Source organism: uncultured Aquabacterium sp. (genome assembly GCF_947366995.1).
In the GTDB taxonomy this organism is placed as follows: domain Bacteria; phylum Pseudomonadota; class Gammaproteobacteria; order Burkholderiales; family Burkholderiaceae_C; genus Aquabacterium.
The window spans coordinates 1-45,680 of sequence record NZ_CANBCC010000027.1; the positions used below are offsets into that span (position 1 = coordinate 1).

Consider the following 45,680-nt stretch of genomic DNA (forward strand, 5'->3'; position numbering starts at 1 on the left):
CCACGCGGCCCGCCTGGGGCCCTAGTCGGGGGGCGGGGGCCCTTAGCCGGCCCCGGCCGCGACGCCGTCCTCGCGCCGGGGTGGGCGGACGTGGGCCTGCTTCATCACCTCGGCCGGCGGCACGTTCTTCAGGTGGTGGTCAGACCACACCTGACGCCAGCGCCGGGCACCGGGCAGGCCGTTGTACAGCCCCAGCACGTGCCGCATGACCTGCGGCCAGCGCACTTCACCGTGCGGCCAGCCCGCAGTGCGATCCATCTCGCGCTGCGCATAGGCCACCATCTCGGCCTCGACCTGCTCGCGCGTGAGCCCGTCGGTGCGCGGACCGCGGCCGAACAGGCGCTCGTCCCACTCGGCCATCATCCATGGGGTGTGGTACGCCGCGCGGCCCACCATCACCCCGTCGAGCGCCACCCCATCGTGCACGACGCCGGGCTGCAGCTGCGCGACACAGGCGTCGTTGTCGGCCAGGCCGCCATTGAGGACGATGACCAGCTCCGGGAAATCGCGCTTGAGCTGGTGCACCACCTCGTAGCGCAGCGGCGGAATCTCGCGGTTCTCTTTCGGGCTCAGGCCCTTGAGCCAGGCGTTGCGGGCGTGCACGATGAACACCTCGCAGCCCGCATCGGCCACGGTGCCGACGAAATCCCGCACGAAGGCATAGGACTCGTTCTGGTCGATGCCGATGCGGTGCTTCACCGTGATCGGCATGGCCGGGTCACCACCACTGGCATCAAGCATCGCGCGCACGGAGTCGGCCACCAGCCCGGCTTCGTTCATCAGGCAGGCCCCGAAAGCGCCCCGCTGCACGCGCTCGCTCGGGCAGCCACAGTTCAGGTTGACTTCGTCGTAGCCGAACTGCGCGGCCAGCTTCACGCAGTGGGCCAGGTCTTCCGGCTCGCTGCCGCCGAGCTGCAGCGCCACCGGGTGCTCGCCCTCGTTGTACTCCAGGAAGCGGTGCAGCTGCCCGTAGACCAGGGCACCCGTGGTGATCATCTCCGTGTACAGCCGCGAATGCGGGCTCAGCAGGCGATGGAAGTAGCGGCAATGGCGATCGGTCCAGTCCAGCATGGGGGCCACGCAGGCGCGCCACGGGCTCAGGCCGGTGGCGGGGTCGATCTTGGGAATGCGTTGAGCGGACATGGGAGGGGAACGAGGGGAAACGGGAACGGAATCAGCGGGGGTCGTGCAGCTCGCGCAGCGGGTGAGCATGCGGCGGCCACACCGCTTCGAAGAAGGCCTCGACCATTTCGGGCTGCACCTCGGCCACCGTCGACGGGCGCCAGCGGGGCGCGTGGTCTTTGTCGACCACCAGCGCGCGCACACCCTCCACCGTCTCGCTGTCGCGGCCCTTGCGCAGCTGGAAGCAGTGCCGCACCATCGTCCGCTCCATGCGGAAGACCTCGGCCAGCGGCATGCTGCGCGCCCGGCGGATCTGCTCCAGCGTCACCCCCATCATCAGCGGTGAATGCCCGGCCATGTGCTGCAGGGTCTCGGCAGCCCAGGCGTCCCCCGCCGCCCGGGCGGTCTCGAGCGAGGCCACGATGTCCTGCAGTGTGTGCCCGCTGAAGTGGCGGTCAATGTCGGCAAAACGCGCGGTGGTGGTGGCTTCCGGCAAGGCATTCAGCGGGTGCTGCGCCACGTGATCCCTCACGCGGGCCATCAGCTCATCGGCATCCTGCGCCGGGCCGGCGCGCAGGCCGTCCAGGAGCAAGGCCAGGCAAGCGCTTTCGGCATGCACATCGGCCAGGCCGAGCGCCAGCGCGTCGGTCACGTCCAGATGCGGGCCCACCACACCCAGGTATTCGCCTGCGTGGCCGGCCAGCCGCGACAGGAAGTAGCCCCCGCCCACGTCCGGAAACAGGCCGATGCGGGTTTCGGGCATGGCCATACGCAGTGAAGCCGTCGCCACACGCAGACGGCAGCCTTGCGCCAGGCCCATTCCGCCCCCCATCGTGATCCCGTCCATCCAGGCCACCGTCGGCTTGGGATAGACGTGGATCAGGTGGTCGAGGGCGTACTCTTCGGTGAAGAAGTCTTCGATTGCCGGATCGCCCGCCAGCGCCGCGTCGTGCATGAAGCGGATGTCGCCCCCCGCACAGAAGTGCGTGGCCACCGGCTTGCCCTCCACAGGCGGCCGGGCCGAGCCCCGCAGCAGCACCGCGAGCACGGCCGGATCGGTGGCCCAGCCGCGCAACACCACGGTCAGCTCGCGCACCATCTCCAGCGTGAGCGCGTTCAAGGCCCTGGGGCGATGCAGGGTGATGACCCCAAGGCCCCCCACCACGTCGGTGCGGATCAGGCTGTCTGCTGGCATGTCTTACGGGCTCCTCGGCGGCTTTCGCCTCTGAAAGGAAAAAAGCGCCCCGCAGGGCGCCTTCGGCAAGAACGGATCAGGCGTTCGCTTCGCGCGAGGCGCGCTTGCGATCGTGTTCCTTGAGGTGGCGCTTGCGCAGGCGGATCGACTTGGGCGTGATCTCGACCAGCTCGTCGTCGTCGATGAAGTCGACGCCGTATTCCAGCGTCAGGTCGATCGGCGGCGTGATCTTGATCGCGTCTTCCTTGCCAGAAACACGGAAGTTGGTCAGCTGCTTGGTGCGGGTGGCGTTCACCACCAGGTCGTTCTCGCGGCTGTGGATGCCGACGATCATGCCTTCGTAGACCGGGTCGTTCGCCTTCACGAACATGCGGCCACGGTCGTCCAGCTTGCCCAGGGCGTAGGTGAAGATTTCACCGTCGTCCATCGAGATCAGCACGCCGTTCTTGCGGCCGCCGATTTCACCCTTGTGGGCTTCATAACCGTCGAAGATCGACGAGATCAGGCCCGAGCCGCGGGTCAGGTTCAGGAATTCGTTGCTGAAGCCGATCAGGCCACGCGCCGGGATGCGGTACTCGAGGCGCACGCGGCCACGGCCGTCCGGCTCCATGTTCAGCATCTCGCCCTTGCGCAGGCCCAGCGCCTGCATCACGCCGCCCTGGTGGACTTCTTCCACGTCGGCAGTCACCAGCTCCATCGGCTCCGACTTCACGCCGTCGATGTCCTTGAACATCACACGGGGCTTGGACACGGCCAGCTCGTAGCCTTCACGGCGCATGTTTTCCAGCAGGATGGTCAGGTGCAGTTCACCGCGGCCACAGACCTCGAAGACGCCGTCTTCGTCGGTTTCCTTCACGCGCAGGGCCACGTTGTGCTGCAGTTCCTTCTGCAGGCGATCCCAGATCTGGCGGCTGGTCACGAACTTGCCTTCACGGCCGGCCAGCGGCGACGTGTTCACGCAGAAGTTCATCGTCAGTGTGGGCTCGTCGACCTTCAGCATCGGCAGCGGCTGCGGGTTGGCCGGGTCGGTCACGGTCACGCCGATGCCGATGTCCTCGATGCCGTTGATCAGCACGATGTTGCCCGGGCCGGCTTCCGTCACCTGCACGCGGTCCAGACCCTGGAAGGTCAGCACCTGGTTGATGCGGCCCTTGATGGTCTTGCCGCCGGGGCCTTCCATCACGACCACGTCCTGGCCCGGCTTGGCCGTGCCCTGGCTGATGCGGCCCACGCCGATGCGCCCCACGAACGACGAGTAGTCCAGCGCCGAGATCTGCAGCTGCAGCGGGGCAGCCGGGTCGCCCTTCTGCGGCGGCACGTGCTTCAGGATGGTGTTGAACAGCGCCGACATGTCGGGGCCCCACTGGGCGCCCGGCTCGCCCTCTTCCAGCGAGGTCCAGCCGTTGATGCCCGAGGCGTACACCACGGGGAAGTCCAGCTGCTCGTCGGTCGCGCCCAGCTTGTCGAACAGGTCGAAGGCGGCGTTGATGACGGCGTCCGGCTTGGCGCCCGGCTTGTCGACCTTGTTGACCACCACGATGGGCTTCAGACCCAGGGCCAGCGCCTTCTTGGTCACGAAGCGCGTCTGCGGCATCGGGCCTTCCTGCGCGTCGATCAGCAGCACCACGCCGTCGACCATGGACAGCGCGCGCTCGACTTCACCGCCGAAGTCCGCGTGGCCCGGGGTGTCAACGATGTTGATGTGCGTGCCTTCCCAGCTCACGGCGCAGTTCTTGGCCAGGATGGTGATGCCACGCTCACGTTCGATGGCGTTGTTGTCCATCACCGTGTCGACGATCTTCTCGTGCTCGGCGAAGGTACCGGACTGGCGCAGCAGCTGGTCGACCATCGTGGTCTTGCCATGGTCAACGTGGGCGATGATCGCGATGTTGCGAATAGGAGTGCTCATAGAAAGCTCACAAAGGTCGGATTCAGGAGGCGGCCACCAGCTCGACCGGTTGGGAGGCACCGTGCATCAGCACCATGCCCTGGACCTCGGCCGGACTCAACAGACGGGTGGGGATCAGTTCACCGCCCTGGATGTGGGCACTGCCCAGCAACACACGGCGGGCGGCGTCTGCTGGCGCCGCAGGATGGGGCCCGTACACACGCACCTGCGGCGCATCGGGCAACTTCGTTCTCCGGCGCAAGCCGGTGAGGAAACGGGTGGCGTCCTGCTCACCGAGCAGCACATCGGGCCAGTCGGCCAGCAGCACGTCGGCAGGCTGCAGCAGCGCATCACGGTCGGATTCGTCCATCGCCAGCAAGGCGTCGAGCGTCACCGCGCCGTCCAGCGTCACGCCGCCACTGCCCGTGCGACGCAGGCCGATCAGGTGCGCACCACAGCCGAGGTGCTCACCGATGTCCTGCGCCAGGGTGCGGATATAAGTGCCTTTGCTGCAACGCACGTCGATCTCCAGCACGTCATCCTGACAGTTGAGGATGTCGATGCCGTGAATCGTCACGCGGCGCGGGGCCCGTTCGATCTCGATGCCTTCCCGGGCGTACTCGTACAGCGCACGTCCCTCGTGCTTGAGGGCAGAGTGCATGGGCGGCACCTGGTCGATCTCGCCGGTGAAGGCGGCACAGGCCGCGGCCACCCGCTCGGGGGCCGTCATCTCCGGTGTCACCTCGCGGGTGGACACCACCTCGCCTTCGGCATCGCCGGTCGTCGTGACCACACCGAGCTTCACCCGGGCGGTGTAGCGCTTGTCCGCGTCCAGCGACACCTGCGAAAACTTCGTGGCAGCGCCGAAACAGAGCGGCAACAGGCCGGTGGCCAGCGGATCGAGCGTGCCGGTATGGCCGGCCTTTTCGGCACGGAACAGCCACTTCACCTTCTGCAAGGCGTCGTTGCTCGACAGGCCCAGCGGCTTGTCGAGCAACACCACGCCGTGCAGCGCCCGGCGCGGCTTGCGCGGCGGGCGAGGCGAACGTTGACCGGCTTGCATCTCGCTCACGGCTGACCGCCCTCCCCGCTGGCGGGCTCATCCGCGTCCTTGGCCTTGTCGGCCACCGCGCGGTTGATCAGGGCGTTGAGCTCGGCCGCGCGTTCGGTCGTGCGGTCGAAGTGGAAATGCAGCGTCGGCACGGTGTGGATCTGCAGCCGCTTGAAGAGGCTGTTGCGCAGGAAACCGGCGGCCTCGTTCAGCCCCGCTTCGGTGTCTTCCGGGTTGCCGATCAGCAGCGAGAAGAACACCTTGGCGTGGGCGTAATCGGGCGTCACGTCGACATGGCTGATCGTGACCATGCCGATGCGCGGGTCCTTGAGGTCGCGGATCAGCTCGGCCACATCACGCTGGATCTGGTCGGCAATACGGTTGCTGCGGTTGGGGGTGGAGCGTTTATGGCGCATGGTGCATTCCTGCTGGGAAACGGCAGCGGCCCATCAAGCACAAACCCCGCCTGGGCTCAGGCGGGGTTGCAAGTGAAAGGGCCTGCGCGGTGTCTTACAGCGTACGGGCCACTTCCTTGATTTCGAAGAACTCCAGGACGTCGCCTTCCTTGATGTCGTTGTAGCCCTTGATGTTGAGGCCGCATTCGAAGCCCTCGCGGACTTCCTTGACATCGTCCTTGAAGCGCTTGAGGCCTTCGAGTTCGCCGGTGTAGATGACCACGTTCTCGCGCAGCAGGCGCAGCTTGGCGCTGCGACGCACCACGCCGTCGGTGACCATACAGCCCGCGATCGTGCCGATCTTCGAGGCGATGAACACCTGGCGGATCTCGGCCGTGCCGATGACTTCCTCGCGCTGCTCGGGGGCCAGCATGCCGCCCATCGCCGCCTTCACCTCATCCACAGCGTCGTAGATGATGTTGTAGTAGCGCAGGTCGACACCGTTGTGCTCGGCCAGCTTGCGGGCGTTGGCGTCGGCACGGGTGTTGAACCCGATGATGACGGCCTTCGAAGCAATCGCCAGGTTGACGTCCGACTCGGAGATGCCACCCACGGCAGCGTGCACGATCTGCACACGCACTTCCTCGGTCGACAGCTTGAGCAGCGATGCAGCCAGAGCCTCTTGCGAACCCTGCACGTCGGCCTTGATGATGAGCGGCAGCGTCTGCACGTCGGCACCCGAACCCATTTGTTCGAACATGCTCTCGAGCTTGGCGGCCTGCTGCTTGGCCAGCTTCACGTCGCGGTACTTGCCCTGGCGGAAGGTGGCGATTTCACGGGCGCGGCGCTCGTCCGACAGCACCATGAACTCGTCGCCCGCTGCCGGCACTTCGGTGAGGCCCTGGATTTCGACCGGGATGGACGGACCGGCTTCGGTTGCGGCCTTGCCGTCTTCGTCCAGCATGGCGCGCACGCGGCCATACGAAGCCCCCGCCAGCACGACATCACCGCGCTTGAGCGTACCCGACTGCACCAGCACGGTGGCCACAGGACCACGGCCCTTGTCCAGACGCGCTTCAATCACCAGGCCCTTGGCAGCGGAATCGACCGGAGCGGTCAGTTCCAACACTTCGGCCTGCAGCAGCACGTTCTCGAGCAGGTCGTCGATGCCCTGGCCGGTCTTGGCCGACACCGGGACGAACGGCGACTCACCACCGTAGGCTTCCGGCACCACCGACTCGGCCACCAGTTCCTGCGTCACGCGGTCGAGGTTGTTGCCCGGCTTGTCGATCTTGTTGATCGCCACAACGATGGGCACACCTGCCGCCTTGGCGTGGTGGATGGCTTCCTTGGTCTGCGGCATCACGCCGTCGTCCGCCGCCACCACCAGGATGACGATGTCGGTCGCCTTGGCACCGCGGGCACGCATGGCTGTGAACGCCTCGTGACCCGGGGTATCCAGGAAGGTGATCATGCCGCGCGGCGTGTTCACGTGATAAGCACCAATGTGCTGCGTGATGCCGCCGGCTTCACCTGCGGCCACGCGGGAGGTGCGGATGTAGTCCAGCAGCGAGGTCTTGCCGTGGTCGACGTGGCCCATGACGGTCACGACAGGCGCACGCGGGAAGGCCTCGGCGGCCTGGTCGGCGTGCTCCTCCGCCAGGAAGGCATCCGGATCGTCCAGCTTGGCAGCCAGCGCCTTGTGGCCCATTTCTTCCACCACGATCATGGCGGTTTCCTGGTCCAGGTGCTGGTTGATGGTGACCATCTGGCCGAGCTTCATCATCTGCTTGATGACCTCGGTCGCCTTCACCGACATCTTGTGAGCCAGATCGGACACCGAGATGGTTTCGGGAATGTGGACCTCGATGATCTGCGGCTCGCTCGGCGGCACGAAATTCGATGCACTGTCGCCGCGGTCGCCACGGCGACCACCCTTGCCGCCCGGGGCCTTCCAGCTGTTGCGGCCAGAGCCACCCGTGTCACCGCCGCGGCCCTTGGAGGGCGCGCCGCGCTTCTTGGCGTCATCGGCCCAGCTCGACGACAGCTTCTCGGACTTGACCGACTTCTTGTCGCCTGGCTTGGCTCCGGCACCCGTGGTGGCACCCGGCGTGGCGCCCGGTGCGCCCTTGGGCTTGTGGATCGTGCCCTTGATGCCTTCCTTGCCGGCTTCGGCAGGCTTGGCTTCTTCGGGCTTCTTGGCCGTCAGCACCTTCTTCGGTGCGTTCATCATCGCGCGGATCGCAGCAGCCTCGGCTTCAGCGGCCTTGCGGCGGTTCGCCAGATCGGCCAGGCGTTGCTTTTCTTCCGCTTCGCGGTCAGCGGCCTTCACCACGCGGACACCTGCGCCGGGCTTCGGCGCATCGGCCTGCACGGGCACGCCCGGGGTGGCCGCGGGCGCAGCCGGTGCGGCAGCGGCCGGCGTGACAGCAGCGGCCGGTGCCGGCTCGGCAGCCTTCGGCTCGGGAGCGGCGGGCTTGTCGGCAGCGGCACGCAGCGTACCGCCCCGCGCGGCGCGCTGGGCGGCGGCGGTCAGGGCGGCGGCTTCGGCACGGGCGGCTTCCTGGGCTGCAGCGCGCTTGGCCACGGCGGCTTCGCGCTCGGCGGCTTCATCGGAGGCACCGCCGGCTGGCACGGCCGAAGCCTTGGCTGCAGCAGCGGCCTCGCGTTCGGCCTGCTCGCGGGCAGCCTGCTCGGCTGCAGCACGGGCGCGGGCTTCCGCCTCTTCACGCTCGCGGCGCTCGGCCTCCTCGCGCTGGCGACGGGCCTCGGCCAGTTGCTCTTCCTGCTCACGCAAGGCCTCTGCCTGGGCGCGGGCCTCTTCTTCGCGGCGGGCCAGTTCGGCCTCTTCCTGCGCCTTGGCGGTCGCCTCGTCCACGCCGTCATCGCGTTTCACGAACACGCGCTTCTTCTTGACTTCGACCTGAATGGTGCGGGCTTTGCCAGATGCGTCAGCCTGCTTGATTTCGGTGGTCGACTTGCGGGTCAGCGTGATCTTCTTGCGGTCGCCGCCGGTAGAACCGTGGGCGGTGCGCAGGTGGTCGAGCAGACGCTCTTTGTCGGCCTCCGTGAGCACGTCTTCAGGGGCGGCCTTGGGCACGCCCGCAGACTGAAGCTGCTCCAGCAGTGTCGCAGCCGGGCGATTCAGTTCCGCGGCGAATTGTGCGACGGTGGTCACGGCCATTGTGTTGATCCTTGCGATGAGCTTTTGCGTAAATAGGTCGAGTGGGTCGTCTCAGGTGGCTGAAGCGTGGGCGATCAGGCGAACCAGTGTTCGCGCGCCTTGAGGATCAGGGCACGCGCCTGTTCTTCGGACACACCGGTGATCTCGGTGAGTTCGTCCACAGCCAGATCGGCGAGATCGTCACGGGTGTGAATGCCCGCTTCGGCCAGCTTCGCAATCAGCTCGGGGGTCAGACCTTCCAGACCCTTGAGATTTTCCGACAAAGCCTCGACTTCTTCTTCCTTGGCGATTTCCATGGTCAGCAAAGCGTCTTTCGCACGGGTGCGCAGCTCGTTGACCGTGTCTTCGTCGAACGATTCCATTTCCAGCATTTCCTGCAGCGGCACATACGCCACTTCTTCCAGGCTGGAGAAACCTTCGGCGATCAGGATGTCGGCGACTTCCTCGTCCACGTCGAGCTTTTCGACGAAGAGCTTGCGGATGGAGTCGCTTTCGACGGCCTGTTTCTGGGCCGATTCCTCGGCCGTCATGATGTTGATGCGCCAGCCGGTCAGGTCCGAGGCCAGGCGCACGTTCTGTCCACCACGGCCGATGGCAATGGCGAGGTTTTCCTCGTCCACCACCACGTCCATGGCGTGCTTTTCTTCGTCCACGAAGATCGACTGCACGTTGGCCGGAGCCAGCGCACCGATCACGAACTGGGCGGGGTCTTCAGACCACAGCACGATGTCGACGCGTTCGCCGGCCAGTTCATTGGTCACGGCGGTGACGCGCGAGCCGCGCACGCCGACGCAGGTGCCGATCGGATCGACCCGCTTGTCGTGCGACAGCACAGCGATCTTGGCGCGCGAACCCGCGTCACGGGCGCAGCTCTTGATTTCCAGCAGGCCTTGCTCGATCTCGGGCACTTCCTGGGCGAACAGTTCGATCATGAAGTCGGGCGACGAGCGCGATAGCATGATCTGCGGGCCACGGGCCAGGGTGTCGACCCCCAGCATGTAGGCGCGAACGCGGTCGCCCGTACGCAGGTTTTCCTTCGGGATCATCTCGCTTCGCTTCAGGCGGCCTTCGACACGACCCGACTCGACGATGATGTCGCCCTTGTCCAGACGCTTGACAGTACCGACAAAGATCTTTTCGCCGCGCGACAGGAAGTCGTTGAGCAGCTGCTCGCGCTCGGCGTCGCGGATCTTCTGCAGGATGACCTGCTTGGCAGCCTGGGCACCAATGCGACCGATGGGCAGCGATTCGATGGGCTCTTCAATGTAGTCGTCGACCTCGATGTCCGGGATCTGCTCCTGGGCTTCGAACAGCAGGATTTCGGCGTCGGGCAGTTGCAGGCCGGCCTCATTGGGCACGACATGCCAGCGGCGGAATGTCTCGTAGACGCCGGTTTCACGGTCGATGGCGACACGGATGTCGACCTCGCCCTGATACAGCTTCTTGGTGGCAGAGGCCAGGGCGGATTCGACCGCACCGAACACCACTTCACGGTCAACGCTCTTCTCACGCGAGATGGCGTCCACCAGCATCAGCAATTCACGATTCATTTCTTCTGACCTCCGAGATCTTGCGCCTCATCGACGGCAACAGTACCGTCCGCCGGGGTTGCCGCCCGACGGCTACGCCCCTTGAAACTCACTTCCGGCACCAGGCGGGCCTCGCGAATCTCGTCGAGCGTGAAATCCAAAACCTGATCCGCCTCTGCGGGCGGGGCCTCGCCTCTGGCCTGGGCCTTGGCGAGCTTCTTGGCGGCCGTGTTCGACAGTGGCTTGTCCGCATCGGCAGATTTCAGCACCAGGCCCCAGGCCTGCCCCGCCTCGATCTGGGCGGGATCGCCGTTCTGTGCAAGGCACAGCTCGCCGCTGAAACGCTTCCGCCCCTGGAAGGGGTGCTTCAACGCGATTTCGATCTGCTCACCCACGAAGCGCGCGAAGTGCGCCGGGGTCTTGAGCGGCCGATCCACGCCGGGCGAGGACACCTCGAGGCGGGCATAGTCGGCGTCGATCGTCTCGAGCGCATACTGCAGCTGACGCGTGACCTTCTCGCAGTCGTCCACCGTGACCAGGTCACCGGGCAGATCGTAGGGCTGATCGGGCAGCCGGTCGATGTAGACACGCAGCAATCCATGCGTACTGCGTTCGCAGTCCACCAGTTCGTAACCCAGACCGGTCACGGTGTCTTCAACGACTTTCAGCCAACTCATCCAGCAAACCCAGCGACGATCGCACCCAGTAAAAAATGTCGAGCAAAAAAAATGGGCTGGAAAGATCCGCCCATTCGTGAACATCCACGAGACGAACTGCCCGCAAGCCACCACAGCCCGCCCAGACCACCGTTGTGATCAAAGGCGCCAGCCTTGCGACTCCGGCACTTCGGCATCACAGCCCGCACACCTGCCGCGCTCTTGAAGTGCAAGCAGGCCACATCAGGCAGCCAATCCCGCATTTTACTCCGAGGAAACGGCTCGAGCAAGGCTGCGCGGTGAATTTCCTGTTGTGCGCCACGATGCATGCGAAAATCCGTTCATCGTTGAGCGGGTGGGCAGTTGTTCACCCCTTGTTTTTTTCATGGAGACCATATGGGCTTTCTCGCCGGCAAGCGCCTGCTGATCACCGGACTGCTGTCCAATCGTTCCATCGCCTATGGCATTGCCAAGGCCTGCAAGCGCGAAGGCGCCGAGCTCGCATTCAGCTACGTGGGCGAGCGCTTCAAGGACCGCATCACCGAATTCGCCAAGGAATTCGACTCGGAGCTGGTGTTCGACTGCGACGTGGCGAACGACGAGCAGATCGCCGCGCTGTTCGCGGATCTGGCCAAGACCTGGCCGACATTCGACGGCTTCGTGCACTCGATCGGTTTCGCACCGCGTGAAGCGATTGCCGGGGACTTTCTGGAAGGTCTGTCGCGCGAGGCGTTCCGCATCGCGCACGACATCTCGGCCTACAGCTTCCCGGCGATGGCCAAGGCGGCCCTGCCCTACCTGAACCCGAACGCCGCGCTGCTGACGCTGTCCTACCTGGGCGCCGAGCGCATCGTGCCGGCATACAACACCATGGGCCTGGCCAAGGCCTCGCTCGAGGCCAGCGTGCGTTACACCGCCTCCAGCCTCGGCCCGAAGGGCATTCGCGTCAACGGCATTTCGGCCGGCCCGATCAAGACCCTGGCCGCCTCGGGCATCAAGGGCTTCGGCAAGATCCTCGACGTGGTGGAGCAGAACGCCCCGCTGCGCCGCAATGTGACCATCGAAGACGTCGGCAACGTGGCCGCGTTCATGCTGTCCGATCTGGCTGCGGGCGTGACTGCCGAGATCACCTATGTGGACGCTGGCTTCAGCCAGGTCATGGGCGGCGTGACGGAGGCCTGAGGCCCCACCGGACCGCGCCATGAACCCAGGCCGACCCTGTGTCGGCCTTTTTCATGCCCGCTTGATGACCGTCAGCCCCTGGCAACGTCGGGCTCGCCCTGTCTTGGAAGGCTCGCAGCGCCGTCGCACAATGAGGCAGCACCTTACTGACCTCACGGAGTAGCCATGGACGCCACCGAACTCAAGACCCTGCTGCAGCGCCTGAAGAACGAGCTCGAAAGCGGACAACCCGTGGCCCCGGAACTCAAGGCCCTGTTGCAGGACCTCGATCGCGACATCCAGCAGGCCCTCGAGGCCCAGCCTCTGCCTGCCGGAAGCGAAAAAGCCCCGTCCGAGGACGAGGCTTCCCTGAATGCGCGGGCGCAGGCGATCGAGGCCCGCTTCTCCACGGATCACCCTTATCTGGCCAGCACGCTGCGCGACGTGCTGGACACGCTGGGCAAGATGGGGATCTGATCAGGCGCGCTGCCCCTTAGACCGGGCGGCGCGGCACGGCAGTAAGCAAAGTACGGGTGTAGGCGTGGGCGGGCTGCTCCAGCACCTGCGCGGCAGGCCCCTGCTCGACCAATTGGCCGCGCTGCATCACGGCCACCTGATCGGCCAGGTAGCTGACGACCCCCATGTTGTGCGTGATGAAGAGCAGGCCCAGACCCAACTCGGCCTGCAGTTCGCGCAGCAGGTTGAGAATCTGAGCCTGAACGGACACGTCGAGCGCAGAGGTCGGCTCGTCACACACGAGCACCCGGGGCGACACCGCGAGCGCACGCGCAATGGCCAGCCGTTGTCGCTGCCCGCCCGAGAACTCGTGCGGGAAGCGTGGCAGCGCATCGGTGCGCAGCCCGACCCGGCCCACCAGGTCCGCCACGCGGTCACGGCGCTCGGAGCCCGACAGATCGGGCCGCAGCGTCAGCAAGCCTTCTTCCAGGATCTCGCTGACGCGCATGCGCGGGTTGAGCGAGGCAAACGGGTCCTGGAACACCATCTGCACCTGCCTCCGGGCAGCTTGCAAGGCCGCGCCCTGGAGGGCGAACAGGTCCTGGCGCACGCCCGCGTCCGCCAGCCAGGCCTCGCCAGCCACGCGGATGCCGGGCTGCGCACGCAGCAGCTGGACGACGGCGCGACCGGTGGTCGTCTTGCCGCACCCCGACTCTCCCACCAGTGCCAGCGTCTGCCCGGGCAGGATGCGGAAAGCCACACCGGACACCGCCTGCACCTCGTGCGCGCGCCTCAGCAGCCCGCCACCAGAGCGGAAACCGACCGAGAGATCACGGACTTCGAGCAAGGCCTGCGCGTCGGTCCGCGCTGCGCCCGCTTCGCGGTGGGTCAACGGCTCAGGACTGGCTGGGGTCGGCGGGGGCACAGAGAAGTCAAGCGGAACGGGCGCAGGTGGCAGCGGGCCCAATCGCACGTCGATGGGCGGGCCGAGCCGAATGGCGTCGGGCGGTGGGGGAACCTCGCCCTCGCGAAAGCCGTCGGTGGACACGAAGGTGCCCGATCCGGCGTCGCCCAACGGGAACCAGCAACGCACGCGCCCTTCCCCCAGGCGCTCGAGCCGTGGCGCCTCAGCGTGGCAGCGGGCTTCTGCCCGCTCGCAGCGCGGCGCGAAGCGGCACCCCTCGAAGCGCTGCCACAACGGCGGCACGGAGCCCGCAATGGCGACCAGGGGCTGGCCGCGCCGGGTGGCATCGGGGAGTGCCTGTAACAGAAGCCGGGCATACGGATGCCGCGGCTGGCTGAAAAAGCGTGCGGCAGGCGCCTCTTCCACGATCTGGCCGGCGTACATCAGGGCCACGCGGTGCGCCATGTCGGCCACCACCGCGAGGTCGTGCGTGATGAGCAAGAGCCCCAGCTGGCGTTCGCGCTGCAGGTCTTTCAGCAGGTCGAGCACCTGCTTCTGGATGGTGACGTCGAGCGCCGTGGTCGGCTCGTCGGCAATCAGGTAGGCCGGCTCGGCCGCCAGCGTCATGGCAATCATGACCCGCTGCTTCTGACCGCCACTCATCTCGAACGGGTAGCTGTCGATGCGGCGCTCGGGCTCAGGAATGCCGACACGCCGCAGCCATTCGACGGCTTTCGCCCGTGCCGCCTCACCGCGCAACGGCGTGTGGGTTTCAATGGCCTCGACGATCTGATCCCCCACGCGCATCACCGGGTTGAGGCTCGTGGCCGGCTCCTGGAAGATGATGCCGACGCGACCGCCACGCACCTTGCGCATCAGTGATTCGGGGAGCGCCAGCAGCTCGGTGGGCTTGGCGTCGGGGGCATCGGCGCTGAGGGCCACGCGCCCACGCGCCACACGGCCGTTGTCCGGCAACAGGCGCATCATGGCCAGGGCCGTCATGCTCTTGCCGCAGCCGGATTCGCCCACGAGCGCGTAGGTTTCGCCCCGCGACAGCGTCAGGCTCAGGCCGTCCAGGGCGCGCACCAGGCCGGCGTCGGCTTCGAGCACCACCTGCAGGTCATCGAGTTGCAGCATGGGGGCTCCTTCAGCGGGGGGCGACGGCGCGCGCCATCTTCACGGGACGGGCCACACGGGCACGCGGGTCGAACGCGTCACGCACGGCGTCGGCAAACAGGTTGGCAGCCAGCACGATGCCCACCATGAACACGAAGGCTGCAGCAAAGGACCACCACACTATGGGGTCGCGCGACATCTCGACGCGCGCCTGGTTGATCATGCCGCCGAAGCTGTTCATCGAGGGGTCGACTCCGACGCCCACGTAGGACAGCACGGCTTCGTACAGGATCAGGCTGGAGAACTCGAGCACGGTGGTGATGAGCACCAGGTGCATGACGTTGGGCAGGATGTGCCGGCGCATGATGCGCCACGGCCCGGCACCGAAGGCCACGGCGGCCTGCACGTATTCCAGTTCGCGCAGCTTCAGGGTCTCGGCACGCAACAGACGGCACAGGCCCGCCCAGCCGGTCACCCCCAGAATCACACACAACAGGAAGATCTTGAGGTCGGCCCGCTCCAGCCCGGTCTCGAAAAGCTCCGGGTGCTTGTCGAGGAACACCTGCACCATCAGCACGCACGCCGCAATGAGCAGGATGTTCGGCACCGACGACAGCACCGTGTAGAAATACTGGATGACGTCGTCGACCCAGCCCTTGAAGTAGCCCGCGGCAATGCCGAAGGCCAGCGCCAGCGGCAGCGTGGCGATGGTGGCCAGCGAGCCGATCACGAAGGCGGTCCGGACGCTCTTGAGCGCCTGGTACAGCACGTCATTGCCGGTGCGGTCGGTACCCAGCACGTGGTAGCCCTGCCCCCAACTCAAGGCGACGGTGCACGACACCAGCACCAACAGCATTGCAGCAGCCAACCAGGCCGCGTGCCACGCCTGCGGCACTTCGGGCTCGAGGCGGCGCCGCATCAGCCGCCGCAAAGCCAGCGCCACCGCGGCGCCACAAGCCGCGCCGGTCAGCAGGCGCAGCACCAGATCCTGCAGGTGCTCCGCCTCCGGGTCGCTCAGCCCCGCACCGCCATGCTTGAGCCGGGGATAGGCTCGAGGCGGCGGCAAGGGCACGCCATGCTCGTCCAGCCTGGGCGGTTCGCCGGCCTTCGGGGGCACGGTTTCCTTCACGAAGCCGTGCGTGGCGAGCGGTGCGGAATAGCTCTTCTCTCGCCCCTGAACCAGCTTGCTCAGCATCACATCCAGCAACGACTCGGTGCGTGTGTCATACGCAGCAGAGGCGCCCGGCTGACTGGCCAACGCACGCCGGAAGTGCACGCTGTCCACCAGCGTGAGCGCCAGCATGGCGAGCAGCACCACACAGGAGGCCATCGCCGGCCCGCTGGCAAAGACCTTGCTCCACGTCGCACGCAGCGAAGGGTCGCGACGGACATGGACGATGTAGGCCGCCAGCCCGCCCAGCATCAGCCACAGCACCACGTCCGTCCAGAGGATGACCAGTTTGAATCCCATGCCTGCTGCCTCACTGCATCCGCACGCGCGGGTCGGCCCAGGTGTAGGCCACGTCGATCAGGATGTTCGACAGGATATAGAGCACCGAGCCGAGGAAGACCATGGTGCGCACGATGGCGAAGTCCTGACTGGCGATCGCGTCGATCGTGTAGGCGCCCAGCCCGGGAATGCCGAAGAAGCTTTCGGTGACCAGACCGCCCATGAACAGGTAGGGCAGCGAGCCCCCCGCGCTCGTGATGATGGGCAGCATGGCGTTGCGCAGCACATGCCGGGTCAGCACGGTGGATTCCTTCAGCCCCTTGGCGCGGGCCGTGCGCACGTAGTCCTTGCCCGACTCTTCGAGGAACAGGGTTCGATAGAAGCGCGCCTGCCCCGCCAGGCTGGCCACCAGCATCAGCCCGATGGGCAGCACGAGAAAGCGGATGGCCTCAAGCCCGTTGGCGTAACCGGAGATGGGCGCCAGACGCGCCAGGCGCGAGAACAGGTACTGTCCGACGATGATGTAGAACAGGCTGGAAATGGACATCATCACGACGCACACCACCACGCCCCAGAAATCGACCGGTGTGCCGCGGAACATGACCAGCCACAACGCGAAGATCACGCTGGCCATCAGACCGAGGAGGAACAGCGGCACCGTGAGTTGCAGGCTCACGCCCATGCGCTTGCGGACCTGGTAGCCGATATCGCCAGCGCTGTCGTTGTCGGCCCGGCCGAAGTCGAACAGGAAGAGAGACACGGAACGATCCCAGAACACCGTTTCGGTGAAACGATCGCTGCCCTGGGCCGCATCGTTGTAAAGCATGGGCTTGTCGTAACCCCGCTCCGCCTTCCACTTCTCGATCTGCTCGGGCGTGACGCGCTTGCCACCGATGTTCAGCCGCGCCATGTCGTCGGGCGTGTTGACGGTGAAAAACAGCACGAAGGTGATCAGGTTCACCCCGATCAGGATGACCAGACCGTAGCCCAGGCGGCGAAGGATGTAGTTCAGCATCAGCGACCCCGCTTGCTCAGAAGCCCGGCGGGCAGCGGCAGCGCCGTCTGCGCCTCGCGGCTGCGGAAGGTCCGCACCGCCCACCACGCCATGGCGATGAAAACCAGCACCAGCGCGGCAATCGGCCAGTACACCGGGCGGTTCCACTCGGCCAGGCTGCGGGTGCGCTCGGCCGTGTCCAGACGGTAGTACTGCGCCTGGTCGCGTACCACGATGCTGGGCTTGCCGTTGTGCAGCCAGCGGTGATAGGCCCCGGACGCATACGGGAAGTAGCCCCAGGACCAGGGCGCGTCCTCCTGGAGGATGCGCACCATCTGGTCAATGACGGCCTGCTTGGCCGGGCCGTCGTCCATCAGGCGCAGGCGGCTGTACAGGCGGTCGTACTCGGGGTTCTGGTAGTTGGCGGCGTTCTCGCCATCGTGTACCGACTTGGCACCGGGGCCATACAGCAGGAAGAGGAAGTTCTCGGCGTCAGGGTAGTCGGCCAGCCAGCCCCAGGTGAAGATCTGGTGCTTGCCACGGCGCACCTTGTCCTGGAACTGGTTGTAGTCGGTGGCCCGCACTTCAAGCTGGATGCCCAGCCTGGCGAACTGCTTGCTGGTCCAGTCGAGCGTGGCCTTGGCTTCCGGCGTGGCGGGCGAGCCAAAATCGTAGTTCAGCACCAGCGGCCTGCCGGTGCGCGCATCGCGGCCATCCGGGTAGCCGGCTTCGGCCAGCAGCTTGCGGGCGTCTTCAATCGGGCGGCGCACGGCCAGCCCGTCCACCCAGCGGTGGGTGACCGGGTTCAGGCCCTCGCGCGTGCCGTGCCGTGAGCCGAACACTCCGCCCGGCAGCGGCCCCTGGGCCACTTCACCGGCCGCCTTGGGGAAGATGCGGTTGTACTCGTCCCAGTCGATGGCGATGGACAGCGCCTGCCGCAGTTTGCGATTGCGCACGCGCTGCTCGGGCGTGTCACCCTGCCCCACCACCGGATCCAGCCAGTTGAAGCCCATGTAGCGAGACGAGAGGTCCACCGTGCGGCGGATCACGATGCCCTTGTCGGTGAACTCCTTGTTGAAGCGGTCGGAGTCCTCCATCTGGATCTTGTAGGCGTTGCCATAGCTCATCTGGTCGAACTCGGGCACGTCCAGATACCCCTGCCGGAACTTGGCGTCCTGCGGCACGGATTCCTTCTCGAGGTTGAACACCACGGTGTCCACGAAGGGCGTGGGCTTGCCGCAATCGGTCAGAAAACCCAGTGCCTCGTCCTGCGGCTGGCCTTCGCACGGGTAAGGCACACCGCGGTAGTTGGGGTTGCGCTTCAGTACGTGACGGCGGTCCTGAATGAACTCGGCCATCATGTATGGGCCCGTGCCGACAGGCCAGGTGTTGAGCGACAGGCCGTTGGCTGCCATGCCGGGCTGCGCATAGAAGGCATCGGCCTCCCAGGGTACCGGCGCCAGAAAGGTCATGGCCATCCAGTACTTCCACTGCGGGTACTTGCCGATGATGCGGATGCGCAGCGTGTGACTGTCGATGGCCTGCGCGCCAGCCAGCGGCCAGCGGCGGAAATCGAGAAAGGGCTTGTCGCGCGACGTGGGCGGCAGGCCGGCACGCAGCTTCTTGTCTTCCTCACGGATGAGCTTGCCGTACTCGGCCAGCCCCACCACGTATTCGGAGAAGATGCCGAACACCGGCGCGGCCGTGCGCGTGGTGGCGTGGCGCTTGATCGCGTAGACGTAGTCGTCTGCCACGAGTTCGCGCGTGCCCGTGTGCTTGAAAGCCCAGGGGCTGCGCTTGTCACCCACCTCACCGGGTTGCAGGCGGTGATAGCGGTAATGGCCCTGCTCGTCCTTGGCAAAGGCCGGGTGCGGCGCGTACAGGATGCCGCGCTTGAGCGGAATCTCGTAGATGCTTTCGGCAATCTGGTCGGCCGGGGCGTCGTTCGGCAGCGGCTTGCCGGCCTTGTCGACATACCGCGGCTGCACCACCGCGGCAGCAGCCTTGGGCACCAGCTCGTACGGCCGCTTCAGGTAGTGATACCCGTACAGCGGCTCGTAGACCTGGTAGGTGAACGGCGTTTCGTTGCTGCTGTAGGAAGAGGTCGGATCGAGGTAGCGAGGCGAGCGCTCGTTGAAGGCGGTGTAGAGCGTGTTGTCGCGCTCCGCGCCCGCCGGATACGGGTTGTTGTGGCAGGCAGCCAGTGCCAGCAGCAGACCGCCCGTCATGGCGATCCGCGTCAGGGTCACACCGCGGCGAAACAAGTCCCTCAGTTTGCGCATGGGGCTATTGTGGGCCCGCCCGGCACCGGCTTCACCCAGGGCTTGTCACCAGAGGATGAACGCGTCGCGTCCTTGCACCATGAGGTTCACCTTGCGCCCCACCGGCAGGCACACCTTCACCGGCACATGGCCAAAAGGCAGCCCGGTCAGGATGGGCACGGGGCAGACGCTGCGCAGATGGGCGATGACGGCCTTGAGGTTGTAGCCCCGGTCCAGCGGCGACTTGCGGTACTCGGTGAACGCACCCAGCACGATGGCTTTCTGCTGGGCCAGCACACCAGCCTGGTGCAGTTGCAGCAAGGCGCGCTCGATGCGATAGGGGTGCTCGTTGACGTCCTCCAGGAACAGAACGCCGCCTCGCACCTTGGGGAAATGCGGCGTGCCGAGCAGCGCCTGCACGATCGCGAGGTTGCCCCCCCACAGCCGCCCGCTGGTCTCCAGGCCGTCGAAGCCGGCTTCGGTGCGGAAGCCCACGGCCTCCAGCTCGCCCGACATCGCCTCCGAGAACGTGTCTTGCGTGACGTCGTCTCCACCCAGATCACTGTCCTCGCGGCCAAAATCGTCGCACGCCATGGGCCCTGCCCACAGGCCCGCACGCACACCCTCGCCAGGCTGTGCCGCGCCTGCTGCGCCTTGGGCCAGCGCAGCGAGGTGCAAGGCCGTCATGTCGCTGTAACCGACCCAGGCCGTTCCCTGCTCCACGCTGTGCTGCATCGCCTTCCAGTCCACCCGATCAAGCAGGCGGCTCAGGCCATACCCTCCGCGGGTGGCCAGGGCCACTGCCGGGGCCTCGCCGGCAATGCGGTGCAGGGCGGCCAACCGGGTGTCGTCGTCGCCGGCGAAACGCTGTTGCTTGAGCAACGCGGCCTCGTCGATGCGCACATCGAAGCCCATGGCCTTGAGCCGGCGTGCAGCCTTGCGCACGGGTGCGGCCTTGGCCACGATGCCGGAGGGACTGAAAAGGACGAGGTCATTGCGGGCGTTACTCATGCACGCATTGTCGCGTAAGGTGTGTCAACGCCGCGGGGCTGCAAACCATTGAGTCCACCGGAACCACCACATCCAGGGCCTTCCATGCCATCACACCGCCTTGCCACGCCGCCACGTCACCGATGGCTTGCCTTGTCGCTCTCCTGTTGGATCGGCCTGCAGGCGCTGCCCGATCCGGCGTTGGCGGGCCCGCTGCGCGACCTGCTGCAGGCGCGCCGGGAAGCCCGTCAGGATGCGGTCGAGCAGGACATCGAAGAAGCGCCTGGCACAGACCGCGCCCTCCGCGGCTTGCCCGCGGGTGTGAAGCGTCTGGCAGACCAGTCTTACGGGCCGACCGCCGCGCATCGGTACGACGTTTACCTGCCGCAACGGCCTGCTGGCACGCACCCCATGCCCATCCTCTTCATGGTGCACGGCGGCGGGTGGGCCCGAGGCGACAAGGCGCGCGCGCCCGTGGTGGAAAACAAAGTCCGCCACTGGGTGCCGCACGGCGTCGCGCTGGTCTCCGTGAACTACCCGATGCGGCCCGACACCGCGCCCGATCAACAGGCCCGTGAAGTGGCCCGCGCCCTGACCGCGGTGCAGGGTCGCGCCGCATCCTGGGGTGCCGACCCGGCGCGCGTGGTGCTCATGGGCCACTCGGCCGGTGCCCACCTGGTCGCGCTGCTCTCCGCACGCCCGGAGCGCGCCCAGGCGGAAGGGGCCCGGCCGTGGCTGGGCACCGTGTGCCTGGACAGCGCCGCCTTCGATGTCGTGCGCATCATGGAGGTGCGGCACCCCAGCCTGTATGACCGGGCGTTCGGACCGGATCGCGCTGACTGGCTGGCAGCCTCACCCGCGCACCAACTGACGCGTCCCGTCGCACCCATTCTGGCGGTGTGCAGCGCACGCCGCGCCGAATCATGTCAGCAGGCGCGCGACTTTTCTGCGCGGGTGCCGGCCGGCGCACCTCAAGTCCAGGTACTTCCGGTGGACCTTTCCCACAGCGAGATCAACGCCACGCTGGGAGAGCCGGGCACCTACACCGACACCGTCGATCGCTTTCTGGCCGAGCTTCCCGGGTGGCAAGTACCGCTCAGCGGTGGGCGTCCCACCCACTGAGACGCGACCGCATCAGCGCCCCGCACTCCCACAAGCCCGCGAGCAAGGCAAGCCCGAGGGCCATCGAGCGATACAGGCGGCGCGAACGGATGACGGTGTGAAGCATGGGTGATCCTCCGCCGCGCACGGTACCCGGGGCGTGTGACGGATCCATGACAGTCGACCCTGTCTTCAAACTGACATGGTGAACGGGCACCATCGACCGATCCGACCACGGGGCGCCAATCAAGGGGCCCAGCCCCCAGCTTGCTCGCGCACCTTCCTGAACTCGACGACCTTCTTCGGCTGATCGATGCCGGGGGCCGGCACGTCCAGGCGCGGATGGCGTGCAAGGTGGACTGCGGCCCGGTGCAGTTCGATGTGCCCGTCATCAGCCTGGGCAGCCACGACGTCACCCACCCGGCTGTGGCCTTTGTCGGCGGGGTTCACGGGCTGGAGCGAATCGGCTCACAGGTGGTGATGACCTTTCTGCGCACCGTGATCGAACGCCTCAAATGGGACACGCTGCTGCACCGGCAACTGGACAGCCTTCGCATGGTGTTCATGCCGCTCGTGAACCCGGGCGGCCTCTGGCGCGGCACCCGGGCCAACGCGCAGGGGGTCGACCTCATGCGCAATGCGCCGCTGGAGGCCGAAGAACCCGTCCCCTTCCTGATCGGGGGGCAGCGGCTGAGCGCCCTCCTGCCGTGGTACCGCGGCCCGGCCGGGCAGCCCATGCAGCCTGAAAGCCAGGCGCTGTGCGACACCATCGAGCGCGAACTGCTGTCCCGCCCTTTCAGCATCGCGCTCGACTGCCATTCCGGCTTCGGCGCACAAGACCGGCTGTGGTTTCCGTACGCGCACACAACGCGTCCCTTGCCGCATCTGGCCGAACTGCACGCGCTGCGCTGCATCCTCGACGAGGGGTATGCGCATCACCCCTACGTGTTCGAGCCGCAGAGCCAGCAGTACCTCACCCACGGCGACCTGTGGGACCACCTCTACCTGCGCGCCCTGACCGGCCATCCCGGCCACCTCTTTCTGCCGCTGACGCTGGAGATGGGCTCCTGGCTGTGGGTCAAGAAAAACCCCCGACAGCTGTTCAACCGTCACGGGATTTTCAATCCCCTCATCGACCATCGGCAGCAGCGCGTGCTGCGCCGGCATCTGGGCCTGATGGACTTCCTGGCGCGGGCCGCCATCGGACACCGGCGCTGGCTTCCTGCGGCCGACGCCCGTGAAGCCCTGCGGCTGGACGCCCTACGCCGCTGGTACGCCCACAGACCGGAATTGCGATAGGAGCCGCTCCATGCAAGACACTTCGCCGCCCATCTGGGTCCTGCTGCGCGGCCTGCTGCGGGAAAGCGGCCACTGGGGCGGGTTCGTGCAGACCCTGCACGCCGCGCTGCCACCCGGCAGCCTCATCATCACACCTGACCTGCCAGGCAATGGGGCACGCTGGCGTGAACCCAGCCCCACGCGCGTGGCCGACATGGTGGAAGCCGTGCGAAGCGACCTTCGTGCGCGTGGACTGAACCGTCCCTGCCACGTTCTCGCAATGTCGCTGGGCGCAATGGTCGCCACGGAATGGGCGCGAACGCACCCGGAGGAGTTGAGTCGCTGTGTGCTCATCAACACGAGCTTGCGCCCTCACAGCCCCTTCTGGCACAGGCTGCAGCCACGGCAGTACCGCCGCATCGCGCGGCTGATTCTGAGCGGCACCGCGCTGGAATGGGAGGACGGCATCATGCGGATGACAACCCGGCACCCTGGCCCGCGTCAGGCCCTGCTGGCCGCCTGGCTCAGCCTGCGATCCAGTCACCCCGTGAGCCGACTGAATGGGCTGCGACAGCTGTGGGCGGCCGCGCGCTACCGCGCCGACACCGCGCCTGACGTGCCGCTTCTGCTGCTCAACAGCGCCGGCGACGAGCTGGTTCACCCCAGCTGCTCGGCGCGTCTCGCGGCCGCTTGGGGGCTGCGATTGCACACCCACCCCACAGCCGGACATGACCTCCCGGTCGACGATGGCGCCTGGGTGGCTCGACAAGTGGCCGAATGGCTGGCCCACGACACCGCCTGCCCCCAGCCAACCGCGTTGACCACGGTGGCGATGGACGCTGCCGTCAGCGCCCCCTTCTGATCACGCCCAGGGCGGTGCGTCGACCGATTCGGCCGGCGCTGGCGTGTCCTGCACCGCGGACGGACGGGCTGCCGGAACCACCGGCGCCTCCTTCGGCATGCTGCCCGGTTCCAGCTCGCCACCCAGCGCGTCCAGCAACTCGGGAATCAGCTCGATCAGCTCGCCGGTGGCAATGGCAGCGTCCGCATCGAAGGACTCCGCCTTGTCCTGCTTGGCGGCCGCGGCCGAGGTGCCTTCGAAGACGACGTCAAGAAACGCGAGCTTGCGGATCTGCAGCGACTCGGTCAGCATGAACGAGACGCGGTCGCGCCAGGTCATGGCCACCTTGGTGGGCACCTTGCCGCTCACGATGTGCTGGCGGACCTCGTCGGTGTCCAGCGGGTGACGCGCATAGCGCACGACCGACTTCATCTCGTCCGTCGACTTGAGTTCGCACTCGCGGTCGATGGTGAAGGCGTAAGGGGCCTCGCCCGTGCCCAGCCAGTGCGCCATTGCGACCTGAGGCGACATCTCGGTCTGGATGAGGCTCACGGCAAAACCGGGCATCGCCTGCACCAGCAGCGTCACGACCTCCTCGGCTCGGGCCTGGCTGCCCGTGTCCAGCACCAGCAGGCGCTCCTTTGGTGCAATCCACACCCGGGTCACCGACTGCTTGGTGAAGGCCATGGGGAGCAGTTCGTGCAAGGCCTGCTCCTTGAGCTCCTTGATCTGCTTCTTGCCCGGCTTGCGGCCTGTCTGCTTCTCGATCTGCGCCGCAATCTCGTCACAGCGGCGCTTCACGACCGAGCCCGGCACCATCTTCTGCTCGACCATGAGCTTGAGCAGGATCTGGCCATCGACCACCTCGACCAAGGGGCCGTGGTCGACACCACGCGGCTCCAGCCAGCCCACCGACTTTTCCTGCGACGCGCCGCACGGCGCAAAGCGCGACTTTTCCAGCTCGGTTTCGATCTCGGCCGCGGTGGTGCCCCACTCCGAGCCGATGCGATAGACCGTCAGGTTCTTGAACATGGCAGTACGTCCTTCCTTCGCAGCAAATCAAAGCCCAGAAACAAGAAACCCCGAGTGACGGATCACTCGGGGTTCATGTTTTGGCGGAGACGAAGGGATTCGAACCCTTGATGCAGGTTTTGCCCACATACTCCCTTAGCAGGGGAGCACCTTCGGCCTCTCGGTCACGTCTCCAGCAACAGCAGGCATTCTAGCCCAGAAATTCTGGCCGTCTGCCTGTTGCGCTCAAAACAACGCTCGGCGATCAGGCCTTGGCTGCATCCAGGCCAAAAGCCTTGTGGAGGGCGCGCACGGCCAGTTCCATGTACTTCTCGTCGATCACGACCGAGGTCTTGATTTCCGAGGTGGTGATCATCTGGATGTTGATGCCCTCGTCCGACAACGTCTTGAACATCGTCGAGGCGATGCCCACGTGGCTGCGCATGCCGATGCCGACGATCGACACCTTGCAGATCTTCGGGTCGCCCACGATCTCGCGCGCGCCCAGAGCAGGCTGGACCTTGCTCTGCAGCAGTTCGATGGTCTTGGCGTAGTCGCCGCGCGGCACGGTGAACGAGAAGTCCGTCTTGCCGTCGTGCGAGACGTTCTGGATGATCACGTCGACGTCGATGTTGGCCTCGGCCACCTTGCCCAGGATCTGGTAGGCGATGCCGGGGGTGTCGGGCACGCCGACCACGGTGATCTTGGCTTCGTCGCGGCTGAACGCGATGCCGGAAACAACGGCTTGTTCCATGTTCTCGTCTTCCTCAAAACTGATGAGCGTGCCCGACTTGGCTTCTTCTTCCACGTCGATGTCCCAGGGGGTGAAGCTGGAGAGCACGCGGGTCGGCACACGGTACTTGCCGGCGAATTCCACCGAGCGGATCTGCAGCACCTTCGAGCCCAGCGAGGCCATTTCCAGCATCTCTTCGAAGCTGATGGCCTTCATGCGGCGGGCTTCCGGCACCACGCGAGGATCGGTCGTGTACACGCCGTCCACGTCGGTGTAGATCAGGCACTCGTCGGCCTTCATGGCCGCGGCGATTGCCACGGCGGAAGTGTCCGAGCCACCTCGACCCAAGGTCGTGATGTGGCCGTTCGGATCCACACCCTGGAAACCGGTGATGACCACCACCTTGCCGGCAGCCAGGTCGGCGCGCACACGGGCGTCATCGATGCTCTCGATGCGGGCCTTGGTGAACGACGAGTCGGTCTTGACCGGCACCTGCCAGCCTGCGTAGCTGACGGCTTCGACGCCTTCAGCCTGCAGCGCAATCGCGAGCAGACCCACGGACACCTGCTCGCCCGTGGAGGCGATCATGTCGAGCTCGCGCGGGCTGGGACGCTCGGAGAGTTCTTTGGCCAGGCCCAGCAGGCGGTTGGTCTCACCGCTCATGGCCGAGGGAACGACCACGAGTTGATGTCCCGCCCGCACCCACTTGGCCACGCGCTTGGCCACGTTGCGGATGCGCTCGGTGGAGCCCATCGACGTGCCGCCGTATTTGTGAACGATCAGTGCCATGTCAGATGTGGTTGAAAAGACCGCGCCGCAGATTGAATCGGCCACGAAGATGACCTTGCGCGATCAACCTTCGATTTTAGCCCGTCGCAACCGCGCTTCCGCGGCGGAAACGCTTAACGGGGCACCAAAACAGGCGGCAATCCGGTGTCCGTGCCGTACTCTGGCCCGTCGGGCACCCAATGCAGGCCCCACTGAGGCACTCCTTCGGCGGCCCAGTGCCGGGCATCCATGCCCAGGCCCGGGGCAAACAGCAAGGTGTCAGCCTGCCAGCACAACGGGCCTGCTCGCCTCCACGCCGGCACACCAGCCTGCTGGTATTGCTTCTTCAGCGACCGCGCCGGCCTGCCGGGCCCTGCCTGAAACTGCTCGCCGCCTGCGCGCGCGCCCACCCGCATCCCCTGCAAGGCAGACCACGGCACACCTTGCGCGGACACCGGTTCGGCACGCAGAGCCCCGCGCCAGGCGGGCAGGCGCAGCGTCCCGTCCGGCGGCATGCTGAGCGTCACGACCTCGGCGGGACACGCCAACGGAAGGGGCACAGCGGGGGCTGGTTGCCCCCCGCCGGGCGCATTGAACTGCAAGCGCCCCCGGTAAAGCGACACACCAAGCGCGGCCCAGCGGGCAGGCTGCTGCCGCGCCAGCAAAGCCGGCACCTCATCGGCCAGGCGCTCCACCCAGCTCGACGACCACCCTGCTCCGCCGGCGCGCTGCGACCACTTCACCAGCATCAGCCGGCGCATCGGGGCATCGAGGCGCGCCCAACCCGCTGCATCCAGCGAACCGCGGTCATCCGTCAGGCCGCTCAATGCACCCGTCACCACCTGGTCAACCACGGCCTGCGCATCGGCCAGCCGTCGGGCTGATGCCGCGAGCGCAGCCTCGGCCTCCGGAAACGCCTGCGTCAGCGCCGGCCACACCGCCAGGCGCAGGCGGTTGCGCGCAAAGGCTGGACTGTCGTTGCTGTCATCCTCCACGGGCCCCAAGCCGTGCGCGGCGATGTATGCGTCGATCGCCTGCCGCGGGTGGCCCAGCCACGGCCGGATCCAGCAGATGCCATCTCGCCAGGCCTCACGCGGCATGGCCGCGAGGCCGGCTGCACTGCCACCGCGCAAGGCTTGCAGCAACACGGTCTCGGCCTGATCCCGGCGGTGGTGCGCCAGCAGCACGCGTTCGGAACCGGCTTCCTGCGCCATTTCGCGCAGGGCGTCATACCGCGCGGCTCGGGCCGCAGCTTCCACGCCTCGCCCATCGTCCGCGCACTGAACGCGACGCACCATGCAGCGCACCGGCAGGCCCCGCTTGGCCCAGGCCGCACAGCAGTGCTCGACGTGCGCCTGCCATGCGTCGGCATGCACGCTCAGGCCGTGGTGCACATGAAGTGCAACGACCGCCAGCCCCGGCACATCGCGTGCGGCACTGGCGGTCGCATGGAGCAGCGCCAGGGAGTCTCGCCCCCCGCTGCAGGCCACGGCCACCACGGCCAGGCCTTCAAGCACGGTCGTGCTCAACGCTCCTTGGTGTCGGTGAACCGGCCGTAGCTCTGCAGACGGTCGTAGCGCGTCTGCAGCAGGTCCTTCACCTTCAGGTCGCTGACCTGGCGCAGCGCGTCGTTCAGGCCGCGCTTCAGGTTGGCGGCGGCCTGCTTGTGATCGCGATGCGCGCCGCCCACCGGCTCGCTCACGATCTTGTCGACCAGGCCCAGGGCCTTCAGGCGGTGAGCCGTGATGCCCAGCGCTTCAGCCGCGTCCGACGCCTTCTCGGCCGTCTTCCACAGAATGGACGCGCAGCCCTCGGGCGAAATCACCGAGTACACCGAGTACTGCATCATCAGCACCTGGTCGGCCACGCTGATGGCCAGCGCGCCGCCCGAGCCACCTTCACCGATGATCGTGGTGATGATGGGCACTTCCAGCTTGGCCATCTCGAAGATGTTGCGGCCGATGGCCTCGGACTGGTTGCGCTCTTCCGCGCCAATGCCCGGGTAGGCGCCCGGCGTGTCCACGAACGTGAACACCGGCAGGCCAAACTTCTCGGCCGTCTGCATCAGGCGCAGTGCCTTGCGATAGCCCTCGGGGCGCGACATGCCGAAGTTGCGCGCCGCGCGCTCTTTGGTGTCGCGGCCTTTCTGATGCCCCAGCACCATGCACGCCTGGCCATTGAACCGCGCCAGCCCGCCCACGATCGACAGGTCGTCTGCGTAGTGGCGGTCACCGTGCATTTCCTGGAAGTCGGTGAACAACTCGTTGACGTAATCCAGCGTGTACGGACGCTGCGGATGACGGGCGATCTGTGTCACCTGCCACGGCGTCAGGCTCGCGTAGATGTCCTTGGTGAGCAGTTGGCTCTTCTTGCTCAGGCGGTCGATCTCTTCAGAGATGTCAACGGCCGACTCACTCTGCACATAACGCAGCTCTTCGATCTTGGATTCCAGTTCGGCGATCGGTTGCTCGAACTCCAGGAAGTGTCTTTTGCTCATGGCGGATCCTTCTTCTCTCAGGCTGGCACGCGATCAGGCATCGGAGGGCAGCGGATCAAGGCTGCGCCAAAGATACCAGGTGCCCACGGTACGGTACGGTGCCCAGGCCTCGGCCACGTCGCGGGCCTCGGCGCGCGACACGGGTTCACCGCTGAAATAGTTCTGGCTGATGCCCTTGATGAGCCCCACGTCGTCAAGGGGCAGCACGTTCGGGCGCAGCAGGTGGAAGATCAGGAACATCTCGGCTGTCCAGCGACCGATGCCGCGGATGTCGGTCAGTTCTTCGATGATGGCCTCGTCGTCCATCTTCTGCCAGTCGCCCACATGCACCTGGCCGTTGTCGAAGTGGCCGGCCAGGTCGCGCAGGTAATCCACCTTGCGCGCCGACAGGCCCACCTTGCGCAGCACGTCGGGCTCGACACGCAGCAGGTCCCGCACCTTCAGCGGGCCACGCGCATCTTCCGACTCGACCTCGAACAGGCCAAGCAGACGGTTCCACACGGCCTGCGCCGAGGCCACCGACACCTGCTGGCCCACGATCGAGCGCGCCAGCGTGGTGAAGGCGTCGCCGCGTGTGTACAGGCGCGCATGACCGTGATCGGCCACCAGCTTGCGCATCACGCGATCGCGCTTGGCCAGATGGCGGCAGGCATCGTCCCAGTAAGTGGGCGTCACCAGGCTGGTGCTCGTCTGGGCTACACCCATCGTCGAGAGAGGGGCGTTCGGCATCAGGCTTTCACCCAGGTCGTGCCTTGCGGACCGTCCTTCAACACCACGCCCTGCGCGGCCAGCTCGTCCCGAATGCGATCGGCGCCCGCAAAATCGCGCGCCTTCTTGGCTTCGGCACGCCGGGCAATCAGCCCCTCGATGGTGGCCGCATCCAGGCCAGCGGCCATGGCGCCGCCCTGCAGGTAGGCCTTGGGCTGCTGCTGCAGCAGGCCGAGCACACCGCCCAGCGCCTTCAGCTGCTGGGCCACCGCGGGCGAGCTGGAACGGTTCAGTTCCGCAGCCAGGTCGAACAGCACCGACAGGGCGATCGGCGTGTTGAAGTCCTCATCCATCGCGGCCTTGAAACGGGCCGCCTGGGGCTCGTTCCAGTCCACCTCGACCGCCGCCACCTCGCCAGCCGCATCCAGTGCCGTGTACAGGCGACGCAGCCCGCTGCGCGCATCATCCAGACCGGCGTCGCTGTAGTTGAACGGGCTGCGGTAGTGCGTGCGCAGCATGAAGAAGCGGATGGTCTCGCCGTCGTACTGCTTCAGCACCTCGCGGATGGTGAAGAAGTTGCCCAGGCTTTTCGACATCTTCTCGTTGTCGACGTTGACGAAGCCGTTGTGCAACCAGTAATTGACAAAGCGCTTGCCCGTCGCCCCTTCGCTCTGCGCGATCTCGTTCTCGTGGTGCGGGAACTGGAGATCCAGGCCGCCGCCGTGGATGTCGAACTGTTCGCCCAGCAGGCTGCAACTCATGGCCGAGCACTCGATGTGCCAGCCGGGCCGACCCGCACCGTACTCCGAGTCGTACTTGGCGTCAGCCGGCTCTTCTGGCTTGGCCGCCTTCCACAGCACGAAGTCCATCGGATCCTGCTTGCCGTCGTCCACCGCGACGCGCTCGCCGGCGCGCAGCTGGTCGAGCGACTTGCCGGACAGCTTGCCGTAGCCCTCGAACTTGCGCACGGCGTAGTTCACGTCGCCACTCGGTGCCCGGTAGGCCAGGCCACGCGCTTCCAGTCGGCTGATCAGGCTCAGCATCTGCGGCACGTACTCGGTGGCACGCGGCTCATGCGTCGGCGGCTCGATGCCCAGCGCGGCGATGTCCTCATGCATGGCGGCCGCCATCTCTTCCGTCAGCTGGCGGATGGTGATGCCGCGTTCCACCGCACGTCGAATGATCTTGTCATCGATGTCGGTGATGTTGCGGACATAGGTGACCTGAAGACCGCTCGCGCGCAGCCAGCGCTGCACCACGTCGAACGCCATCATCATGCGGGCGTGGCCCACGTGGCACAGGTCGTAGATCGTCATGCCGCACACATACATGCGGACCTGACCCGGCGTCATCGGTACAAAGGGCTCGACCTGACGCGACAGGCTGTTGAATAAGCGCAGACTCATGAGGAATTCGTGGCGGGCGGCAGACAGGTACAGGGCTTGAACCTCGGAACACACAGGCACCGGAATCCTGGGCGACAGACGCGCCTCAGCCCAGTGCGCGCCGGGAAGGCGCTCGCCACCGCTCAGATACAATCGCCGAAGTATAGCGGGAGGCCCGCGGATCAGGGAGATCGTCGAGCCCGACGGCTTCATGGCGCTGCTATCCTCGACCGGTCTTGAACGACGGTCAGCCGCGCGCAAGGCGCCCGTTCGAGGCCGCCCGCAGTCCCCTTCAACCGGTACACGATCCCATGCAAGTTGCAGTGCCCCATGTCGGCCTTCGCCTGACCTCCCTGGCAGCGAAGGTTCTGCTTGTCGCGTCCCTGTCCGTTGCGGCCTTCGGTGCCCGCGCCGACGATGTGGCCGATGTCCAGCGCCTGCTGTCGGCAGGCAAGAATGCCGAAGCACTGCAGAAGGCGGACCAGTTCCTGTCCAGCAAGCCGCGGGACCCGATGATGCGCTTCCTGCGGGGCATCAGCCTGTCGCAGGCGGGCCGCAGTGCCGAAGCCATCACGGCCTTCACCAAGCTGACCGAAGACTTTCCCGAGCTGCCCGAGCCGTTCAACAACCTCGCTGTGCTGTATGCGCAGCAGGGCCAGTACGACAAGGCTCGTACGGCGCTCGAGATGGCGATCCGCACCAACCCCAGCTACGCCACCGCCTACGAAAACCTCGGCGATGTCTACGCGAAGCTGGCCAGCCAGGCCTACTCCAAAGCGCTGCAGATCGACACCCGTTCGGCTGTGGCGCCCAAGCTCGCGATGATCCGCGACCTGTTCCCCAAGGAACGCAACAGCATGGTGGCCGCCGCCGGCCAGACTCCGTCGCCCGCGCCGGCCCCGTCCCCCGTGACGCCGCCATCGGCCACGCCAGCTCCGGTCACCCCGCCGCCCGCCGTCAAGCCGCCGCCTGCACCACCTGCCGCCAAGCCGGCTCCGGCGCCAGCGCCCGAACCCAAGTCTGCGCCGACTGAACCGAAGGCCGATCACCGCGCCAAGGACGTCGAGGCGGCCGTGCGCGCATGGGCCGACGCCTGGGGCCGCAAGGACCTCAAGGACTACTTTGCTGCCTACGCCCGCGACTTCGACGGCGGCAAGAGCCGCAAGGCCTGGGAAGAGGAGCGTCGTGACCGCATCAATGGCAAACGCAGCATCTCGGTGCGCATCAGCAACCTGCGCATCGAGGTCGACGGCAACAAGGCCGTGGCCCGCTTCCGCCAGGACTACAAGGCCGACAGCCTGAGCGTGAGCAGCGGCAAGCGCCTGGATCTGGTGCAGCGCGGCAACAGCTGGGTCATCGTGAAGGAAAGCACGGGCTCGTGACGATGCGTGAGTGGCGCCACCCGCCAGCCAGTCGGGCAGCGGGATGGCCTGGGCGTGTCACCCGGGGAGGGCTGCTTGCGGCGACCTGGTTCGCAATGCTGCTGCCTGTGGCGTCCGACGCCTCATCGCCTCGGCAGAAGGCGGTCGAACCGGCCAGGGCCGTGCGCGCCAACGTGCCGCCCGCCACACCGGCCATCCCGCCGCTGCCCCGGCAGACCGCGCCGGCCGAGGCACGCCTGCTCGAGGTCTACCGCCTGATCGGACAAGGGCAGGCCAGGCAGGCACTCGACAAGGCCCAGGCGCTCGTGCAGGACTTCCCCAACTTTCAGCTGGCACAGCTGGTGTATGGCGACCTGCTGCTCGCCCGTACCCAGGCCCTGCCGAGCATGGGACACGCCCCAGCGCCCCTCGTCGAGCGGGCGCCGCAGCGCCTGGAGCAACTGCGCACCGAGGCCAGCCGCCGCATGGCGGCACTCACCGAGCGCCCCCCGGCCGGCGCCCTGCCCGCTCAGTTCATCGAGGTTCCCTCCACCACCCGACACGCCATCGCGGTGGACGCGAGCCGCTCGCGTCTCTACCTGTTCGAGAACGGCCCCAAGGGTCTGACGCTGGTGGCCGACCATTACGCATCGGTGGGGCGACTCGGCACAGACAAGCGCGCCGAGGGCGACCAACGCACGCCGCTCGGGGTGTACTACATCACCAGCCGACTTGAGTCGAGCCAGCTGACGGATTTCTACGGCGTGGGCGCCCTGCCTCTGAACTACCCGAACGAGTATGACCGCCGCCTCGGCCGCACCGGCAGTGGCATCTGGCTGCATGGGGTGCCCAGCGAAAGCTACGCCCGCAGCCCCAACAGCACCGACGGCTGCGTGGCGCTTGCGAACCCCGAGCTTCAGACGATTCTGCAGAGGGTTCAGCCCCGCACGACGCCCGTCGTGATCGCCCAGCAGCTGCAGTGGATCAAGCCGGACCAGCGCGAGCCGGAACGCCGCGCGCTCAACAACCTCATCGAGGGCTGGCGCGTCGCGCGCACCAACGGTGACCTGAACCGTCTGATGTCCTTCTACTCGAGCCAGTTCTCGGCCGGCAACAGGGACATCACGCAGTGGCGTCAGTTGCTCGAACGCGATGTCGTGCAACAACGCGGGCGGGGCGTGCAGTTGAAAGACCTTGCTATCCTCGGCTGGCGCGACAAGGGCGACGTGCTCGTCGTGACCTTTGGCGAGATCGTCGAAGGTCAGCGCACCGGCGCCATCAAGCGCCAGTACTGGGGCAAGGAAGGCGGCCTCTGGAAAATCTTCTATGAAGGAGTGATCGGATGATGCACCACACCCTGCGGCGTCTTGCGCGCCTCGCTCTGGCCGTCACCTGCGTGACCGCCGCATTCGTGGCACAGGCCCAGACCGTGAAGCTGGTCACCACGCAAGGCGACATCGTGCTGCAACTGGACGCTGCCAAGGCCCCACGCACCGTGGACAACTTCGTGCAGTACGTCAAGGCGGGCCACTACAACGGCACGGTCTTCCACCGCGTCATCGACGGCTTCATGATTCAGGGCGGCGGCATGACGCCCGACCTCAAGGAGAAGCCGACCCGCCCCCCCATTCAGCTCGAGAGCCAGAATGGCCTCAGCAACCAGCGCGGCACGGTCGCCATGGCACGTACCCGCGACCCGCACTCTGCCACCGCGCAGTTCTTCATCAATGTGAAGGACAATGCCTTCCTGGACGCCGCACGTTCGCCGGACGGCCACGGCTACGCCGTCTTCGGCAAGGTGACGCAAGGCATGGACGTGGTCGACCGTATCCGCAAGGTCCGCACGACCCAGCTCGGCATGTACGCCGACGTGCCCGCCGAACCCGTGATCATCAAACAAGCCGTCATCGAGAAATAAGCCATGACCAAGACCGTTGAACTTCAGACCACCGCTGGCGTGATTCGCCTGGAACTCGATGAGGCCAAGGCCCCCATCACCGTTGCCAACTTCCTGGAATACGTGAACGCCGGCCACTACGACGGCACCGTGTTTCACCGCGTCATCAAGGGCTTCATGGTCCAGGGCGGTGGCTTCGAGGCCGGCATGAAGCAGAAGGCCACGCGCGGCGAAATCCAGAACGAGGCCAACAACGGCCTGAAGAACGACAAGTACACCATTGCCATGGCCCGTACCAGCGCACCGCACTCGGCCAGCGCCCAGTTCTTCATCAACGCCGCCAACAACGACTTCCTGAACTTCAAGTCGGAATCGGCCCAGGGTTGGGGCTATGCGGTGTTCGGCAAGGTCGTGGCCGGCACCGAAGTGGTCGACGCGATCGAGAAGGTCCGCACGGGTCGCAAGGGCTTCCATGACGACGTGCCGCTGGACGACGTGGTGATCACGAAGGCCACCGAAGTCTGACGCGATGGGGAAGCCCCCCTTCCCCGCCCCGGACATCCTCACTGCACCGCCCTCGTGGCGGTGCATTGATTTTGTGTCCGACCTGCACCTGCATGAGGGCCTGCTTCGCACGCGCGATGCGTTTGCACGTTACCTGCAGGACACGCCAGCCGATGCCGTGCTCATTCTGGGCGACCTATTCGAAGCCTGGGTGGGCGACGACATGCGCTGCCAGCCTTTTGAAGCCGGCTGCGTTCGGGCATTGCGCGCCTTCGGTGAGCGACGCCACCTCGCCATCATGGTCGGCAACCGCGACTTCCTGCTGGGCGGGGACATGCTCCACGCCTGCGCTGCTCACCGGCTGGGCGACCCGACCGTGCTGGAGGCCTTCGGACAGCGCCATCTGCTCATCCACGGCGACAGCCTGTGCCTGGCTGACACGTCGTACCTGCAGTTCCGGGCGCAAGTTCGCCAGCCAGCGTGGCAGCAGGCCTTCCTGGCCGCGCCGCTCAGCGCACGACTGGATCAGGCACGCCGCATGCGGGAAGCCAGTCAGGCGCACCAGCAACAGCAGGCACCAGAAGAATGGGCCGATGTCGACGAAGCCGCCGCAGAGGCCTGGCTCGACGCCGCAGGCGCCCAAACCCTGGTCCATGGCCACACACACCGGCCCGGCAGCACCCGCTTCGGCGGGCAGCAAGACGGCACCGCTCGCTGGCGACACGTCACGATGGACTGGGACCTCGACCACGGATCCCCCCGTGCCGAGGTGCTGCGCCTCACTGCCGAGGGCTTCTCCCGGCTGCCCGTGACAGCCTGACCCTCTCGCTCGCGAGCGGCGCAAACAACAACGCGGCCCGGAGGCCGCGTTGTGCTTTCAGCGCCGAACCAAGATCACTCGGCCGTGGCCGCTTCCGGCTTGGTCTTGTCGCTCTTCTTGTTCGGCTGGATGTCGAGCTTGACCTCTGGCTCGCCCTTGTCGTTGTCCACCACGTCCACGGTCAGACGACCGCCATCAACGAGGCTGCCGAACAGCAGCTCGTCGGCCAGCGCACGTCGGATCGTGTCCTGGATCAGACGCTGCATCGGACGCGCGCCCATCAGCGGGTCGAAACCGCGCTTGGCCAGGTGGCGACGCAGCGCATCGGTGAACGTGACCTCGACCTTCTTCTCGGCCAGCTGACCTTCCAGTTGCAGCAGGAACTTGTCGACAACCCGAAGGATGACTTCCTCGTCCAGCGGCTTGAAGCCGACGATGGCGTCCAGGCGGTTGCGGAATTCCGGCGTGAAGGTGCGCTTGATGTCGCCCATCTCGTCGCCCATCTCACGCTGCGTGGTGAAGCCAATGGTCGACTTCTGCAGCGTCTCCGCGCCGGCGTTGGTCGTCATGATGATCAGCACGTTACGGAAGTCGGCCTTGCGACCGTTGTTGTCCGTCAGCGTGCCGTGGTCCATCACCTGCAGGAGGATGTTGAAGACGTCCGGGTGCGCCTTCTCGATCTCATCAAGCAGCAGCACCGCATGCGGCTTCTTCGACACAGCCTCGGTCAGCAGACCGCCCTGGTCGAAGCCCACGTAGCCCGGAGGCGCGCCGATCAGACGGCTCACGGCATGGCGCTCCATGTACTCGGACATGTCGAACCGCATGAGCTCGATGCCCAGGATGTAGGCCAGCTGCTTGGCCACTTCGGTCTTGCCGACGCCGGTGGGGCCGCTGAACAGGAAGGCGCCAATCGGCTTGTCGGGCTTGCCGAGCCCCGAACGCGCCATCTTGATGGCCGCCGACAGGGCATCGATGGCCGCATCCTGACCGAACACCACGCTCTTCAGATCGCGGTCAAGCGTCTTGAGCTTCGAGCGGTCGTCGTTCGACACGCTGGTGCTCGGGATGCGGGCGATCTTCGCCACGATCTCTTCCACCTCGGCACGGGTGATCGTCTTCTTCTGACGGCTCTTGGGCAGCACGCGTTGCGCAGCCCCCGCCTCGTCAATGACGTCGATCGCCTTGTCAGGCAGATGGCGGTCGTTGATGAACTTGGCAGACAGCTCGGCGGCAGCCTGGAGGGCCCCCAGCGCGTACTTCACACTGTGGTGCTCCTCGAAGCGTGACTTCAGCCCCTTCAGGATCTCGATGGTCTGCTCGACCGATGGCTCCACCACCTCTACTTTCTGGAAACGACGCGACAGGGCCGCATCCTTCTCGAAGATCCCGCGGAATTCTGTGAAGGTCGTGGCGCCGATGCACTTCAGCTGCCCGGAACTCAGTGCCGGCTTCAGCAGATTGCTCGCGTCCAGCGTGCCACCCGACGCTGCGCCGGCGCCGATCAGGGTATGGATCTCGTCGATGAACAGAATGGCGCCCGGCTGCTCCTTGAGCTGCTTGATCACGGCCTTGAGCCGCTGCTCGAAATCACCGCGGTACTTCGTGCCCGCCAGCAATGCGCCCATGTCCAGCGCGAACACCTCGGCATCGGCCAGCACTTCGGGCACATCGTTCTGGGTGATGCGCCAGGCGAGGCCTTCCGCGATCGCGGTCTTGCCCACACCGGCCTCACCCACCAGCAGCGGGTTGTTCTTGCGGCGACGGCACAGGACCTGGATCACGCGCTCGACCTCGGACTCACGCCCGATGAGCGGATCGATCTTGCCTTCGCGGGCCAGCTGATTGAGGTTCTGCGTGTACTGCTCCAACGGAGAAGCCTTGCCCTCACCCTCGTCCTTCTCGGCGTCGACCTGGGACGGCTCGGCACCGCTCGACTTGGCCGCCTCGGGCGGATCTGCCTTGCGGATGCCGTGCGCGATGAAGTTCACGACGTCCAGGCGGGTGACGCCCTGCTGGTGCAGGTAATACACCGCGTGACTGTCCTTCTCGCCGAAGATGGCCACCAGCACGTTCGCCCCGGTGACTTCCTTCTTGCCGCTGCCAGAAGACTGGACGTGCATGATCGCGCGCTGGATGACACGCTGGAACCCGAGCGTGGGTTGGGTGTCGACCTCGTCGGTGCCCCCCACGGTCGGCGTGTTGTCCCGGACGAACTGGTCCAGGTTCTTGCGCAGCTCATCCAGATTGGCGGCGCAGGCTTTCAACACCTCGGAAGCAGAGGGGTTGTCGATCAAGGCGAGCAGCAGGTGCTCCACGGTGATGAACTCGTGGCGCTGCTGACGAGCCTCGACGAAGGCCATGTGCAGACTCACTTCCAACTCTTGCGCAATCATGCGGTCTCCAGGATGCACTGCAAGGGATGCCCGGCTTGACGGGCGGCGGCAAGAACGAGTTCGACCTTGGTGGCCGCGACATCCTTGGTGTAGACGCCGCACACACCACGACCCTCGTGGTGGATTTTGAGCATGATCTGGGTCGCAGTCTCAATGTCGTGACGGAAGTGTTCCTGCAACACGAAGACAACAAACTCCATGGGGGTGAAATCGTCATTCAGCATGACGACCTGAAACAGTCGGGGCGGTTCGAGCGCGAGTTCTTCCTTCTCGGCCACAGCCGCACCGTGCCCGTCCTCTGCGGGCCCTTCCGGCTTGGCCATCAGGAGCGGGTGTAACGGATTGGTCATGAAAAGATTCTACGGGAGCCCCTCACCTCATGCCATGTCATCTTGGGGTGTCCGACCCGGGTTCAAGGGCAGGAAATTCGCAGCCCTCACGGTGCTTTTTATTCTTTCCCGCACAAGCCGTGGCCGTGGCCACTGGAATACCCCATCAATCACCGCGGCCATCTGCAGCGGCTTGAGCCGCGCGACATCGCGCCCTTCATAAAGTGCATACGTTTCAACCAGTTACGTGATGGGGATTCAGGAAACATGCCGATCGTCAAATCAGACAGTACCCCTTTGTGGCGCTTGACACGGGCGCTGACACCCCCAGAAAATGAGAACAAATTAACAGGAGGGGCAGTATGGCCACAGGCACTGTCAAGTGGTTCAATGACGCCAAAGGTTTCGGCTTCATCGAACCGGATCAAGGGGGCGGCGACGTGTTCGCCCATTTTTCGTCCATCCAGATGGACGGTTTTCGCACCCTCAAGCAGGGCTCCAAGGTCAGGTACGACTTGGTGGCCGGTCCGAAGGGGATGATGGCGCAGAACATCCAGCCCATGGATGGCGCGACCGCGGGCGACATCACGGCCGATGCCTTGAATGACCTGCATTTCCGCGACCACGCGCCAGCGGGCAGGAGCCTGCCGCACTGACCCTGAACACGCGGTGGTCCAGGCCACCATGAAGAAAGCCCGCGCAAGCGGGCTTTCTTGTTTCAAGGCGCCAGCCGGCGCCTGGGTGAACGGCACCCGACGGTGCCGAACCACGCTTACATCGACTCGATCATCACCTGACCGAAACCCGAGCAGGAGACCTGCGTGGCGCCGTCCATCAGGCGGGCAAAGTCATAGGTGACTTTCTTGCTCTGGATGGCCTTGTTCATCGAGCTGATGATCAGGTCGGCAGCTTCGAACCAGCCCATGTGGCGCAGCATCATTTCTGCGGACAGAATCTCGGAACCGGGGTTCACGTAGTCCTTGCCGGCGTACTTCGGTGCGGTGCCGTGGGTGGCCTCGAACATCGCCACGCTGTCGGAGAGGTTCGCTCCCGGAGCGATGCCAATGCCGCCAACCTGGGCTGCCAGGGCGTCAGAGATGTAGTCGCCGTTCAGGTTCAGCGTGGCGATCACGCTGTACTCAGCCGGGCGCAGCAGGATCTGCTGCAGGAAGGCGTCGGCGATGGCGTCCTTGATGACGATGTCCTTGCCCGTGCGCGGGTTCTTGAACTTGCACCACGGGCCGCCGTCGATCAACTCGGCGCCGAACTCGCTCTGCGCCAGCGCGTACGACCAGTCACGGAAGCCACCTTCGGTGAACTTCATGATGTTGCCCTTGTGCACGATCGTCACACTGGGCTTGTCGTTGTCGATCGCGTACTGAATGGCCTTGCGCATCAGGCGCTCGGTGCCTTCCTTCGACACGGGCTTGATGCCGATGCCCGAGGTTTCCGGGAAGCGGATCTTCTTGACGCCGAACTCGGTCTGCAGGAAGTTGATCAGCTTCTTGGCCTTGTCGCTCTGGGCTTCGAACTCGATGCCGGCGTAGATGTCTTCCGAGTTTTCACGGAAGATCACCATGTCGATCTTTTCCGGCTCCTTCACGGGCGAAGGCACGCCCTTGAAGTAGGTCACCGGGCGCAGGCAGACGTACAGGTCCAGTTCCTGGCGCAGCGCCACGTTCAGCGAGCGGATGCCACCGCCCACCGGGGTGGTCAGCGGGCCCTTGATCGACACGACATAGTCCTTCAGGACTTGCAGGGTCTCTTCCGGCAACCACACGTCAGGACCATACACGCGGGTCGACTTTTCGCCGGCGTAGATCTCCATCCAGTGGATCTGACGCTGACCGCCGTAGGCTTTCGCGACTGCGGCATCGACCACCTTGATCATCACCGGCGTGATGTCGAAACCGGTGCCATCGCCCTCGATGTAGGGAATGATCGGGTTGTTGGGAACATTGAGCGAGAAGTCCGGGTTGACCGTGATCTTCTGCCCACCTTCGGGCACCTTGATGTGCTGGTACATGTCGTGGTCTCCGCGTTTGGCGTGTCCGAGAAAAACATTGCCATGGATGTCGGCAAGGCGGAACGATTCTACGCCACCGGACAGTCAAATCTTATATAGGACTGACCAGATGGACAGCGGCCTGCCCTGGTGTTGGAATGACGTGTCAGGCGCACCAGGCGCGCCATTGCGCCACCAGATGATGCGACAACCCCCACGTCGCCATGGCCGCGAGCAGCAAGCCCGATGCCCGGAGCGCCCACCGTGAATCGATCGGTGCACCGTCAGCACCCGCGTTGGCCGTACCCGCGACCGCCATGTCATCTCGCTGCAACCAGAGCACCGGCGCGGCACCGGCCGGCGTGAGCCCCCCCACATCGCTCGGGGCCTGCGCGCTCTGCGCCCCCCCCGCAATGCGTCGACGCATCCACGCGAGCAATGCTGGTGCAAACCAGACGCCCGCAGAACTCGCCACCGCGAACGACAGCATCACCAGCGCGCCACCCCAGGCGGACGGCGCCAGAACCGCCACCATCAGTGCGCCGTACAGCAGGCCGCAGGGCATCAGCGCCCACAGCATTCCGGCCAACAGCACGGCCGCGCGCTGTGTGCTCGACCGGCCGTCGCCGACAGCAGCAGACGATGCAAACCGCCTGCGCACACGGTGATAGAGGTCAATGCCGAACCGGTCGAGCCACGCTGGCACACGCCCCTTCCAGAGCAGCCAGAGGCCGAACAGCACCGCGCCGAACTGGGCCATGACCCAGAACGGCTGAAGGACCGCAATTTCGCGCCCCCAGGACGCCACAAGCCCCGCGGAGGCGGCAGCCACGCCGCCCAGCAACGCATAACCCAAGGCACGTCCGACCAGCGCCAGGCCGGGCAGCCCCTTCGGGAACGCGGCAGCACACGGTGCGCCGCACATCACGGCACAATGGGGTAGCCCGCCCAGTCCCATCAGAAAGGCGGAGATCAAGAGGCCGGACAGCATGTCGGCCCCTTCAAACAGGACGGGTCAGATGATTCGGGAGAATCGCTCAACCGCCTTGTCCATCTGCAGATGGCGGTCAAACACCATCGCGATCGCTCGCACGAAATACCAGCCGAGCGCCGTGACACGGACACCGTCGGACTCCACTTGCACCAGCCCCGACTCCACGAGCGGTTCCAGCAGGCGCATCTCAGCCTCGAAGTATTGCCGGAAATCGACCAGGTAGGCGAGTTCGATGGATTCGAAGTCCACGCGGCCCTGACACATGATCGCCATGATGACCGCACGTCGCACCAGGTCATCGCGCGAGAGCGTGAGGCCCCTCACGGTGGGCAGCTCGCCTCGGCGCAGTGCGTCGTAGTACTCGGGCAACGACTTGGCGTTCTGCATGTAGTGCGGTCCGACCCGGCCAATGGCGGAAACACCCAGGCCGATCACGTCGCAGTCGGGGTGGGTGCTGTACCCCTGGAAGTTGCGGTGCAGCCGGCCCTGGCGACGCGCCACGGCCAGACTGTCATCGTGCAGGGCGAAATGGTCCATGCCGATGTAGTCGTAACCCGCCGCGCCAAAACGATCGATGGCCGAAGCGAGCATCCCGACCTTGTCGGCGCCCGCTGGCAGCGCGGCCGCGTCGATGCGACGCTGCGGCTTGAAGCGTTGCGGCAGGTGGGCGTAAGCGTAGACCGCCACGCGGTCGGGACGAAGGCCGATCACCTGGTCCAGCGTGTGTGCAAAGCGCTCGGGCGTCTGCTTTGGCAGACCGTAGATCAGATCCATGTTGATGGAATCGAATCCTTCGGCGCGGGCCGCGGTCATCAACTCGGCCACCATCTCATAGGGCTGGACCCGGTGAATGGCCTGCTGAACCAGCGGATCGAAATCCTGCACGCCCAGGCTCAAGCGGTTGAACCCCATGGCCGCCAGGCGCTTGAGTCGCGCGGCATCCACGGTGCGAGGGTCGACTTCGATGGCGTACTCGCCGCCCGGCACGAAACGGAAGGCATCCTGCAGCATGGTGAGCAGGCCTTCAAGCTCGTCGTCGCTGAGGAAGGTGGGGCTGCCGCCGCCCAGGTGCAACTGCGATACGGCCTGACCGCGGCCGATCTGGTCGACCACCAACTGGACCTCGGTGCGAAGCGCTTCCAGGTACTCGGTAGCCCGGCCATGATGGCGCGTGATCACCTTGTTGCAGGCGCAGTAATAGCAGACCGACTCGCAGAACGGGATGTGGACGTAGAGCGACAGCGGCACGGCGCCGCCCGCCATGGCTCCAGCGCCTTCGCTGCGCTGCACGAGCGCCTGGCGATGCTGAGCCGGTCCGAACGCCTCCACGAAACGGTCGGCCGTCGGATACGAGGTGTAACGTGGCCCGGACACGTCAAGTCGAGTCAGCACCTCGCTCGAGATGATGGGGGCGGGTTGAATGGTTATCATGGCCTGGTCGCTCATATACGGAGTCTGTGCCAAACTGGCAGTGCTGCGGGTTGATCTGTCTCAACCTCGAGTCCGGGGATCGGGCAACAATCAGGAAGACCTTGAGGTTCCTCATGTTGAATAACACCATCCCCGTTCTGGACCAGAGCAACACCGACGCATGCCGCTCTTCGAGCAAGGGCTCCACCAACGGTTCGTCGTGTGCAATGAAATACGAAGCATTCAAAGTTGCCTGCTCCAGCTGCAATCTGCGTGAGCTGTGTCTCCCTGTGGGCCTCAGCCAGCCGCAGCTGAGTCATCTGGACTCGCTCGTGGCCACGCGCAAGACCGTGAAACGGGGCGATGCGTTGTTCCACACGGGCGATGCCTTCCGCTCGGTCTATGCGGTGCGCACCGGCTTTTTCAAGACGCGCATTTCCTCCGAGGACGGGCGCGACCAGGTCACCGGCTTCCAGATGGCTGGCGAACTGCTGGGCCTGGACGGCATCAGCACTGACCGCCATGCCTGCGACGCCATTGCACTGGAAGACTCTCAGGTCTGCGTGATTCCGTATGCGCAGCTGGAAGATCTGTCGCGCGAGTTCTCGGACCTGCAACACCAGTTCCACAAGATCATGAGCCGCGAGATCGTGCGCGACCACGGCGTGATGCTGCTGCTGGGCAGCATGCGCGCCGAAGAACGGCTTGCCGCCTTCCTGCTCAACCTGACGCAGCGCCTGCATGCGCGTGGTTTTTCGGCGTCGGCGTTGGTGCTACGCATGACGCGGGAAGAGATCGGCAGCTACCTGGGCCTCAAGCTCGAAACCGTGAGCCGCACCTTCTCGAAGTTCCAGGACGAAGGCCTGCTCGAGGTCAAGCAGCGGGACATCCGCATCACCGATGAAGCGGGCCTGCGGGCACTGGTCAACAGCGTGCGCTGCTGAATCAGCGCCCTGATGTGCCTTTGAGAAAACCCGCCGCTGGCGGGTTTTTTACTTCGTGCTGGCGAAGCAGCGGAAGTCAGGGACGCGCTGCAGCGTGCCCATGGCGAGACCGCCGAACGCGGCGCTCGCTCCGTCTGGCCCCTGCGTCGTCATGGCGCATCAGCCAGTGCGACGCCGCCGTGGCCAGGGCAATCAGGGCCCAGAAGGCGAGAAACGTCAGGCTGTAGACGGTGTCGGCATCCGGATGCCAGCTGCCAATCTGCAGCACGCCCGGATCCACCCAGGCAAACACCAGCATCTCCAGCAGCCCGGCAAACAAGAACGCGGGCCAGAGGATCTGGGCGGCGTGCAAGCTTCGCTGTGTCATGCGGCACTCCTTTCACAGGAATAGGGACACAACCTGATGTTCCGCCAGTCGGGCAGGCTTGCCTGCGGGATTTACCCGCAGGCGTCGGCGCACTCAGCGCTCGGCCGGTTGAGTGCTGCCTTCAGCCGCATGGTTGCGGGCCTTGACGGCGGGCAACTCGTTCGCGGAAGACACCTGGCCTTTGGACGTGTCCAGCACGGGGTCCACGTTCTTGACGGCGATACCGACCGTGAACAAGGAGGCCACGACGACGGCCAACGGCCCGCCGATCACCATCCACACGATCGGGAGCTTCCACCAGGGCGGCTGGGACACCGGCGCCGAAGGCTGCTCGGAAGCAAGGGCTTGTTCTGACATGAGGGTTCTCCGTGAAGGCCCGCTCAGCGCGGGACCATGAAAGTGGTTCGCTCGCGGATGTCGACCTGCGGGCGGTCACCGTGACGCAATTGCTCGACCAGCAAGGTCATGCTGTTTGCGCCAGTGCCCATCCGGGCGGCCACTTCGGGCGGCACGCGCACAGCGACGGGCACCCAGCGGGCCTCTGCAGGGCCGAGGACGATGTTCTCGCCCCCCTCGACCCGGGCAGCGGTCAGCTGCTCCACACCGATGCGGTAACGCTGCACCTGCTCGCTGGCGTTCATCAACTGCACGCGGTAGACGTTTTCCACATAGCCATCATCCACCACCCGGGCCAGAGCGCCGCGGTCACGCACGATGTCAACCCTGAAGAGAGGTCGGCTATAGATGCTGTACATGAACGCCGCGATCACCGCGACAAGGATGCCGGTGTAGATCAGCACACGGGGACGCGCCACACGCGCCCACATCTGCGCCCGACCCCACCCGTTGTCCATGGAGTTTTCGGTGGCGTAGCGGATCAGGCCCCGCGGCGTGCCCATCTTGTCCATGACCGAGTCGCACACGTCGATGCAGGCGGCGCAACCGATGCACTCGTATTGCAGGCCCTTGCGGATGTCGATGCCAGTGGGGCATACCTGAACGCACAGGGTGCAGTCAATACAATCGCCCTTCCCCGCCGCCTTGGCGTCGGTCTTGCGGGAGCGCGAACCGCGCGGCTCGCCGCGCTTCTCGTCGTAGCTGATGATCAGCGTATCGCGGTCGAACATCGCGCTCTGGAACCGAGCATACGGGCACATGTACTTGCAGACCTGCTCGCGCATGTAGCCGGCATTGCCATACGTCGCAAAGCCGTAGAACAGGATCCAGAAGGTTTCCCATGGGCCGAGGCCGAAGCTGATCACGGCCTGCGCGAGTTCGCGGACAGGCGTGAAGTAGCCGACGAACGTGTAGCCCGTCCAGAGCGAGACCGCGATCCAGGCTGCCTGCTTCGCCGTCTTGCGCGAGGCCTTCTGGATGGACCAGGGCGCCTTGTCGAGCTTCATGCGGCGCGTGCGATCGCCTTCGATCTTGCGCTCGATCCACATGAAGATCTCGGTGTAGACCGATTGCGGGCATGCGTAACCGCACCACAGCCGACCGGCCACCGCCGTGAACAGAAACAGCCCGTATGCCGAGATCATCAGCAGGGCTGTCAGGTAGATCAGGTCCTGCGGGTAGAGGACCAGATTGAAGAGGTAGAAGCGCCGCGTGCCCAGGTCGAACAGCACAGCCTGGCGATCATTCCACATCAACCAGGGCGTGCCGTAGAAAACGATCTGCGTCACCCACACGAGCACCCAGCGCCAGCGGCTGAACCAGCCGGACACCTCGCGCGCGTAGATCTTCTCGGTCTTCTTGTACAGCGACACCGTTTCTTCGCGCCGCTGCTGAGACGCCGCAGGCTGGATGGGAATGACGCGCTTGGTGTCGGCGGAGGGACTGGCTGGCTCTGACATGGCTTGCGGAAATGACTGACGGCGGGGAGGCCGGATACCCCAAAGGGTATCACGATCCATCCTCCGCCGTTCTTTGCTTTCGGATCCGGCTTGACGCGTGTCAAGCTTTGCCGGGCCTGGGGC

At 65.8% G+C, this 45,680-nt stretch carries 40 protein-coding genes and 1 tRNA gene; 12 read left to right on the forward strand and 29 right to left on the reverse strand.

Features of this window, described 5'->3' with window-relative positions; all coding sequences use genetic code 11:
- Positions 1–42 precede the first annotated feature (42 nt).
- The 8 genes from dusA to Q0Z44_RS09190 all read right to left on the reverse strand — a co-directional run bounded on the left by dusA (position 43) and on the right by Q0Z44_RS09190 (position 11,041).
- Positions 43–1,143 (reverse strand): tRNA dihydrouridine(20/20a) synthase DusA, encoded by a 1,101-nt coding sequence (gene dusA / locus Q0Z44_RS09155; protein WP_298011901.1) that lies wholly within the window; start codon positions 1,141–1,143, stop codon positions 43–45.
- A gap of 31 nt (positions 1,144–1,174) precedes the next feature.
- Positions 1,175–2,317, reverse strand: coding sequence for an enoyl-CoA hydratase/isomerase family protein (locus Q0Z44_RS09160; RefSeq protein WP_298011902.1), 1,143 nt, complete (start codon positions 2,315–2,317; stop codon positions 1,175–1,177).
- Positions 2,318–2,393: 76 nt separating this feature from the next.
- Positions 2,394–4,226 (reverse strand): translational GTPase TypA, encoded by a 1,833-nt coding sequence (typA, locus tag Q0Z44_RS09165; protein WP_298011903.1) that lies wholly within the window; start codon positions 4,224–4,226, stop codon positions 2,394–2,396.
- A gap of 22 nt (positions 4,227–4,248) precedes the next feature.
- Entirely contained in the window at positions 4,249–5,268 is a 1,020-nt protein-coding gene (gene truB / locus Q0Z44_RS09170; protein WP_298011950.1) for a tRNA pseudouridine(55) synthase TruB, read from the reverse strand.
- Positions 5,269–5,273: 5 nt separating this feature from the next.
- Entirely contained in the window at positions 5,274–5,672 is a 399-nt protein-coding gene (gene rbfA, locus Q0Z44_RS09175) for a 30S ribosome-binding factor RbfA (protein ID WP_298011904.1), read from the reverse strand.
- Between the two features lie 94 nt (positions 5,673–5,766).
- Positions 5,767–8,835, reverse strand: a complete 3,069-nt coding sequence (gene infB, locus Q0Z44_RS09180; RefSeq protein ID WP_298011905.1) for a translation initiation factor IF-2 — start codon at positions 8,833–8,835, stop codon at positions 5,767–5,769.
- A gap of 74 nt (positions 8,836–8,909) precedes the next feature.
- On the reverse strand, positions 8,910–10,385 hold the full coding sequence (gene nusA, locus Q0Z44_RS09185; RefSeq protein ID WP_298011907.1) for a transcription termination factor NusA: 1,476 nt from the start codon (positions 10,383–10,385) through the stop codon (positions 8,910–8,912).
- Complete coding sequence (locus Q0Z44_RS09190; protein ID WP_298011908.1) at positions 10,382–11,041, reverse strand: ribosome maturation factor RimP; 660 nt, start codon at positions 11,039–11,041, stop codon at positions 10,382–10,384. The genes nusA and Q0Z44_RS09190 overlap by 4 nt, the downstream gene beginning before the upstream one ends.
- 375 nt (positions 11,042–11,416) lie before the next feature.
- Here Q0Z44_RS09190 and fabI point away from each other — a divergent pair, with 375 nt between their 5' ends.
- Entirely contained in the window at positions 11,417–12,202 is a 786-nt protein-coding gene (fabI, locus tag Q0Z44_RS09195; RefSeq protein WP_298011909.1) for an enoyl-ACP reductase FabI, read from the forward strand.
- Between the two features lie 165 nt (positions 12,203–12,367).
- On the forward strand, positions 12,368–12,658 hold the full coding sequence (locus tag Q0Z44_RS09200) for a DUF4404 family protein (protein ID WP_298011910.1): 291 nt from the start codon (positions 12,368–12,370) through the stop codon (positions 12,656–12,658).
- Positions 12,659–12,674: 16 nt separating this feature from the next.
- Here the strand turns inward: Q0Z44_RS09200 and Q0Z44_RS09205 are convergent, their stop codons facing one another.
- The 5 genes from Q0Z44_RS09205 to Q0Z44_RS09225 are packed head-to-tail and all read right to left on the reverse strand — an operon-like array spanning position 12,675 to position 20,373.
- The gene (locus Q0Z44_RS09205) at positions 12,675–14,678 is read right to left on the reverse strand and encodes an ABC transporter ATP-binding protein (RefSeq protein ID WP_298011911.1); all 2,004 of its coding nucleotides are present in this window, start codon (positions 14,676–14,678) and stop codon (positions 12,675–12,677) included.
- A 10-nt stretch (positions 14,679–14,688) separates the two neighbouring features.
- Positions 14,689–16,128 carry an ABC transporter permease gene (locus Q0Z44_RS09210; RefSeq protein ID WP_298011912.1) on the reverse strand — a complete coding sequence of 480 codons (1,440 nt, stop codon included), beginning with the start codon at positions 16,126–16,128 and terminating at the stop codon, positions 14,689–14,691.
- A 10-nt stretch (positions 16,129–16,138) separates the two neighbouring features.
- The gene (locus Q0Z44_RS09215; protein ID WP_298011914.1) at positions 16,139–17,122 is read right to left on the reverse strand and encodes an ABC transporter permease; all 984 of its coding nucleotides are present in this window, start codon (positions 17,120–17,122) and stop codon (positions 16,139–16,141) included.
- Complete coding sequence (locus Q0Z44_RS09220) at positions 17,122–19,383, reverse strand: ABC transporter substrate-binding protein (RefSeq protein ID WP_298011916.1); 2,262 nt, start codon at positions 19,381–19,383, stop codon at positions 17,122–17,124. The genes Q0Z44_RS09215 and Q0Z44_RS09220 overlap by 1 nt, the downstream gene beginning before the upstream one ends.
- Before the next feature lie 45 nt (positions 19,384–19,428).
- On the reverse strand, positions 19,429–20,373 hold the full coding sequence (locus tag Q0Z44_RS09225; RefSeq protein WP_298011918.1) for an LD-carboxypeptidase: 945 nt from the start codon (positions 20,371–20,373) through the stop codon (positions 19,429–19,431).
- Positions 20,374–20,505: 132 nt separating this feature from the next.
- Between Q0Z44_RS09225 and Q0Z44_RS09230 the strand changes: the two genes are divergently transcribed.
- Positions 20,506–21,474 carry an alpha/beta hydrolase gene (locus Q0Z44_RS09230; protein ID WP_298011920.1) on the forward strand — a complete coding sequence of 323 codons (969 nt, stop codon included), beginning with the start codon at positions 20,506–20,508 and terminating at the stop codon, positions 21,472–21,474.
- Here Q0Z44_RS09230 and Q0Z44_RS09235 read toward each other — a convergent pair.
- Positions 21,449–21,580 (reverse strand): hypothetical protein, encoded by a 132-nt coding sequence (locus Q0Z44_RS09235; RefSeq protein WP_298011922.1) that lies wholly within the window; start codon positions 21,578–21,580, stop codon positions 21,449–21,451. The genes Q0Z44_RS09230 and Q0Z44_RS09235 overlap by 26 nt on opposite strands.
- A 140-nt stretch (positions 21,581–21,720) precedes the next feature.
- Here Q0Z44_RS09235 and Q0Z44_RS09240 point away from each other — a divergent pair, with 140 nt between their 5' ends.
- Together Q0Z44_RS09240 and Q0Z44_RS09245 are read left to right on the forward strand one after the other, a co-directional pair.
- Positions 21,721–22,752, forward strand: a complete 1,032-nt coding sequence (locus Q0Z44_RS09240; RefSeq protein ID WP_298011924.1) for a M14 family zinc carboxypeptidase — start codon at positions 21,721–21,723, stop codon at positions 22,750–22,752.
- Positions 22,753–22,762: 10 nt separating this feature from the next.
- Entirely contained in the window at positions 22,763–23,593 is an 831-nt protein-coding gene (locus Q0Z44_RS09245; RefSeq protein WP_298011926.1) for an alpha/beta hydrolase, read from the forward strand.
- On the opposite strand, the gene Q0Z44_RS09250 is transcribed toward Q0Z44_RS09245, so the two are convergent.
- The 7 genes from Q0Z44_RS09250 to cysS all read right to left on the reverse strand — a co-directional run bounded on the left by Q0Z44_RS09250 (position 23,594) and on the right by cysS (position 30,695).
- Complete coding sequence (locus Q0Z44_RS09250) at positions 23,594–24,604, reverse strand: recombination-associated protein RdgC (protein WP_298011928.1); 1,011 nt, start codon at positions 24,602–24,604, stop codon at positions 23,594–23,596. It abuts the gene before it with no gap.
- Positions 24,605–24,685: 81 nt separating this feature from the next.
- Positions 24,686–24,778 (reverse strand) — tRNA-Ser (locus Q0Z44_RS09255).
- A gap of 70 nt (positions 24,779–24,848) precedes the next feature.
- Positions 24,849–26,105 (reverse strand): aspartate kinase, encoded by a 1,257-nt coding sequence (locus Q0Z44_RS09260; RefSeq protein WP_298011930.1) that lies wholly within the window; start codon positions 26,103–26,105, stop codon positions 24,849–24,851.
- Positions 26,106–26,218: 113 nt separating this feature from the next.
- A complete protein-coding gene (gene tilS, locus Q0Z44_RS09265) occupies positions 26,219–27,613 on the reverse strand; it encodes a tRNA lysidine(34) synthetase TilS (protein ID WP_298011931.1) in 1,395 nt (464 codons plus the stop codon).
- Entirely contained in the window at positions 27,610–28,581 is a 972-nt protein-coding gene (locus Q0Z44_RS09270; RefSeq protein WP_109035884.1) for an acetyl-CoA carboxylase carboxyltransferase subunit alpha, read from the reverse strand. The genes tilS and Q0Z44_RS09270 overlap by 4 nt, the downstream gene beginning before the upstream one ends.
- Positions 28,582–28,614: 33 nt before the next feature.
- On the reverse strand, positions 28,615–29,310 hold the full coding sequence (locus tag Q0Z44_RS09275) for a DNA-3-methyladenine glycosylase (RefSeq protein ID WP_298011932.1): 696 nt from the start codon (positions 29,308–29,310) through the stop codon (positions 28,615–28,617).
- Complete coding sequence (gene cysS, locus Q0Z44_RS09280) at positions 29,310–30,695, reverse strand: cysteine--tRNA ligase (RefSeq protein WP_298011933.1); 1,386 nt, start codon at positions 30,693–30,695, stop codon at positions 29,310–29,312. The genes Q0Z44_RS09275 and cysS overlap by 1 nt, the downstream gene beginning before the upstream one ends.
- Positions 30,696–30,985: 290 nt before the next feature.
- Between cysS and Q0Z44_RS09285 the strand changes: the two genes are divergently transcribed.
- The 5 genes from Q0Z44_RS09285 to Q0Z44_RS09305 all read left to right on the forward strand — a co-directional run bounded on the left by Q0Z44_RS09285 (position 30,986) and on the right by Q0Z44_RS09305 (position 35,256).
- Positions 30,986–32,056, forward strand: a complete 1,071-nt coding sequence (locus Q0Z44_RS09285) for a tetratricopeptide repeat protein (protein ID WP_298011934.1) — start codon at positions 30,986–30,988, stop codon at positions 32,054–32,056.
- A gap of 95 nt (positions 32,057–32,151) precedes the next feature.
- Positions 32,152–33,381 carry a L,D-transpeptidase family protein gene (locus tag Q0Z44_RS09290; RefSeq protein ID WP_298011935.1) on the forward strand — a complete coding sequence of 410 codons (1,230 nt, stop codon included), beginning with the start codon at positions 32,152–32,154 and terminating at the stop codon, positions 33,379–33,381.
- On the forward strand, positions 33,378–33,953 hold the full coding sequence (locus Q0Z44_RS09295) for a peptidylprolyl isomerase (RefSeq protein WP_298011937.1): 576 nt from the start codon (positions 33,378–33,380) through the stop codon (positions 33,951–33,953). Before Q0Z44_RS09290 ends, Q0Z44_RS09295 begins: the two co-directional genes overlap by 4 nt.
- A gap of 3 nt (positions 33,954–33,956) precedes the next feature.
- The gene (locus tag Q0Z44_RS09300; protein WP_109035874.1) at positions 33,957–34,457 is read left to right on the forward strand and encodes a peptidylprolyl isomerase; all 501 of its coding nucleotides are present in this window, start codon (positions 33,957–33,959) and stop codon (positions 34,455–34,457) included.
- A 73-nt stretch (positions 34,458–34,530) separates the two neighbouring features.
- Positions 34,531–35,256, forward strand: coding sequence for a UDP-2,3-diacylglucosamine diphosphatase (locus Q0Z44_RS09305; protein WP_366517596.1), 726 nt, complete (start codon positions 34,531–34,533; stop codon positions 35,254–35,256).
- 74 nt (positions 35,257–35,330) lie between these two features.
- On the opposite strand, the gene clpA is transcribed toward Q0Z44_RS09305, so the two are convergent.
- Positions 35,331–37,652, reverse strand: coding sequence for an ATP-dependent Clp protease ATP-binding subunit ClpA (gene clpA, locus Q0Z44_RS09310; protein WP_298011940.1), 2,322 nt, complete (start codon positions 37,650–37,652; stop codon positions 35,331–35,333).
- Positions 37,649–38,002 carry an ATP-dependent Clp protease adapter ClpS gene (clpS, locus tag Q0Z44_RS09315; RefSeq protein ID WP_298011941.1) on the reverse strand — a complete coding sequence of 118 codons (354 nt, stop codon included), beginning with the start codon at positions 38,000–38,002 and terminating at the stop codon, positions 37,649–37,651. The genes clpA and clpS overlap by 4 nt, the downstream gene beginning before the upstream one ends.
- A gap of 341 nt (positions 38,003–38,343) precedes the next feature.
- On the opposite strand from clpS, the gene Q0Z44_RS09320 reads away from it, so the two are divergent.
- Entirely contained in the window at positions 38,344–38,637 is a 294-nt protein-coding gene (locus tag Q0Z44_RS09320; protein ID WP_298011942.1) for a cold-shock protein, read from the forward strand.
- 116 nt (positions 38,638–38,753) lie between these two features.
- Here Q0Z44_RS09320 and icd read toward each other — a convergent pair whose 3' ends face one another.
- From icd to hemN, 3 genes are all read right to left on the reverse strand, one after another.
- A complete protein-coding gene (icd, locus tag Q0Z44_RS09325) occupies positions 38,754–40,007 on the reverse strand; it encodes an NADP-dependent isocitrate dehydrogenase (protein ID WP_109035864.1) in 1,254 nt (417 codons plus the stop codon).
- A 145-nt stretch (positions 40,008–40,152) separates the two neighbouring features.
- Positions 40,153–40,977, reverse strand: a complete 825-nt coding sequence (locus tag Q0Z44_RS09330) for a sulfite exporter TauE/SafE family protein (protein WP_298011943.1) — start codon at positions 40,975–40,977, stop codon at positions 40,153–40,155.
- 24 nt (positions 40,978–41,001) lie between these two features.
- Positions 41,002–42,411, reverse strand: a complete 1,410-nt coding sequence (gene hemN, locus Q0Z44_RS09335) for an oxygen-independent coproporphyrinogen III oxidase (RefSeq protein WP_298011944.1) — start codon at positions 42,409–42,411, stop codon at positions 41,002–41,004.
- A gap of 206 nt (positions 42,412–42,617) precedes the next feature.
- Here hemN and fnr point away from each other — a divergent pair, with 206 nt between their 5' ends.
- A complete protein-coding gene (fnr, locus tag Q0Z44_RS09340; protein WP_245932755.1) occupies positions 42,618–43,334 on the forward strand; it encodes a fumarate/nitrate reduction transcriptional regulator Fnr in 717 nt (238 codons plus the stop codon).
- Positions 43,335–43,410: 76 nt separating this feature from the next.
- On the opposite strand, the gene Q0Z44_RS09345 is transcribed toward fnr, so the two are convergent.
- The 3 genes from Q0Z44_RS09345 to ccoG form a co-directional block, all read right to left on the reverse strand.
- Complete coding sequence (locus Q0Z44_RS09345; RefSeq protein ID WP_298011946.1) at positions 43,411–43,701, reverse strand: hypothetical protein; 291 nt, start codon at positions 43,699–43,701, stop codon at positions 43,411–43,413.
- A 93-nt stretch (positions 43,702–43,794) separates the two neighbouring features.
- Positions 43,795–44,058 carry a nitrogen fixation protein FixH gene (locus Q0Z44_RS09350; protein WP_298011947.1) on the reverse strand — a complete coding sequence of 88 codons (264 nt, stop codon included), beginning with the start codon at positions 44,056–44,058 and terminating at the stop codon, positions 43,795–43,797.
- Positions 44,059–44,081: 23 nt separating this feature from the next.
- Positions 44,082–45,557, reverse strand: a complete 1,476-nt coding sequence (ccoG, locus tag Q0Z44_RS09355) for a cytochrome c oxidase accessory protein CcoG (protein WP_298011948.1) — start codon at positions 45,555–45,557, stop codon at positions 44,082–44,084.
- Between the last annotated feature and the right edge of the window lie 123 nt (positions 45,558–45,680).

Coding starts and splice junctions, on each gene's coding strand:
- infB (WP_298011905.1), bottom strand. CDS start 8,835: ATGGCCGTGACCACCGTCGCACAATTCGCCGCGGAACTGAATCGCCCG.
- clpA (WP_298011940.1), bottom strand. CDS start 37,652: ATGATTGCGCAAGAGTTGGAAGTGAGTCTGCACATGGCCTTCGTCGAG.
- ccoG (WP_298011948.1), bottom strand. CDS start 45,557: ATGTCAGAGCCAGCCAGTCCCTCCGCCGACACCAAGCGCGTCATTCCC.
- Q0Z44_RS09350 (WP_298011947.1), bottom strand. CDS start 44,058: ATGTCAGAACAAGCCCTTGCTTCCGAGCAGCCTTCGGCGCCGGTGTCC.
- Q0Z44_RS09190 (WP_298011908.1), bottom strand. CDS start 11,041: ATGAGTTGGCTGAAAGTCGTTGAAGACACCGTGACCGGTCTGGGTTAC.
- typA (WP_298011903.1), bottom strand. CDS start 4,226: ATGAGCACTCCTATTCGCAACATCGCGATCATCGCCCACGTTGACCAT.
- fabI (WP_298011909.1), top strand. CDS start 11,417: ATGGGCTTTCTCGCCGGCAAGCGCCTGCTGATCACCGGACTGCTGTCC.
- Q0Z44_RS09245 (WP_298011926.1), top strand. CDS start 22,763: ATGCAAGACACTTCGCCGCCCATCTGGGTCCTGCTGCGCGGCCTGCTG.
- Q0Z44_RS09260 (WP_298011930.1), bottom strand. CDS start 26,105: ATGGCACTGATCGTTCACAAATACGGCGGCACGTCGATGGGCTCCACC.
- Q0Z44_RS09270 (WP_109035884.1), bottom strand. CDS start 28,581: ATGAGCAAAAGACACTTCCTGGAGTTCGAGCAACCGATCGCCGAACTG.
- Q0Z44_RS09210 (WP_298011912.1), bottom strand. CDS start 16,128: ATGGGATTCAAACTGGTCATCCTCTGGACGGACGTGGTGCTGTGGCTG.
- Q0Z44_RS09320 (WP_298011942.1), top strand. CDS start 38,344: ATGGCCACAGGCACTGTCAAGTGGTTCAATGACGCCAAAGGTTTCGGC.
- hemN (WP_298011944.1), bottom strand. CDS start 42,411: ATGATAACCATTCAACCCGCCCCCATCATCTCGAGCGAGGTGCTGACT.
- dusA (WP_298011901.1), bottom strand. CDS start 1,143: ATGTCCGCTCAACGCATTCCCAAGATCGACCCCGCCACCGGCCTGAGC.
- Q0Z44_RS09220 (WP_298011916.1), bottom strand. CDS start 19,383: ATGCGCAAACTGAGGGACTTGTTTCGCCGCGGTGTGACCCTGACGCGG.
- Q0Z44_RS09200 (WP_298011910.1), top strand. CDS start 12,368: ATGGACGCCACCGAACTCAAGACCCTGCTGCAGCGCCTGAAGAACGAG.
- Q0Z44_RS09275 (WP_298011932.1), bottom strand. CDS start 29,310: ATGCCGAACGCCCCTCTCTCGACGATGGGTGTAGCCCAGACGAGCACC.
- fnr (WP_245932755.1), top strand. CDS start 42,618: ATGAAATACGAAGCATTCAAAGTTGCCTGCTCCAGCTGCAATCTGCGT.
- rbfA (WP_298011904.1), bottom strand. CDS start 5,672: ATGCGCCATAAACGCTCCACCCCCAACCGCAGCAACCGTATTGCCGAC.
- clpS (WP_298011941.1), bottom strand. CDS start 38,002: ATGACCAATCCGTTACACCCGCTCCTGATGGCCAAGCCGGAAGGGCCC.
- Q0Z44_RS09285 (WP_298011934.1), top strand. CDS start 30,986: ATGCAAGTTGCAGTGCCCCATGTCGGCCTTCGCCTGACCTCCCTGGCA.
- Q0Z44_RS09225 (WP_298011918.1), bottom strand. CDS start 20,373: ATGAGTAACGCCCGCAATGACCTCGTCCTTTTCAGTCCCTCCGGCATC.
- Q0Z44_RS09300 (WP_109035874.1), top strand. CDS start 33,957: ATGACCAAGACCGTTGAACTTCAGACCACCGCTGGCGTGATTCGCCTG.
- Q0Z44_RS09250 (WP_298011928.1), bottom strand. CDS start 24,604: ATGTTCAAGAACCTGACGGTCTATCGCATCGGCTCGGAGTGGGGCACC.
- Q0Z44_RS09215 (WP_298011914.1), bottom strand. CDS start 17,122: ATGCTGAACTACATCCTTCGCCGCCTGGGCTACGGTCTGGTCATCCTG.
- Q0Z44_RS09160 (WP_298011902.1), bottom strand. CDS start 2,317: ATGCCAGCAGACAGCCTGATCCGCACCGACGTGGTGGGGGGCCTTGGG.
- nusA (WP_298011907.1), bottom strand. CDS start 10,385: ATGAATCGTGAATTGCTGATGCTGGTGGACGCCATCTCGCGTGAGAAG.
- Q0Z44_RS09330 (WP_298011943.1), bottom strand. CDS start 40,977: ATGCTGTCCGGCCTCTTGATCTCCGCCTTTCTGATGGGACTGGGCGGG.
- truB (WP_298011950.1), bottom strand. CDS start 5,268: ATGCAAGCCGGTCAACGTTCGCCTCGCCCGCCGCGCAAGCCGCGCCGG.
- cysS (WP_298011933.1), bottom strand. CDS start 30,695: ATGAGTCTGCGCTTATTCAACAGCCTGTCGCGTCAGGTCGAGCCCTTT.
- Q0Z44_RS09235 (WP_298011922.1), bottom strand. CDS start 21,580: ATGCTTCACACCGTCATCCGTTCGCGCCGCCTGTATCGCTCGATGGCC.
- icd (WP_109035864.1), bottom strand. CDS start 40,007: ATGTACCAGCACATCAAGGTGCCCGAAGGTGGGCAGAAGATCACGGTC.
- Q0Z44_RS09205 (WP_298011911.1), bottom strand. CDS start 14,678: ATGCTGCAACTCGATGACCTGCAGGTGGTGCTCGAAGCCGACGCCGGC.
- Q0Z44_RS09295 (WP_298011937.1), top strand. CDS start 33,378: ATGATGCACCACACCCTGCGGCGTCTTGCGCGCCTCGCTCTGGCCGTC.
- Q0Z44_RS09345 (WP_298011946.1), bottom strand. CDS start 43,701: ATGACACAGCGAAGCTTGCACGCCGCCCAGATCCTCTGGCCCGCGTTC.
- Q0Z44_RS09290 (WP_298011935.1), top strand. CDS start 32,152: ATGCTGCTGCCTGTGGCGTCCGACGCCTCATCGCCTCGGCAGAAGGCG.